Raw genomic sequence first — 55,302 nt, forward strand, 5'->3', positions numbered from 1 at the left:
GCGCGCGCTTCGCTCCGCGAAGACGACGCGCCGCCGCTACGCGGCGGATTCCGCGCAAGCGCGGAATTAGCCCGGAACTCCGTTCCGGGACTCGACCGCTATCGCGGTCGAGGGGAATCCGGCTCCGCCGGATTCCCGCCCGGTGCCGGGCCGCTCCGCGCCCCCGCCTCCGGGTCGAACGGCGTGCGCTCCGCGCCCGCCTGAGGCGGCAGCAACTGAGGGACGGTCAGGGGTCATTCAACGGCCGCCGGACTGACAGGGTGCCAACCTGCTCGCCGAGCCTGGGACTCCGAATCCCTCCCCCAACTCGGGGGCCCAACAACCGGGAGACTACCGCTCTGGCACCCGGCACCAAACCAGAACAGCCAACCTGACGGACCTTCTCCAACCGCCGTGCGTCATGCCACACCATCGGGATAGAGTATGGGTTCAGCACGCGCCCCCTCCCCCGACGCTTCTCCTCATCACGCACAGAGAAAGTGCCGGGCTGTCAGTTCCATTGTCAAGAACGGGAAACCTCCAGCCGTCGCCTCTGTAGCCGAGCAGAAAACGGGTCACTGAATGCCTCACATCGAATTGCGACCGCATCAGGCCGAAGCCGTTGACGCCGTGGTGAATCACCTTCAGGACCCGCCCGGAGGGCGCATTCCCCCGGAGGGACTGCGGACACAAGTAATCGCCGCTACCGGATCGGGCAAGACGCTCATCGCCGTGGAATCGGCGCGGCGGCTCTCCGCGCGGCGGGTGCTGGTCCTGGTGCCGACGCGGGACCTGCTGACCCAGATGGCCGGCGCATGGCGCCGAGGCGGCCGGCGGGGCGCCATGGTCGGGGTATGCGACCTGCGGGCCGAGGAGTCCGACGGCATCCCGTGCACCACCGACCCGGACGAACTCGTCGCGTGGGTGCGGGACCTGGGCGTCGTGACGGTGTTCGCGACCTATGCGGCGGTGGGTCTGGGCAAGCTCCAGCAGGCGCACAAGGCGGGCTTGCCGGTGTGGGACCTCATGGTGGTGGACGAGGCCCACAGAACGAGTGGGGACGGACTCAAGCCATGGGCGGCGGTGCATCATCAGGGGCGGATTCCTGCGGTGCGGCGGCTCTACATGACCGCGACGCCGCGCGTCTGGGAAGCTGAGGGGGAGCAGCCTCGGTTGGTGGCGTCCATGGACAGGGACTCGCCGGTGTTCGGGCCGGTGGCCTACGAGTTGAAGCTGTCGGAGGCGGTCCGGCGGGGGGTCGTGGCGCCGTATCAGGTGGTGTGCCTGGATATCCGGGACCCTGACCTGTACGCCGCTGCGGGCGAGGAGGCCGCGGGGTCGGATCGGGTGCGCGGGGCGCGGCTCGCGGCGCTTCAGACCGGGCTGCTGACGGCTGCGGCGCGGGAGCGGCTGCGGCGCATTCTGACCTTTCACAGCCGGGTCTGTGAGGCGGAGGCGATGGCCCGGGGGGTGGGCGCGGTCGCGGCCAGGCTCGCCGAGGACGACCCGGAGCTGTTCGCGCCGGCGGAGCGGGTCTGGGCGGACTGGCTTCACGGGGATCACGCCCCCGGATATCGGCGTGAGGTGCTGGCCGAGTTCGCTTCCGACTTCATCGGTGGTGCCCGGTCGGATATTCCGGCAGCGGTGCGTGTTCTCAGCTCTGTGAAAGTGCTGGGGGAAGGCGTGGATACGGCGCAGTGTGATGCGGTCGCTTTCTGCGATGCGCGGGGGTCCATGGTCGACATCGTGCAAATGGTCGGGCGTGCCCTGCGGATGAATCCGGGAGAGGGGAAACTGGCGTCTTTGGTGGTGCCGGTATTCCTCGGTCCGGATGAGGATGCCGATGACCTTTTGACGTCGGATGCCTACGGGAGCCTCGCGAAGGTGCTCGGGGCGCTCCGTGCGCACGACGCGGACACGATCGAGGCTCTTGCCGATCCACGGCAGCGCAGCGGACGCCGGACCGGCGACGAGGACACTCAAGCTCCCCCGTCGGAGGTGGTGTTGGGCGGCGATGACGATGCGGGCCAGGACCAGGACGAGGGCGGCCACGACGAGGACGGGGACGGTGAGGGCGCCGGGGATGGCATGTGGGTGAGCCAGGCGGCCGCGGGCCTGCTGCGGTTCAGCAGTCCGCGCGACCCGGCGTTGGTGGCGCAGTTCGTGCGCCTGCGGGTGATCGATCCGGAGAAGGCGTACTGGCGGCGCGGGATCGCGGCGGCCACCCGGTGGCGGAGCCAGAACGGCGGCGGGCAACTGCGCGTGCCGTACGACTACGTGATGGGCGAGAACAAGACCGAGACCGAGAGTGGGGGCGAGGGGGAGAGCGGGGGCGGGTCGGCCGGCGCAGCCGCCGGGTTCCCGCTGGGGCGGTGGCTGGCCGATCAACGGCGCTACTACAACGCCGGGACCCTGGAAGCTTCCCGCGTCAAGCAACTGGAGAAGCTGGGCATGGTGTGGTCCCACCACGACATTGCATGGGAGGAAGGACTCACGGTCGCCCGCTCATGGGCCGCCGCACACGGGCACTTCCTGCCCCCCGTCAACGCGGTCGGCGACGGTGGCTACCCCATCGGCGTATGGGCGAAAAACAGGCGTGCGGAGGCCCGCAGGGCCTGGGAGAACGCCGAACGGCGCGCCGCCGGGGAAACCGTGCCCGTGGGTGCTGGGGAGCTGCCGGAGAGCCGTCTGGAGGCTTTGGAGGCCATCGACCCGGGATGGTGCCCGCTCGGCTGGGACGTGGCATGGCAGCGCTGCTTCACCCTCGCCCGCATCCACATCCGGGCCGGAGGCGCGCTCCCCGAGACGGCCGGTGAACTCGTCATCCAAGGCGAAGACCTCGGGGCATGGACGGTGGCGCAGCACCAAGGGTGGGACAAACTGTCCCCCGCCCAGCAGTGGCTACTGGGCAGCACACTCGGACTGGAACCCGCCGGCCCCGCGGAACGCCCGGCCAAGCTCACGCCGGCCGGCAAGTGGGCGCTCAACCTGCGCGCGGCCCGGCAGTTCCACGCCCGCGAAGGACACCTACGCCCCGCCCGGAAGCACATCGAACGCCTGGACGCCGACGGCCAGCCGGTCGACATCAAGCTCGGGACGTGGCTGGACAACACCCGCCGCCGGACCGACAAACTCACCCCCGAACGCCGCACCGAACTGGACCAACTCGGCATGCGCTGGTAACCCGAGCACGAGCGGCAGTGGGATGAGCATCCGCAGCCAGCTTCCTCGGACGGGGCGCCGCAGCGGCCGGATCGCGGCTCGCATGCGCGATGCCTCGGTGCCAGTCCCGTTGAGATGCTGCCGGCACCACGTCAGTTTCCCGAACCTTCGATTGGGAATCTGCGATACCCCGACGAGACGTACCCGGAGGTGTAGCAGTGGCGGCTGGTGCCCATCCCTTCGTGGGTCGTCCACTGCGTCTTCTCCGACCACACGTGCCGGTGGAACAGCCAGTACCACAGATGCCTTGGCCATCGGTGCCGTTCGCCTGACAGCTGGCCGTCGGCACCGATAGCCGTTGGATGTGAGGTACGCACAGGGCGGCGGGCTGAGTGACGCCGAGAGGACCACGCGGGAGCGGTTACGGCTCCAGGCCGTGGAGCGTTTCGACGGCGGGCAGAAGAACACGGAGATTGCCGCTGCCCTGCGGATCAGCTCGCGGTCGGTCGAGCGGTGGCGCCGGGCCTGGCGCGAGGGCGGCGAGGCGGGAGTCCTGTCGAAGGGGTCGCCGGGAAGACCTCGACTCAGTGAAGCCCAGATCGCCAGGCTGAAGCAGGAGTTGGAGCGTGGTCCACTGGCTCACGGCTGGGCGGACCAGCGGTGGACCCTGGCACGGATCAAGACGCTGATCGGCCGGCTCTTCCATGTCTCCTACACGGTCGATGGCACCTGGCGGCTGCTGAGGCGCCACGGCTGGAGCTGGCAGCGGCCCACCAGGCGCGCGATCGAGCGCGATGACGACGCGGTGGGGTGTGGAAGAAGGAGACCTGGCCGCGGGTAAGAGCACCGCGGCGGAGCGCGGGGCCTGGATCGTCTTCAAGGACGAGGCCGGTCGATGCCTCCGCCGCGCGCCAGGACCTGGGGCCGGATTGGCCAGACCCCGGTCGTGAGGGTGAGGGGCAGGGGCTCGGGGCGCGTGTCGATGGCGGGTATGGCCTGCTACAAGCCGGGCCGGCGGTCCCGGCTGATCTACGCGATCCGCGAGTACCGGGGGCGCAAGGACGAGCCGAACGACTTCGGCTGGCGCGACTTCCGCGACGTGATTGTCCGCGCTCGCATCCAGTTCGGCGGACCGATCGTGCTGGTCTGGGACATCGTCCGCCTGCACCTGACGGCCGGCATGCGCGAGTTCATCGACGCGAACGCCGAGTGGCTCACCGCGTTTCAGCTGCCCACCTATGCCCCGGACCTCAATCCGACCGAGGGCGTGTGGTCGCTGGTCAAGCGTGACATCGGCAACCTTGCTGCGGCCGACCTCGGCCAGATCACCCGCCCCGTGAAGCGCAAACTGAAGATGCTGCAGTACCGGCCGGAGACCATCGACGGCTGCCTCGTCGGCACCGACCTGGACCTGTGAGGTCGGGTCGCCGGACCCGTAATTGGTCGAAGCCCAAAGCTGCTGGTCAGCTACGGTGGCGTCATGACTGACAGCCTGCCCGAGGACGTAGCCGACGTGCTTGGCCTTGTCCTGAACCCGGACGAGCCCATTCACGTCGCCCTCCGACGGCAGGTGCCCCAACTGTGGGTGCAATCCAGCTGCAAGTGCGGGTGTGGCACTGCCTACTTCGACCTTGACGCCGACGCGGTGGAGCCCGCGCCAACGGGCCCCGGCACCGTCGTGGCCGCCGACGTACAACTGTTCACCGAATCCGGCGAGTGCCCCGGTGAGGTCCTGGTCTTCGCGCAAGGCGGCTACCTCTCATGGCTGGAGGTCTGCTCTTGGAGCGATGACGTTGAGGTGAATCTCGCCGCGGCGCGGCGCTGGCTACAGCCATCGTTCTGAACCCGATCCGGTAACAGTCGGCGGTCTCGGACCCTGACGCCGCCACCACGAGTCGACCGACATCACGAGTTCAAGTTCACTAGCCAGCCCGGCGACTCGAGGCCGCGTGCGCCTGACCTCCTGCGCAGCACACTGAAGTGATCGGTCAAACCCGCCCCACGCGCGGTGGCCCGTCGGCCGGGCCCGACAGGCGGCATGGGCGCGCGGCGGCGGGTCCGGGCGGACGGTGGCGACAGAACCGGCGGGCGCCCGGCCCGGTAGCCGATGGCCCCACAGCTCACGGCCGACGGTCGACGGTCGACGGCGGGCGACGTGGCGGCCGGGCCGCGGCGGCCAGCGTCCGACAATGCGGCCGGGGCCCGAGGTGATGACGCCAGACCGCCGCGGCCCGGCGCGAGGCGGCCGCGCGACGGTAAGGGCGGCGGCCGGGACGGCCCGGCGAAGGCCCAGAACCGAGGAATGAGGTAGAAGCGGACGGGGCGCTGGACGGCCGGACAAGGCCGGCGGCGGAGGCGACTGAGAGACCGCCCGGCGGTACTACCGGGAGGCCGGTGCGGGCACGACGCGGCCCGGGGATCCGGTCCGATGCGGGGAGGACCGGACGGCGGGCGGCGCAGGTGGTGGCGGCCGGACTGCCAAGAGCAGCCGCAAGGAAACGGCACGGTGACGCAGCGGCACGGCGACACGGCGCGAGCCCGGCGGCAGCTTGGGCGGCCGGGCAGGCGGCAGCGGGACGGCGGACGCAGGCCCGACTCAGCGGGACGGGGCGGGGCGGAGCAGACCGGCACAGCGCGGCGGCCGGGGCGCGGGCGGGACAGCACCAGCACGCCTGGACGAGAGCTGGCTCGCCAGGCGGCCGGACAGCGGCGCAGAGGCGGGCGCGGACGGGAGGCGGCGCGGCACGGGCGCAGCGGGTGGGGCGGGTGGGGCGCGGCCGCGGGACGGGCGATGGCAGGCGGCCCGGCCTCCAGGACGGCGGGCAGACGGCGCCAGAGGCCCGCAGCCGCGCGCTCGGGGACCGCCACGGGGCAGGGTCAGAACAGGTGGCCTCCGCCTCGTAACCCACGTCGCGCTGCGTGCTGAATGTGCGACGGTCTGGTGGGAATTGCGCTGGGGTACCGGGGCATGGGCAGAGACAGGAAATTCAGTGCGCTTCGGAAGTGAGGCGGTCCATGCATCCTGCTGCCCCTGATGAGGACCAGGGCCCCCTCATCGACCGCCGCATGGCGGTCTCCGCCGGGTTCCAGGGCAGCAGTGCCGAGATCGCCGAGGCCCGCCGCATGACCTGGCGGGCAGTGCCCCCGTGCTCATGGAGCTCGGCGGCAAGTCGCCGAACATCGTCTTCCCCGACGCCGACCTGGACCGCGCGTAGCCGATCCGCTGCCCGTCCTCGACGCCCCCCGTGACGGCTCAAGCCCAGTCGTCCTCGCGCGGCAGGAGCGACATGTTCATGCCTGCCAATGCCTGCTGCAGCGCGGTGTCGGTCCTCAGACGGTTCGCCCAGTCGTGCGGATCGTAATTGTCCTCGTGCATGCCGTGATCCACGAAGAACTGCTCCGGTCCGGCCGGGGTGTAGAACACCATCATCTTCGACGGCACATCGAGGATGTTCTTAAAGCCGTGACGCGTGCCACGGGGGATGTACACGAAGTCACCCGCACTCGCCTCGAACGTCTGGTCTCCGTTGATGAATCGGAACTGACCCGACAGGATGAGGAAGGCCTCGTCCTCCTGGTTGTGCGTATGCGGCACGTTACCGAACTGCGGCGCGACGGTGCCCTCCATGACGCCGAGATTGCCGTTGCTCTGAGCGCCCGTCACCTTCACGGAGAATCGCTCCTCGCCGGTCAGGCGGATGATCCCCTCATCGTTACGCACGACGAAGCCGTCGGCGGAAGTCCATACCGGGTCGTCCTTGTCCGGCACAGCGAAGTTGAATGTCATGACCCAAAGCTCCATTTCTTCACTACAACGAATGGACTCTCGGCCCGAATTCGTCCGCACGATGTTCCGTCGGGGTGACGCCTCGTGACCCCTACCTCGAACGATTCCGGCCCGGAGAGCGGCAGTACGAGCGCGGTGTCGCGTCCTCCTCTCGAGGAGGAGCCCCAGGCGCGTCGCCGGGACCTTCCTGCACGTACCGGTGGACCTTTCGTTGACTGTAGTTCATTGACTGACGTTCGATCAAGTGGGCGCAGAAGTGCTACGGTCCCGCTCGGCACTATCAATCGGTCAGTGAGTCACGGGAGTTCAAGCAATGGGTCAGCTGGAAGGAAAGACCGCCGTCGTCACCGGCGGGGGCACCGGAATCGGCCTGGCCACCACCGCGCGGCTGGCGTCCGAAGGAGCCCATGTGTTCATCACCGGCCGGCGCAAGGTCGTACTCGACAGGGCGGTCAAGTTGATCGGTTCCGCGGTCACCGCGGTGCCGGGCGACATCTCGGGGTCCGCCGACCTGGACCAGCTGTTCGACACGATCCGCGACCGAGGCCGAGGCCTGGACGTGCTGTTCGCCAACGCGGGCATCTCCACGGTCGCACCGCTGGCGCAGACCACCGGGGAACAGTTCGATCAGATATTCGGCGTCAATGTCTGGGGCACGCTGCTCACCGTGCAGAAGGCACTGCCGCTGCTCAACGACGGCGCCTCGGTGATCTTGAACGACTCCATCCGCGCTGACGACGGCCGGGAGAACCTCGGTCTGTACTCGGCATCGAAGGCCGCAGTCCGGTCCCTCGCGCGGACCTTGGCCAACGAACTGAAGGGCAGGGGCATCCGGGTCAACACGGTCGCGCCGGGCGCGATCGACACTCCCTCGGTCTTGACCGCCTTCGGCAAGGAGGAAGCGGCCGACGGCACGGCGGATCCCGCGACGGGAGTGCCGATCGGCCGGACAGGACGCCCGGAGGAGGTCGCCGCGGCCGTGGCCTTTCTCGCCTCCACGGACAGCAGTTTCATGGTCGGCACCACCCTGTACGTCGACGGCGGCGAAAGCCGGTTCTGACGCTGCCACGCAGCATTCCGCCCTGACGCACGACCGCCCGGCGGAACGCCGACACCGCTGGAATACGCTGGCGGCTGGACCAGTCGGTTTCAGGAAGGACCAGACGTGCCTCAGTCCGCCGCGGGTAAGCCACCGACCCGGCGGCAACTGGCCGCCCAGCAGACGCGCCAGAAGCTGCTTCACGCGGCACTCGCCTGCTTCTCGGAACGTTCGTACACGGAAGTGACCGTGGGGGACATCGCCCGTTCAGCCGGGGTCGCCCACGGACTCCTGTCGCACCACTTCGAGGGCAAGGAGAGCCTGTACGCAGAGGCCGTGCGGGAGCTCGACCACCAGCTCCGTGCCGCCACGAGAATCAGTCCCGACGGGCACGTCGTCGAGCGCCTGCGCCGGCATCTCTCCGCTCACCTCCGGTTCCTGGCCGAACACAGGGATGCCGCTCTGAATCTGATCTTGCGCCGCGCAGAGGCCACCGACCTGGCCTGGGAAGCCTTCGAGTCGACCCGGCTGGAGGGTGTCCGCACGATCTGTGACCTGCTCGGCCTGGACGCGGACGAACCAGCGCTCCAACTGTCCCTGCGCGGTTTCTCCGCCGCCTGCGACGAGATGGCCCGGGACTGGCTGAGGAACAGCCGGGCCCTCGAAATCGAGGCGCTGGTCGACGCCTGCGTCACCTTCCTCACAGCGGCGGTCCAAGCCGCCTACGGTCTTGCACCGTCACCGGCACTGAGCCAGGCGCTCCAGGCACTTCGCCAGGGTGCCCCGTCAGGCGCGGGCGAAGTGGTCCCGGAGCGCGAAGAGGCCTGAAAGCGTCTCTCGGGACTCGGCAGTCTCCAGCAGCGCCGTCCGGACCATCAGGGCTGCGCCGGATCACGCCCCTGGCCCCCACCGGCGCCGGCTGCGGCCGGCCCCTCGCACGCCGGAGACCCAGTGCCCGGCGGATCACTACTGGTCCTGCACCTGCCCGATCTGCAGTACGACAGCCTTGGTCTGGCTGTAGGAGCGAAGTGCCTCCACGCCCTTCTCGCGGCCGTAACCGGACTTCTTGAAGCCACCGAAGGGGAGTTCCACGCCCCCACCGGCGCCATAGGAGTTGAGGTAGACCTGCCCGGCCCGGATCTCCCTGGCCATGTGATGGGCGACGTCCAGGTTCTGCGTCCACACACCGGCCACCAGTCCGTACTCGGTCCCGTTGGTGAATTCGACCGCCTGCGTGACGTCGCGGAAAGGGGTCACGGCGACGACAGGACCGAAGACCTCTTCCTGACCGATGCGGCTGCCGGGGTCCACCTCGTCGAAGACGGTCGGGGAGAAGTAGAAGCCGCCCGGGTGGTCCGGGCTGACATGGCGGGTGCCGCCGTGTACGACCCTGGCGTACTGTGCGGCTTCCTCGACCATGCCGCTCACCCGTTCCAGCTGGGCAGCCGAGATCAGCGGACCGAGGTCGGGATCGGTGAACCCGGCTCCGATGCGGATGCCCCGAAGTCGTTCGACGAGGTTGGTCACCACCGCCTCATGCACGTCCTCGTGAACCAGGAGGCGTGCGCCCGCGGAGCAGGTCTGGCCCCCGTTCTGAAGCAGCGCCTTGGTGATGACCGGCAGCGCGCGATCCAGGTCGGCGTCGGGGAAGACTATGTTCGGGGACTTCCCGCCGAGCTCCATGAGCACGGGGACGACGTTGTCCGCGGCGGCCTTCGCCACCAGGGTCCCGACCTCGACCGAGCCGGTGAAGGAGATGTAGTCGGCCCCGGTGTGGCCGGCGAGCACGGCTCCGGCTTCGGCTCCGTAGCCCGGCACGACGTTGAGCGCACCCGGCGGCAGCCCTGCCTCGAGCGCGAGCTCGGCGAGACGCAGAACGCTCAACGGTGCTTCCTCGGCCGGCTTGACCACCGAGCAGTTGCCGACCGCGAGCGCGGGAGCGATCGAACGCGCCACCATCTGCAGGGGATAGTTCCACGGCAGGATATGACCCGTCACACCCAGTGGTTCGAACCGGGTGCTGGCGACGATCCCACCGTTGAGGTCGGGAAGGGACTCGCCGTGGAAGGTTTCGATGGCACTGGCGTAGAAGTCCAGATAACGGGCCGCCACGTCGGCGTCCGCGCGCGCCTGGGTCATGGGCTTTCCGGTGTCGTGGCTCTCGAGCGCGGCGAGTGATTCCCGCTCCCGGCGGACGAGTTCGGCCAGACGCCGTATGAGTGCGGAGCGGTGCTCCGCCGTGGTGTGACGCCATGTGGATTCAAAGGTGTCGCGTGCCGCTGACACGGCATGGTCCACTTCCTGCGCGCCGCACCGGGCGACCTGGGCGAACAGCTCGCCCGTCGAGGGATCGAGAACGTCGAACAGTCCCTGTCCGGGTACGCGCTCTCCGCCGATTACCGCGGTCAATGGCTTCATGGGGATTCCCTCTGTGACGAGACAACCGCCCTGCCCGCCGGGCCTTGCTGTCTCAGCGGACCAGCCGACGGTGTGAACCCGGCCGGCAGGGGGCGAATGGTGTTGCCATGGGCCGTACCGTGACGGCCGTGCGTCGATACGTGTTCCGGCGGCGCTGGAAAGGGCGGTTCGCCGAGGACAGCCACGTGCGTTCCGTTCCGGTGACCGGTTTCCCGGCCACCGGAAATTCATCAGAGCATGGCTTTCGCGCTACCAGCGACCTGACCGCCGTCCTGCGACGCCGGCGCCTCTCCGGTGCGCGGAATCAGTGCCAGCGCGATCAGGGACAGCAGCACGCAGCCGATGATGTAGAAGCTGATCGCTGTGGTGCTGCCCGTGCGCTGCAGCAGGTACGCGGCGATCAGAGGCGCGGGCCCGCCGGCGATCACGGAACCGAGCTGATAGCCCAGGCTGGCGCCGCTGTACCGGACCGGGCGCCGAAGCCTTCAGAGATGAGGGCGGCCTGAGGACCGTACTGCAGATCGTGCAGGAACATCGCGAGTATGGTGGCCGCGATGACGAGGCCGGCCTGGCCTGTGTTGACCATGCCGTAGTAGGGGAGCGCGAACAGCCCCATGCCGACGAGCCCGACCAGGTAGACCCTGCACCGTCCGAAGAGGTCGGAAAGGTACCCCGACAGCGGCACCGTGACCAGGCCGAGGGCGGAAGCGGCGATGGTGGCGTTCAGAAGGTCATCTCGTGCCATGCCCAGGTGCTCGGTGCCGTAGCTGAGCAGGAAAGTGGTGAACAGGTAGTAGGGCGCCTGCTGCCCCATGCGGACCAGCGCGGTGGTGAGAACCACGCGGGGATGTGTGCGGAGCGCCTCCCACACCGGCATGCGCGCGACCTCCTGCCGGCTCTTCACCTCCTCGAATTCCGGGCTCTCCTCGACCTTCAGCCGCACATACAGGCCTACGGCGATGAGCAGGGCGCTGGCCAGGAAGGGGACGCGCCATCCCCAGGTGAGGAATTCGTTTCCGGTAACGCCGGCGGCGCTCTTCACAGCTGCCAGCGACAGCAGGACGCCGAGCGGGACACCCATCTGCGGCCACGATGCCATCAGGCCCCGGCGGCCGGGCTTTGCTCCCTCCATGGACATGAGGACGGAGCCCGCCCATTCGCCGCCGACGGCGACGCCCTGCAGCATGCGCAGCAGGATCAGCAGGATCGGTGCGGCGACCCCGATGCTCCGGTAGCCGGGGAGCACACCGATCAGGACCGTGGCGGCGCCCATCAGGACCAGCGTGATCACCAGCGTCGACTTGCGGCCGGCCCGGTCTCCGTAGGTGCCCGAAGAGGATGCCGCCGACAGGACGGGCGATGAAGCCCACGAACATGGTTCCGAACGAGGCCAGCACTCCCAGGAAGTTCGAGGCATCAGGGAAGAACACACTGGGGAAGACGAGCGCGGCCGCGGTGCCGTAGATGAAAAAGTCGTACCACTCGATGGTGGTGCCGACGGTGCTGGCGACGGCTGCACGAGTCTGCCGGGCGCGGTCGGCGTCGAGCACTCCGCGCCTCCGGGGGGCGGGCGGTCTGGGATTCCGGCGCTGTGTCATTGAGTCAGCCTCCTTGCTGAAATGCGCTCATATATGCGAGGGCGTCGAGACTGCGTTCGATGGAGGAGTGAACGCGGTGGGGAGGGAGGGGTGAATCGCGGCGGTTGCTGACTCCCCGCTCTGCGCTCGGCAGCGCATCTCCGTAGGAGGCGGCCGAGTCGAGGCCTGCACTGGGGGGGCCGACCTGTCGAAACTTCGTAAACCCGAAGTCGACTTCGCAAGGAGAGTAAGTTGCTCCCTGTGGGTCGTCAAAGGTTGCGGAGCCGGGTCACGCTGTGGGTCTGCCATGGAGACCCGTACGGCATGGAGACGCTGCGCGGTCGCGGACCTCAGCCACGTGCGGGCTGGGCGTAAAGGCTCTTACCGCCGCAGACATAGAGCACCTGACCGGTCACCGAGCGGCTCGCCGGCGCGGCGAAGTAGTGAGCGGCCCAGGCGACGTCGGCCGGATCACCGATCGTTCCCATGGGCTGTGCGGTCAGCAGCCGCTCCATGACCTCCCGGGGCTCCGTGCGCAGCAGGGGTGTGTCGATGAGCCCCGGCGCCAGGCAGTTGACCGTGATGCCGTACTTCGCCAGTTCGATGGCGAGTGACCGGGTGGCGGAGACGACACCCCCCTTGGAAGTGGCGTAGGAGAGCTGGCCGAACCAGCCGAGCCAGGCGCGGGACGCCACGTTGATGATGCGCCCCGACCGCCGCGGGATCATGGAGCGGGCAGCCATCTGACTGCACAGGAAGACCCCGTTCTGGTTGATGTCCTGGGTGCGCTTCCACTCCTCGTCGGTGATCCCGCGGACGCCTCGGTCGATGCTGATCCCCGCGTTGTTCACGAGGATGTCGACCGGCCCCAGCTGCTCCTCGACCGTGGCGAACAGTTCCGTCACGGCCTCACGTGAGGCCACGTCGACCGGCAGTCCCACAGCTGTGGCGCCTGTGCCGGTGATCTACAGGGGCAGCGCTTCGAGAGCGAAGTTAACTACGTATTTTCGAAGCGGATCGTAGGTCGCCCCCCGAGGTCGTCAAGACTCCAGCCGCCCACTGGACGGCAGCGCTGACGAGGGAGGGAGAAAGAGCCTTGATCGCCGCGTACCGGCGAACCGCGTGCGTGCTCGTGGAGCCGTCACGTCGAACGAGGTCGCGAGGAGCTGAGCGTCGCCTCGTGGGGCCCGTACGGGCGGAGGGGCCAGGCCAGGAATTTGGCACGACCGGCCCTGCCTGCGCGGGAGCACGGTCGACTCGTGGTGGACGGCGAACCTGTCGCTCTGGTGGCCACGGCCGGGTAGCGGTCGAGGTGATGGGTCCGGCGCTCGACGGCGAAGCGCTAGCGGTATGCCGTGATCCCGCGTCTGCGCGGGCGGGGCCGGTCGCGACGGGAGACGTGCGTCTTGCCGGCCCCCACACGGTCAGGTTGCCCGCGGGGCCGTCCCTGTCCCGGCTGCCGTACCCGGAGAACTTCCGGAACCCGGTTCGAACTGGGGCGACTCACCCCGTCGCACGGCTGAGATCAGCAGCGGGGGTGACTTCTGCGGGAGCGTCCTCGGAATCGGTCCTCAACACCGCGGTACGCAAGGCGATTCGCCGGGCAGTAAGCCAGCCGGCGTAGGGCACGAGGAGGGGGCGAGGCAGCTCCCACCCCGCCGCTACCGAGGACCGTCGCGCCGATCCACGCCACGAAGCCGCTGCGGCGAATCGCCTCCGACCGCCGGTCGGCCGGCCGCATCCCGCTACCGCGACCGCCGCTTCATGTCGGTGCGGGGGATGAGCGCCAGGACCGGGGCGTCACCGGGGTCGGACTTCTTGCGTGAGACAGCCTGTGGGCCTGCCAATGACTCATCCACAAGGCAGGCCCACCATTTGCACCGGCCCAGACGATCCACATATCCATGTCACGCACTGGACGGCGTCAACTACCGCCTAGGCGGAGGCGGTTGCGGACTAGGCCCTGTCGTCAAACTCCCGTCTGCCGCGCGACGCCATGCACGCACTCTCGCCGCACCGGGCCCCGACCCAAGTACAACCAGTACGAGGGCCCGGGCCCGGCACGCCGAGAGCACGCACCTGACGCCGCGCGGCCCGCCCTCCGGGCGGACGACGGGAGTTTGACGACAGGACCTAGCCGCGCTGCGGGCGAGCGCTCAGGCGCCGGGCAGCCTGCGACGGTCGGAGAGTGTCGGCAGATGACCGGTCAACCCGCCGTCGACACGGATCACCTGGCCGGTGACGAACTTGGACTCGTCCGACGCGAGGAAGACGACGGCGTTGGCGACGTCAGCCTGATCTCCGACAGCGCCGAGCATCTGAGAGTCCAGGACCAGCTGCGTCGGCGCCACGTCCTCCAGCGGGTGTGAGCCGTCAGGTGCTTCCGATGCGGCAGGGGGCGGAATCAGCCCCGGGGCCAACGCGTTGCTACGGACTCCGAGATGACCGAACGAGGTGGCTACGGACTTCGTCAGGTACTCGATCGCCGCCTTGCTCGTGCCGTAGGCGATCAGCGTGAGGTCTCCGCCCGCGGCCTGGACCGACGAGGTGTTGATGATCGACCCACCGCCGGATTCGGCCATCACGGGAACGGCGTACTTGCTGCCGAGGAAGACACTGCCCGCGTTCACCTCGAAGGTTCGCATCAGGTAGTCGCGGCTGACACCAACCACGTCGGTGTCCTGTGCTATCCACTCAGCGCCCACCAGCCCGGCGTTGTTCCACAGCGCGTCGAGCCGTCCGTAGGTCTCCTTGGTGAGCGCCACGACGCCCGCGATGTCGCTCTCGAGGCCGACGTCACCGACGTACGGCAGGACATCGAAGCCCTCGCCCTTGAGTTCCTTCGCCCGCTCGTGAACGGTCGGAGATAGGTCCATCATCACGACGCGCGCACCTTCGGCCGCCATCGCCCGCACTCCCGCGAGCCCGAGGGCGCCGGCCGCACCAGTGACGATCGCAACTTTTCCTTCCATGCGACTCATCGAAGATCCTTCTCTCGTTGAAGTAGTTGAAATTTCATCACTGCCGCTTCAGGGTAGCATTGGGTAGTGAAATTTCAACTACTTGAGGGGAGGTCGCGGTGGCGGAGACCTGGTGGCTGAACGACGAGGAGCAGCGGACATGGCGCAGTTTCCTGCTGGCCAGCCGACTCGTACTGGACCGGGTCGAGCGGCAGTTGAAGCAGGACGCGGACATCTCCTTCGCCTACTTCGAGATCCTCACCCGGCTCTCCGAGGCGCCTGAGCGCAGGATGCGGATGGCCGATCTCGCGGCCGCGTGTGTCTTCGACCGCAGCCGGCTGAGCCACGCGATCGACCGCCTGGTGCGCGATGGCTGGGTCCGCCGGGTGCCGTGCCCCTCCGATGCCCGGGGCCAGATGGCGGAACTCACCGACGAGGGCATGGAGAAGGTCCGGCAAGCCGCTCGCGATCACGCCGAGCAGGTCCGGTCGCTCCTGTTCGACCGACTCACCCAGGATCAGCAAACCGCCCTGCAGGAGATCAGCGAAGTACTCGCCACCGGCATCGTCGACATGCCGAAGCTCATCTCGATGGGCTGGCCCTCACGGTGACGACCTGTCGGCTACGCCCCGACCGGTGCCGAGCCGTTCTCAGCTGTTCTCCGCCTGGAACATCCAGTGCTGCTTCTCCAGGTCGGCGGTGATGCTGATGATGAGGTCCTGCGTGACCGGATCGGCCTCGGCGGTGTTGGTGACCCGCTCACGCATCCTGGTGATGATCAGTGCCAATGACTTCACGACGGCGGCCACCGCTTCGCCGTCCTTCACCCAGCCGGCCGGGTAGGCGGGAACACTGCTGGTCGTGGCTATGGTTGTCGCCCGGCCGTCGGGGGTGATACCGAGTGCCGCCGCCCGCTCCGCGACCGCGTCGGAGAACGTCCGTGCAGCGCTGACCACCTCGTCAAGCTGAAGATGGATGGAACGGAAGCGGGGACCATACAGGCTCCAATGAGCCTGCTTGGCCGTCAGCGACAGATCGATCAGGTCCACCAAAGCGCCCTGCAGGGCATCCGCGACGACCCTGCGGCCAGCTTCCGGCAGCGGGCTGTTGATCACAGACACTGTGTTACTCCTCTATCCGCCTGGACCAGGCGGGGGTGGGATGGGAGAGCGGACACGGTCGGAGCGCTCCCGCCGCCGTGGCCGAGGCGCCGGCCACGGCATGGGCCGGGGTCGTCAGGCGGTGCGCCGAAACCGGCGGCCACGCCGGTGAGCGCGGATCAGGACGACCAGCCGACGCCGCCGACCGTCACCGGCTGCCGGACGGGCCGCGCGGCGCGCACGACGTCGTCGTGGATGGGAGTGCGCGTCCCCGTCAGCGGCAGGCCTGTACCCCCGAGGCGCTCCGCGATGAACTCTGCCGCGATCGAGACCGCGGTCTCCTCCGGCGTGCGCGCGCCCAGGTTCAGACCGATCGGTGCGCGCAGCCGGGCGAGTTCGTGTTCGGTGACACCGGCTTCGCGCAGCAGCGTCAGACGCTCCTCGTTCGTCCGCCGGGACCCCATGGCCCCCACATAGGCGACCGGCAGCTTCAGCGCGCACTGAAGCAACGGTACGTCGAACTTGGCGTCATGTGTGAGCACGCACAGCACGGTGCGCCGATCGACCTCGGTGGTCTCCAGATAGCGATTTGGCCAGTCGGCGATCACGCCGTCCGCTTCCGGGAAGCGAGCCCGAGTGGCGAACACCGGTCGTGCGTCGCACACAGTGACGTGATAGCCGAGGAACTTGCCCAGCCGTACCAGGGCCGCCGCGAAGTCGATCGCACCGAAGACGATCAGCCGCGGCGGCGGGGAGCTGGACTCCACCAGCACGGTGACCGGCTGGTCGCAGGTGCCCCCGTCCCGGCGCCCCACCAGTGTGCCGGTGCGCCCGACGTCGAGCATGGCTCGCGTCTCCGCCGCCGCCCTGCGGCTGAGCAGGATGTCGTCGCCCAGGATTCCCTCGAACGATCCGTCGGACCTGACGAGCAGGGCCTGGCTCGTCAGGTCGGCAGGTCCGCCGACGACGCGGGCCAAAGCGACCGTCTCGCCCTCGTGGGGCGGACACGGCAGCGGTGAACAGGGCCCGTGTCCGTTCATCTGAACGCACCGGGGTGACGAGGACGTCGATCACGCCTCCGCAGGTCAGACCGACGGCGAAGGCGGTCTCGTCGCTGTAGCCGAAGCGTTCCAGCACAGGCCGGCCGTCTACCAGCGCCTGCTGGCACAGCTCGTACACCGCGCTCTCGACACAGCCACCGGAGACCGAACCCACGGCTGTCCCCTCACCGTTCACGGCCATGGCCGCGCCGGGTCCCCGGGGTGCGCTCCCGCTGACGGAGACGACTGTCGCCACAGCGAAGTCGTGCCCTTGCTCGACCCACCGGTGGAGGTCTCCAGCGATATCCAGCATGTATCTCTCCTTCTTGCCGGCGTCATCGCCGTCGAGCCGGACACGGCGTGAGGTAGGTATGACGTCGGCCGGGCGTACGCGTGCCGGCCGACGCGGTCGGGCCGGATCGGGCCTGTACGAAGTGCACCTCTTCCTGCCCGGGAGGCGGCGCGGCATTGCTGGTGCCGCTCCCCTCCCCCATGAGGCGGTCCCCCCGTCACGGGGAGGACGACGTCACTCAGAGCATGAGCTGGTCGAGCGTGATGGGCAGGGACCGGATGCGTCGTCCCGTGGCGTGGTGGACGGCGTTGCCGATGGCCGCGGCGAGTCCCACCAATCCGACCTCCCCGACTCCCTTGGTGCCGACGGCGGTCGCGCGGTCGGGACCGCCGACGAAGAGCACCTCCATATCGGGTACGTCGGCGTTGACCGGCATGAGGTAGTCGCCGAAGGTGGCGTTGGCGATGCGCCCGGTGCCTCGGTCGGTGGCGGTCTCCTCGAACATCGCCTGGCTGATGCCGCCGACCGTGCCGCCGATGATCTGGCTGGCGGCGGTCTTCTCGTTGAGGATCCGCCCACCGTCGATGGCGGACACCACCCGGGCCACGCGCAGGAGGCCCAGATCGGGGTCGACGCGGACCTCGACGAACTTCGGGCCGAACGCGCCCGCGGTGGCCATCCCCAGTTCGTCGGACCGGGGCGGTGTGCTCCTGCCGTCGGCGCTCAGCTCCTCCAGGCCGTGCCGGGCCAGAATTTCCACGTACGACTCACCCAGTGCCACGTCCCCGACGCGGTGGATGCGCCCATCGGTGACCGTCACGTCGTCGAGCACGGCTCCCCTCAACGGGGAGTCGGGATCTTCGGCCACCACGTGCAGGAATTCCTGCACCAGCCTTCGGCAGGCGGTGTGGACGGCGTTGGCGAGGGCGCCGGTCAGACCGGAACCACCCGCCTGAGGCGCATACGGCATGTCCGAGTCGCCCAGGTCGAAACGGACCTTACCGATGCCGAGACCGAGCATCTCGGCCGCCAGCTGGGTCATGACCGTGTAAGTGCCGGTTCCGATGTCGGTGGCGGCACTGCGGACGTAGGCCGAGCCGTCCCAGCGCACGGAGGCGCGTGCCTGGCACGGCACCTGGTAGAAGGGGTAGGAGACACCGGCCAGGCCGTAACCGACGAGCCAGCGGCCGTCCTTCATCGACCCCGGTTCCGGAGTACGCCGCGACCAGCCGAACCGTTCGGCTCCCTCGATGTAGCACTCCCGCAGCGCCTTGCTCGACCAAGGCAGGCCCAGCAGCGGGTGCTCCTCCGCGTAGTTGCGCAGCCGGAATTCGAGGGGATCCATGCCGACGGCGTGTGCCACGTCGTCGATGGCGGATTCCAGGGCGAAGTTGCCCTGGCCCTCGGCGGGCGCCCGCATCGACCCCGGGCAGGGGATGTTGAGCCAGGCCTGCCTGTCACGCGTGAGCACATTCGGGCACGCGTAGGCGGTCGCGGAACCGAACGACACCGGTTCGTAGTCGTCGTCCTCCATCGCGACCGACGAGATGCCATGGTGCTCGATGGCGACCAGATCGCCGTCACGCGTGGCGCCTATCCTGATCCGCTGGACGCTGTTGGGCCGGTGCCCCACCGAGGTGAACATCTCGGGGCGGGTGAGCACGAGCTTGACCGGGCGCTTGACCTCTCGGGCCGCCAGCACGGTGAGGATCACATGCGACCACACCCTGAGACCGGCTCCGAACCCACCGCCGACGAACGGCGCGAGGACCCTGATGCCGCTTTCCGGCACCTTGAAGATCGTGGCCAGCGAGGTACGCACGTTGTGCGGCCACTGCGTGGAGTCGTGCACGGTGAGGGAGTCACCGTGCCATGAGGCAAGGGTGGCCATGAGGCCCAAGGGGTTGTTGGTGTTGTCGGGGGTCCGCATCTGACCGCGCCCAAGCAAGAGTGCGCACGAGTGTGCGCTTGGCCAGTTCCACCTTGAACGCGGTCCCCGGCAAGGGCCGGGCGCCTGCGAGAGCGGCCTCGGCCGCGGAGCGGAAGGTCTCCGTGTCCGCCCGTGCGCCGCAGCACGTCTTCGGCGTCCCAGGCCCGCCACGGGAGCGTTCCGACGCCGCCGAGCGCGACGCGCGCCTCCTCGATGAGGCCGTCCTCGATGACGAGCGCCACGCCGGCCGAGGTCAGGGCGAACTCGTAGGAGACGCGGTCACGGACCTTGATGTAGTGCGAGCGGGCCGTCGCGGGAAGCAGGGGGATCTCGACCGCGGTGATCAGCTCACCGTGTCGCAGGACGTTCTCGACGTCCGGTGTGTCGCCCGGCGGCAGGTAGAACTGCGTCAGGGGAATCACTCGCCGGCCGTCCGTGCCATGGGTGTGGACGACCGCGTCGAGGGCCGCCAACGGCACCACGAGGTCCGAGGCGTGCAGGGCGATGCAGTGGTCGCTGGTACCGAGGATGGCGTGCATGCGCTGAATGCCGGTGATGGCGGCGCATCCCGATCCGGGGTTCCGCTTGTTGCAGGCCGTAACGGTGGGGGCGCGGAAGTAGCGGCAGCGGGCCCGCTGGAGCAGGTTTCCGCCGATGGTGGCCATGTTGCGCAACTGGGTCGAGGCACCGAGCAGCAGCGCTTCCCGCACGAACGGCAGGCGTTCGCGGACCACGGGGTCCGCGGCGAGTTCCTCCATCGTGGTCAACGCGCCGACCCGGATCGTGGTGTCGGTGTGCGTGATCCCCTTGAGGGGCAGCCGGGTGATGTCGAGGAGACGCTCGGGTTGGAGAACCCCGTCCTTCATGAGGTCCAACTGCGTGGTGCCGCCGGCGAGGAACGAGGTGCTCGGATCGGCGGTGACCACGGCCACGGCGTGGTCGGTGTCGTCGGCCAGTAGGTATTCGAACGGGTGCATGATCAGCCCTCGCCTTTGACTTCGCGGATCGCCGCCCGGATGTTCGGGTACGCGCCGCAGCGGCAGAGGTTTCCGCTCATGAACTCGCAGATGTCCTCGTCGGTGTCCGCGCGCCCTTCTTCGATCAGGCAGACGGCGGACATGATCTGGCCGGGTGTGCAGTAGCCGCACTGGAACGCGTCGTGCCGGGCGAAGGCCGCCTGCATGGGGTGCGGTTGGCCGTCGGTGGACAGCCCTTCGATGGTGGTGATCTCCCGCTCCTGGCACTGGGCGGCCAGGGACAGGCACGACACCACTTGCTTGCCGTCGACCATGACCGTGCAGGCACCGCACGCGCCCTGGTCGCACCCCTTTTTCGCGCCGGTGAGGCGCAGGTGGTCCCGCAGCGCGTCGCAGGGTGACACGTGTGTCGACCTGGAGGGAGTAGGTGGTGCCATTGACGGTGAGCGTGATGTCGACCAGCGGCAACCCGGGGGGTGACTGGCCGGACAGGCGTGTCCCAGTCTCTACGTGCTCCATGGCGCCTCGATTCTGAGTCCGGGAGACATCGTCTGGATACGAAGAAGGGGGACGATCGACGCTGGCCGGCCGAATCCCGGGCCACCTTGTTCTCCCCGGTGCGCACGCGCTCGCGGGTCTGCCGGGGAACGGGGATCACCGCTCCCCGCGAAATTCACCATCTCGGTGAGGAAGTCGTCTCACGGGTCGTGACGTGACCACAGTACTCATCCAGCAGGCGGGGGTCATTCGGGCCGTTCACGGGGGCGTGTGGAAAAGCAAAAGCATCCGGTCGCACCTGAGGTTCTGTCTCGATGACCATAGCGGAGCGTCAGACACTCTGTCCAACAACATGTCCGATCACCTGCCCGAAGAGGGCCGGCAGGCCGCGAGATCCAGTTGACGTATCACCCTGGCACTGCGGGTGCCGTGCAGGTGACGCATCACCCTTCATGAGGGGGGTGGCGCCGCACATGTGAGGTGACCACTGCACTGGAGCAAGCACCCTGAGGGCGACGACCTGAGACGCGCATGTGTGCAGCTTCGGACAGCGCACCGTTGCCTTTTTCACATGGGTGACGCATCATGGGTGATGCATCACCCCCGGGGGCTGTCACAGCCCTCTCACCACTCACCCTTCTCAAGACGGAGTACAACTGTGCCCACCCCCGTCAAGCTCGCGGTCGTCTACTACTCCTCCACCGGCTTCTCCGCTGAGATCGCCAAGGAAATCGCCGAGGCCGCGCAGAAGGCAGGTGCCGAGGTCCGCATGCTCAAGGCCGCCGAGCTCGCTCCCGAGGCCGCCATCGCCTCCAACGCCGCCTGGGCCGCCCACGCCGCCGCCAGCGCCGGCATCCCGGTGGCCACCCCCGCCGATGTCGAGTGGGCGGACGCCGTGATCTTCGGCTCCCCGACCCGTTTCGGCAACATCTCCTCGCAGCTCAAGCAGTTCATCGACACGCTCGGCGGCCTGTGGGCGCAGGGCAAGCTGTCGAACAAGGTCTACAGCGGCTTCGTCACCAGTGCCACCGCCCACGGCGGCCAGGAGTCGACCCTCCTCGCTCTGTACAACTCGATCCACCACTTCGGCGGTCTGATCGCCTCCCCGGGCTACACCGACCCGGTCAAGTTCGTCGACGGCAACCCCTACGGCACCTCCCACATCGACGCACAGGGCAACAACCCCGTCGGCGAGCAGACCCGCAACGCCGCACGCCACCAGGCGGAGCGGGTGGTCCAGATCGCGGCTGCCCTGAAGGCCGGCCTCGCCGCCTGACCGGCTCACCGGGCTGTCCCGGACGTATGACGTCCGGGACAGCCCGGTGCCATGTCCTGAGAAGGGTGCGTCGCCGCGGGCGGCAGGGCTCCGTAGTTGCCACCTCTATACCCGAAGGTAAGATCGACTCATGACGGATCCTGAGGAGCTGAACGAGCGCGAGCGACGTGCCTGGTACAGCTTCCTCGCAATGCAGGAGGATCTGCACCGTCACATGAATCGGCAGCTTCTTCGGGATTCCGGTCTTTCCCTTTCAGACTTCGCAGTTCTCAGCGCTCTGACGCACGACTCGGACGGATCGCTACGGATCTTCGAACTACGAGAGCGTCTGCGATGGGAGAAGACCCGCCTGACTCATCACATTTCACGGATGATCTCGCGCGGCCTGATCGAGCGGCGTCCCTGCGCCGAGGACTCCCGTGGCGCTGTTGTCGCTCTCACGCCGGAAGGACGCGACGCGATCGACAAAGCGGCCCCACTGCACGTGATCGACGTTCGCCGTACGTTCCTCGACGCGGTCAGTCCGCGCCAACTCGACGCACTGGCGGCCTTGTCCGAGGCAGTGCTGGAAAGCATCAGGGAACAAGAGGCCGCCGCCGACTGATCAGCGGGCTTCCAGCATGACTCCGAGATCAAGTGGCGGGCTGCCCGACCGTGTCAGAAACCTTGCCGCATGGTCAGCAGCACACCACCCCTGCGTCAGTCGTGGTGGCGCCGCTCCACCGCCGGGCGTCGATAGATGCCGTACCAGTAGCCAAGGGCAAGTTCCCTGGCTACGTCGATGTCGTCAGCGCCGTCGCTGGACGCGACTTGCTTCGCAATGACCTGACCGCCTCCCCTGACCATGATCGTCGCAGCGAGCTCCGGATCGACATCCGCGGGCGTGCCACCAGCCTCCTGCTCTTCCTTGAGAAGGGTGATCAGGTTGTCGACGAAGTGACTCTGATAGGCACTCCACGCCTCGCGCACCAAAGGATCATAGGCAGCCACCTCATGGATCGCCGTGAGTAGGAACGCGTGCTTGCGGTAGTGCTGGAGGATCCCCTCATAGGTGCGGGCCAGGCCATCCACACCTCCCCCGGCTCCCGTCGGCCGCCAGGCAGCCGCGATGGCTTGGCTCTCAGTTTTGAGACTTGAACTCAGACGGAGCAGGACATCGACTTTGTCGCGGAAGTACAGATAGAAGGTGGAGCGCGAGATTCCTGCAGCTTGGGCGATTTGCTCCACGCTCAGTTCGGTGTACGTCGCACCATCCTTGAGCAACCCTCGATGACGGAAAGAATGCGCGCCTCAAGGATTACCCTTCGGTCCTTCGCGTTGGATGGTCGCCTGGTAGTGGATGCCATGACGCCATCCTAGGGAACGTTCCATATGCCCAGCTGGCCCGGCTGCATGGGCAGTGGCCATCGACAGATGACCGGCAACCACGCGGGGCAAGCGGCGACGTTCCACCCCAATCGGACGGCCACGGTGTTTCTCCTTGGCTCAGCGGTTCCCGCCGGCGCCGTCCAGGATGGTGTCGACCACCGTCGCCTCCCACTTGTCTCCCAGCGGCAGGGCCCGGGTGTAGGCGCGCGCCGACCAGCAGGACGGCCAGGAGCGGCGAATCCGTGTCCTCGGGCAGGAAACCGTCCTCGATGGCGCGGGTGACGATGCCGGCTATTCGCCCGCGTCGCGGACCGACGGCCCAGCGCCGCCACGCCTCGTCGGTGGCGGATTCGCCGCAGCGAGGGCCCCGGCGTTCGAGTCACAGCAGCAAGGCCTGCCTGCCCGATGGAGGCGTGCCCGAGCGGTTCAGTCAGGAGCGGACGCGTCCGGTGAAGGAGCGGGGGGCCCGTAGGCGAGGGCCTGCTATTCCCGGGGGGACATTCCGTAGGCGGCTCGGAACGCCCGGCTGAAGTGGGCCGCACTGAGGAAGCCCCACCGGTGCGCGATCGCGGCCACGGCCGGCCTGGTACGGCGTGGGCGAACGAGTTCACGGCGGCACTCCTCCAGACGCCGGTGCCGGATCCATCCGCCCACCGTCATGTCCTGCGCCTGGAAGAGACGTTGCAGATGGCGCACGGAGATGTGGTGGGCGGCGGCGATCGCCTCGGCCGACAGGGCCGGATCCGCAAGACGGGAGTCGATGAAGGTCCGGATGCGCAGGAGCAGTGTCTGCCGGGCGGCGTCCGTGCCGGCAGATTCCCGGCCGAGCCGTTCGGCGAGGACGGTGGTAAGCAGGCCGGCCACATTGCGGGCGAGCATCTCGCCGACCTCGGAGCCGTACGTGCCGACCTGGGTTCTCAGCCCGGACAGGAAGGTCACGACCATCGTGGCCAGGTCCTGATCGGCCCCGATCGTCACCCCGGTGACGAGCCGCAGGTCGCGCTCGGGCAGCCCGAGCGCCCTCCGGGGCAGTTGGAAGACCACCGTCTCGAACCGGTCGGGGAAGTGGAGCGTGTAGGGGCGGGTCGTGTCGTACAGAGCGAACTCGCCCGGGCTCAGGAGGGCACTGCGCTCGTCCTGGACGACGATCCCCGTGCCCCGGGTCTGCAGTCCAACCAGCATGTACTCGTCCGGTGAGCGATCAGGCTCCTGCTGCGCCGGACCAGCTCCCGGTCAGCGTCGACCGTGGAAATCTGCAGGTACCCGAGCCGCTCCGTGACGACGGCACCTGAGAAGGGCACATCCTCCGGCACGGTCACGTCCAGCGGCACGAAGGTGCGCCACACGGCGTCGTGCCAGTAGGCCAGCCGGTCGCGGGGCGGTACGGAATCCGTGGAGAGGACGACGGCCACAACGCCTCCTCTGTCGCAGCACCGCACAACACTGTAGCCGGGCAGCCGCCCGCGGAGTGTCACATGTGTGTATCCGGCCTCCGGGGTACCGGCCCGGCCACGGCGCACCGGCCGCCGCGTCGCGGCGGGTCAATTCCCCGGGCGCTCGCAGTCAATTACGGCCGTGTACCGAGCCCTAGCCTCAGCCTCTCCACCCGGAATCCCGCTGACTGCCGGAGGAGCCATTACCCAGAACCGGACCGCCCAGACACACCCCGCGCTTCCCCGCGTACAGCTCACGTCTGCCCGCGGGCATGGAATCGATCGTGTTCGCCCAGTACGCCTGTCAGTCGATGTCGGCCGAGCAGGCCGCACACGGCCCCGCCGCACTCGCGGCCTGGTTCGCCGGTCCGGACGGGCCTGACGTACTGGATCGCGGGTCGTTCGTCGACACCGCCGGAGCGCACAACGTCGTATGGCTCGCCTACTGGTTCGACCCGCAGGGCCACGACCGATGGCAGCGGTCCGGACTCGTGCGCACCGCCTGGGCGCAACTGCCCGCCGAGGGCCCGGTCGGCCACTGACGGGAGGTCTGCGTCGTCCCGGCCGAGCGCAGCGAGACCCTGCACACCCATCGCCGCGAGGACTACGCGACCAGCGGACTGTCCCAGCACGAGGCGGTCGAACTGCCCGAGACGCCGGTGCACGCTACTGGGGCGCCGGCCGGGACCGTATCGCGGCCTCGGCCACCGAGGCACTGGAGTCGGCCCTGCCGGTCTTCGAGCCGCAGGCCGCGGGGGAGGCGGAGACCCTGAGCCGGCGCGTCACCGTCGAGGTGCCCGGGAACGTCGCCCTGATTCGCACCGCGCAGGACTGGTCCGCCGGCACCCTCTATCGCGAGAAGTACCTGGCCGACGTCAAGCCGGTCAAGGACCGCGGGGTCGATTTTCTCGCCACCCATCCGGAATCCGGGTGCATCGCCGCCCGCAACATCGCCGAGGAGTCGACCGACGGCGCACCGCTCGCCCGGGCCAGCACCGTGGCCTGGTTCGCCTCGCTCGACCACCTCATGACCTGGTGCCGGTCGCACCGCACGCACCTCGAGATCTACGCCCGCTTCTTCCAGATGATCGGCGGCGGCGAAGGATCCCTCGACGTCGCGTTCTGGCACGAGGTGTCGGTCCTGCCCAGCGGCTCCGTCACCACCGAGTACGTCAACTGCCACCCTCGCACAGGCTTTCTGCCACTCACCACGCACCCCCGCAGCGCCGTCACCGCCTGAGCGGACGACAGCGGAACAGAGGAGACAACCATGGTCGACTACACGGGCTCCTTCAAGGCCGCCGTCATCCAGGCGGAGCCGGTATGGCTGGACGCCGACGCGACGATCGACAAGAGCATCGCCCTGATCGAGGAAGCCGCCCGGGCCGGAGCGGAACTCATCACCTTCCCCGAGACCTTCGTCCCGGGCTATCCCTGGTGGCTGTGGCTGGACTCACCCGCCGGGGGCTTCGCCCACTTCGGCCGCTACCACGCCAACTCCCTCACCCTGGACGGCCCCCGCTTCCACCGCCTCCTGGATGCGGCCCGCGACAACTCGATCGCGGTGGCCCTCGGCTTCAGCGAGCGCAGCGGCGGCAGCCTCTACATGAGTCAGGCCATCATCTCCGCGGACGGCGAACTCGTGGACGCCCGCCGCAAGTTGAAGCCGACCCACGTGGAACGCACCGCCTTCGGCGAGGGCGACGGCTCCGACCTCGCCGTCCACGACACCGCACTCGGCCGGGTCGGCGCGCTGTGCTGCTGGGAACACCTGCAACCGCTGACCAAGTACGCCATGTTCAGCCAGCACGAGCAGGTCCACGTGGCCGCCTGGCCGAGCTTCTCCGTCTACAAGGGCGCCGCCTACGCGCTCGGCCCCGAGGTCAACACGGCCGCCTCCCAGATCTACGCCGTCGAGGGCCAGGTCTTCGTCCTCGCCCCGTGCTCGATCATCGGCGACGCGGCCCTCGACCTCTTCTGCGGCGACGACCCCGTCAAGCGGCAACTACTCCAGCGCGGCGGCGGTTTCGCCCGGATCTACGGCCCTGACGGCCGCCCGATGGCCGAGCCGCTGCCGGAGGACACCGAGGGCATCCTGTATGCCGACATCGACCTCGCCGACATCGCCGTTGCCAAGGCCGCCGCCGATCCAGTCGGCCACTACTCCCGCTCCGACGTCACCCGCCTGCTGCTGAACAGGACTCCGCAACGCCCCGTCGAGTACTCCGCCGCGCCGCGCGTGGGGAGCCTCGAGGAGCCGTCCTCAGGGGAACCGGAGACGGCCGAAGTCTGACAGGGGTCGTCCTCAGCGCCCTCCACCTCGACCGTCCGCCCATGCGAAAGCTGACATCACCACCCACCGCCCGGCTCATCTGGAGGCCCTCAATGAAGGTGTGGTTCATCACGGGAGCATCCCGTGGCTTCGGACTGGAGATCGCACGCCAGGCCCTTGAACGGGGAGACTCCGTCGCGGCCACCGCTCGCGACCCCCAGACCGTGCACAAGGCACTCCCGGACGCCGGCGACCGACTGCTGGCACTCCCCCTTGAGGTCACGGACGAACAGCAGGCGCAACAGGCCGCCGATGCCGCCATCGCCCGGTTCGGCCGGATCGACATCCTGGTCAACAACGCCGGCCGGGGCCTCCTTGGAGCAGTCGAAGAGGCCTCCGACAGTGAGGCCCGGGCCGTGTTCGACACCAACGTCTTCGGCCTCATGTCTGTCACACGAGCCGTCCTTCCCGTCATGCGCCGACGCCGCTCTGGCCGCGTCCTCAACATCAGCTCCGTAGGCGGCTTCACCGCAAACGCGGGCTGGGGTGTCTACGGAGCCACGAAGTTCGCCGTGGAGGGCCTGAGCGAGGCCATGCGGGCCGAACTCGTGCCGCTCGGCATCGCGGTCACCGTCGTGGAACCCGGCGTCTTCCGCACCGACTTCCTCGACAACAGCTCACTGCACCACACGAAACGGACCATCGACGACTACGCCACGACAGCGGGCGGCACCAGGGCATGGGCCCAACAGAACAACCACGCCCAACTCGGTGACCCCGTCAAGGCAGCCACCGCGATGATCGAAGTGGCCGACAGCCCCGAGCCGCCCACACGCATCCAACTCGGAGCTGACTGCGTCGCACGGGTCGAGGCCAAGCTGGAACTCGTGGCCGGCGAACTGGCGCGATGGCGCCAACTCTCACTGTCCACCGCGCACACCTGATCCTGCGAAGCCACAGGCTCGAGCGCATCCAACTCGGCCGGCTCCAGGTGTAGACCCGCAGGGTTGCTCGCGCGGGTCTACACCTAGGGCGTGCATAGGGCGTGCATACCCCGCAAGCCCTTCGCCGTGAAGCAGCGACGGCCCGGAAGCCTGGTCTGTCTTCAGGCCTGCGGTGCAGACAGCCGGAGCGGTCGCGCATGACCGCCCCGCCGAGTCGGCGGTAGCGGCTGGCGCACCGCAGGCGACGGTCCCGGTCAGGGGTGCATTACGGTGTGACTGTTTCTGCTGGTCGCGCGTGCGTGACACCGGATGTCATCCGGCCAAGAGGAGTCGTCCATGAATCCGGCCCGCATTGATCGGGCACTGGCCGTCCTGGGTTACCTGGCCGAGCACCAGGAGGGCAGTCCTCTCAAGCGCCTGAGCGACGACCTGGGGCTACCCATGAGCAGCGCGCATGATCTGCTGCAGACGTTGGTCGAGCTGGACGTCGTCGAGGTACTGGGGCAGCGCACATACGCGCTGGGGCCTCGGGCGGTGCTCCTGGCCCTGTCGATCGTCGACAGTGTCGACCTGCGGCACGTGAGCCGGCCTTACCTCGCAGACTTGTGCGAAGAGATCAACGAGAACACGTACCTTGCCGTGCGCAGCGGTACCGAGGTGGTGTACGCCGACCGTCACGAGGCGGGGCAGACACTGTCGGTCGTGGTCAAGCTGGGCGGACAACGTCCCTTGCACGGGACGAGTGTCGGCAAGCTCATGGCTGCTTACAACCCCGAACTGGAGCAGCGGGTTCTGGACGCTGCCCAGCTGACCCGGTTCACGCCACGTACTCTCGTCGACAAAGCACGCCTGCGTGAGGAGTTCCGCGACATCAGGGCTCGTTCCTACAGCGTCAGCGACGGCGAGAGCGTCGAGGGGATCCTGGGACTCGCCACTCCGATCGTCGACGCCGCCGGCACCGTCAGTGCCGCGGTTCACGTGTCCGCTCCCCTGGGCCGCCTGTCCGGAGATCGTCTGCCCACCGTGGTGGCGGCCATGTCCCGGGCGGCGGCGCTCGTCTCGCGTCAGCTCGGCGCCGCAGAGGACACGGTACCCGTGCGTACGGTCGAGGAGATCCGCCAGCTCGAAGAGGATCGCAGGGCAGCCGAGTAGCGACGGCAGCCCGGGCAGGCGGCGACGGTCCGCATAAGACGCCGCCCGCCCTGGCTGCCCGTGATGGCTCGTTGTCGCGGAGCCGTCAGCCTTTCGGCGTGCCTGGTACTGGCTTTCCCAGGGACCGATGCCCAGGAAAAGGCCTCCCTGTATGCCAGAGGTCTCCGCCATGACGATGGATGTCACAAGGCGCCTTCAGACATGAGAGGCGCCGGTCACCGACCGTGTGACGAACCACGAATATGACGGAGACGACATGCGTGACTGCACCAAGCTGTACATCGACGGCGTCTGGCGCGAGCCCCTCGATGGCGGAGTCACCGATCTGACGAACCCTGCCACCGGCGAGGTTTCGGGCCAAGTGGCGCTCGGCGGCGGGGCCGACGTCGAGCTCGCGGTCGCTGCGGCCACCCGGGCGTTCCCCTCGTTCTCCCGGACCACCCGCGAGGAGCGTATCGACCTGCTGGAGCGGATCGCCGACGAGTACGAACGGCGGAGCGAGGACATGGCCCGGGCCGTCACCGCCGAGCTGGGCTGCCCGCTGCCGTTGTCCCGTGCGATGCATGTCGCCGCCGGATTGATCCAGTTCCGGGCCGCCGCGCAGGTGCTCAAGACGTTCGCGTTCACCGAGGACCGTGGCAGCACCCACATCCGCAAGGAGGCCATCGGTGTTGCGGGGCTGATCACTCCGTGGAACTTCCCCGCCCTCCAGCCGGCCGGCAAGACCGCCTCGGCGCTGGCGGCCGGCTGCACCGTCGTCCTCAAGCCGGCCCAGCTGGCCTCGTACTCGGCTGTCGTCCTGGCCGAGATCCTGGATGCCGCGGGGGTGCCCGCCGGTGTCTTCAATCTTGTCACCGGCCGCGGCTCGGTGATCGGAAACGCTCTTGCCTCGCACCCCGACGTCGCCGTCGTGTCCTTCACCGGCTCGGGTGAAGCCGCGCTCCAGGTGAACGCCGCGGCGGCCGAGAGCGCCAAGCGCGTGGCCACCGAACTCGGCGGCAAGTCGCCGCAGGTGATCATGCCGGACGCGGACCTGGACGTCGCCGTGGACACGGTGCTCACCTGGCTGATGGGCAACACCGGCCAGATCTGCAGTGCGCCGAGCCGGACCCTGGTGCCGCGCGAGCGGCTGGAGGAGTTCCTGTCGGTGCTGCTCCCGCGGGTGGAGGCGCTGAGGATCGGCGACCCGCGCGCGGAGGACACCGACATGGGCCCGCTGATCTCCGGCGAACAGTGGCAGACCGTTCAGGGCTACATCCAGACCGGTATGGACGAGGGGGCCCGGCTGGTCACCGGAGGCCTGGGCAAGCCCGAGGGCCTGGAGAGCGGACACTTCGTCAAGCCGACGGTGTTCACCGGGGTTACCAACGACATGGTCATCGCGCAGGAGGAGATCTTCGGCCCGGTGATGTCGATCATCACCTACGACACGGTGGACGAGGCTGTCGAGATCGCCAACGACACACGGTACGGCCTCGCCGGTTACGTCACCGGCAGGGATCTCGCGAAGGCCGCGGAGGTCGCGTCCCGCATCGAGGCGGGCTACGTGATCATCAACGACGCGGAGTTCGACTGGACGGCCCCCTGGGGTGGTTACAAGGAGTCGGGCAACGGCCGCGAATGGGGCCCCGAGGGGATGCAGGAGTACCTGGAGACCAAGGTCGTCCTCGGCCGCTGACGGCCGACGCCGGAGCTTCCCTCGGAGATGGCAGGATCATGAACGCCGACAGGTCGACCACCCTCAAGACCCGGGGACGCCAGCACCCCACCGCCCGCCATGGCAGGCGGCACCGTCCCTGGCACTTCCGAACCGTGGTCGCGGTCGTCTTCGTGGTCATGGCCGCCAGCAGCGCGCCGTCTCCGCTGTACGGGCTCTACCAGCAGCAGTGGCACTTCGGCACGACGACCTCGACGGTGGTCTACGCCTGCTATGCCGTCGGCGCGATCCTGGCCCTCCTTCTCGCCGGCGGCATGGCCGACCACCTGGGGACAACGGACAATGGTGGTGGCTCTGGCCACCCTCGTCGTCAGCATCCTTGTGTTCCTGCTGGCCACAGGGGCCTGGGCACTGTGCCTGGCCCGTCTGGTCCAGGGCATCGCGGTCGGTCTGCTCACCAGCAGCGCGGGCTCGGCGCTGGGGGACCTTCACCGGGACCGCAGCCACCAGGTCGCGGCGGCGGCCAACAGCGCGGCGACCTCGACGGGCATAGCACTGGGCGCGGTGCTCTCTGGCCTCGCCGTTCAGTTCGCTCCCGCGCCGCTGGTCACCCCGTTCGTCGTGCTGGCCGTCCTGTCCGTCGGTGGGCTCGTCCTGGTGCGGGCCATTCCCGCCTGGCAGATCGTGCCAGCACGGCTGAGGCCCTGGCGCCCCCGGGTGCTGCGGATGGGTGCGGAGTCACGGAGGGTTCTGCTCCTGGTGGGCCCTCTGGTGACAGCCGGCTGGGCGGTCGTGGGCATGTATCTGGCACTGGGGGTCGACCTGGTCGCGAGCCTGCTGCACACCAGCAACAGGGCGCTGTCGTCGCTGGTTATCCTTGTGGTACAGGGTTGCGGCGGCATCGCTCCGATGCTGCTGCGAAGGCTTGACGACCGGGCGGCCTCGGTGACGGGGTGCGCGCTGCTGACAGCAGGGCTCGGGGTGCTTCGACACCGCTCACGCTGTCCTGTTCTTCTGCGGTGCCGCGGTCACCGGCGCGGGCTTCGGCCTTTCCTTCATGGGCTCCTCGAGCACCGTGACGGCGGCGGTGATCACCGGGGGCCACTCCCAGCTCCTGCCGGGGTTTTTCGCCTTGGCCTATCTGGCGGTGAGTGTGCCGGTGGTCGCCCTGGGCGCCGCTGTCCCCCGCTTCGGTCTCGCTGCCGCCTTCTCGTGGTTCAGCCTGCTGGCGGGACTGCTCGCCGTGATCGCGGGTCTCATCGCTGTCCGCCGGGGCGGATGCTCGTCCCGGGCGGGGAAGGGGCACTGCCGACCGTCAAGCGCGGCAAGTGCCGCTTGACCGCAGTGCCTACTGAATTCGCTACATCCAACTGATTTTTCGACATCACACGAATGAGAGGTAGTGGCATGGCCACTTGGTTCATCACTGGTGCGTCTCGCGGCTTCGGCCTGGAGATCGCTCGTCAGGCACTGGAACGGGGCGACAAGGTCGTAGCGACCGCGCGCAAGCCCGAACAGGTACGGGACGCGCTCGCCCAGTATGGGGACAACCTGCTCGCTGTCGCTCTGGACGTCACAGACGAGGCGCAGGCCCACAAGGCCGTGGAGGCAGCCGTGGAGAGGTTCGCGACGATCGACATCCTGGTGAACAACGCCGGGCGGGGCGTGCTTGGCTCGGTGGAGGAGACGTCCGACGCCGCGTTCCGCTCGGTCTACGACACCAACGTCTTCGGTCTGGCGAATGTCACCCGCGCCGTACTGCCGGTCATGCGTTGGCAGAGGTCGGGCCGCATTCTCAACCTGAGCTCGATTGGAGGCTTCGAGAGCGCAGCGGGCTTCGGCGTCTACTGCTCCACCAAGTTCGCCGTCGAGGGCCTCTCCGAGGCCATGCGCGCCGAACTGGCCCCGCTGGGGATCGAGGTCACGATCGTGGAGCCGGGATACTTCCGCACCGACTTCCTCGACGCCACCAGCCTGCACACGGAGGGCCAGGTCATCTCCGACTATGCCGGAACCGCCGGTGCTGTGCGTGAGGCCGTCCCCGGGCTCAACCGCGCCCAGCCCGGTGACCCTGTCAAGGGGGCCGCGGCCATCCTGACTCTCGCCGACGCCGCCAACCCGCCGCTGCGAGCCCAGCTCGGCAGCGACTGCGCGGCGGCCATGGATCGTAAGATCGCTCAGCTTCGCGAGGAGACGGACACCTGGCGGGAGCTGGCCCTGTCCACCGACCACGACGACGCGCTGGCCGGCGTCTGACCGGCCTCGCCCAAGGCCGAACAAGAAGGAGACTGCCGTGACAGATCTCGGTGAGTTTCTGCGCGCGTGCCGCGCCCGCGTCAGCGCGGAGCAGGTGGGACTGCCCACGAGCGGGCATCGCCGGGTACCGGGACTGCGGCGTGAGGAACTGGCGTCGCTGGCGGGCGTCAGCGTGGACTACGTCGTGAGGCTGGAGCAGGGACGTGTGAAGTCGGCATCGCCCGCCATCCTCACGGCCCTGGCCAGGGCCCTCGGGCTGCGTCCCGACGAGGAGGAGTACCTGCTGCGGTGTGCGGCGGAAGCCGGGATCTCCGGCGGGACGAAGTCCGCCGCCACCAGAAAGCAGCAGGTCCCGCAAGCGACCCGGGTCCTCCTGGACAGCATGGTGAACGTGCCCGCGCTCGTGCTCGGCCGCCGCATGGACATCCTGGCCTGGAACAGTCTGAGCGCCGCCCTCTTCACCGACTACTCCCAACTGCCAGCCAAGCAGCGCAACCACATATGGCTCACCTTCCTCGCCCCCGAGGTGCGTGGGCTGTATGAGAACTGGGAGAAAGTCGCCCAGGAGTGTGTCGCCTACCTCCGCATGGATGCCGGCCGCTACCCGAACGATCCCGAACTCGCCCGCCTCGTCGGGGAACTCTCCATGAAGGACCCCGATTTTCGCCGGTGGTGGTCGGACCATAGGGTTCGGGCCCAGCGCCCTGGCCGCAAGGAGTTCGTCCACGCCGTCGCCGGGGAGCTGAGCCTGGACTTCCAGGTGCTGGATCTGCGGAGTGCCACGGACCAGAGCCTGCTGGTCTACACCGCGGAGCCGAACTCTGCGAGCGAGCAGGCCCTGACCTTCCTGGCGGGCTGGGCCGCCACCGAGACGCCCACACCTGCTGCAGAGGCGACAGGATCGTCCCGGCGTCCCGGAACGGCTCCTCCAGCGGGAGATTCCAAGGAACAGCCCGGCGCACAGGGCACACCCCCGGCCAACTGACTCTCACCTGGCCGTTAAAGCGTTCGCCCGTCACGCCGCCACTTTCCCGGGACTACGACGGCGGCGCGACACCGGAATGTGGAGGGGAGGGTCCAGGAGGATACTGAGTGCGTAGCAAGTACGAGGCGAGCAAGAGCTGATGACCATGGGTGCACCTCGCGTCACCAATCGAACTGGGCCCCACTTCGGCCTATCGGCGGAGCACCCGGCTCACATCGTCATCGACCAGCTGGGCACAGTCGTCGGATGGAGCCCGGCAGCCGAAGAGCTGCTGGGCCACCCGGCGCATGCCGTGCTGGGGCGCCCGGTACTCGACCTATTCACCGGTGCCGGACCCACCGGGCCCTCGCCGACTGCCATCGACAACGTGGCGATCTCACTGCGATGCCAGGACGGTACGCTCCTGCCGTGCCAGCTGACCATCCGTCCCGAGCATCGGACTGAGGTGGAGGCGGCGTGGACGGTGACGCTCATCCCCGAGGAACAGGGAGGCGCGGCGGCCGCACTCGACCAAGCCCTCCTCGAAACCTCTTCACCGTCTCTCCCGTGGGTCTGTTCCTCCTCGATCCTCGCCTGCGGCTCATCCGGTTCAACCCTGCGGGCGAAGGCATGCAGGGCTCCTCGGTCGACGAAGCCGTCGGCAAACGCCCGACAGAGGCGTGGCCGGGTTTCCCCGCGGAGACGGTGGAGCGCGTCATGGAGCAGGTGCTCACCACGGGGGAACCGGTGATCGGCGTAGAGAAGTACATGCGCCCCCCGGGAGATCCCGACCACGATCATGTCTACTCGGCCAACGTGTTCCGCCTGCAGGACGACGAGGGCCGAATCCTCGGTATCGCCGACGCCACGATCGATGTCACCGACCGCCATCTGGCGCAGGAGCGGCTGAAGGTGCTCGCCGAGGTCGACCGGCTCGTACGACTGCCGTGGACACGACGGAACGCAGAACGGTAGGGAGCGGGCCCCGCAGGACCTTGACCTCCGCGTCCAGCGGCGTGGCTCCGGAAGCGCGCGGTGATCGGCAGTACGCGCTAGCCGGGCAGGATGCTAACCGGCGTAGTTACACCGGCCGAAGCCACGAGCCGCCGGTTCCCTCGAACGGGCGAGGTCTCCGGCGGCCGCGCATGCTGGGTTCGCGAGCAGCCCGTGCCGTCAGCGCCCGGCTGGTTCGGGGTATCGGGCGCGGCACCGGCCCGGGTCGACGCCGATCTCGTAGCTCTCCACGATCTGCCGGCCCCGCTCCACCACGGCCGGCCAGTGCACCCGCTCACCCGCCATGCGGTACCCATGTACCCCTCGCGTCCGGCCGGCCTTGCTGGGCCGGGCGGGTCAGGTGCCGTCCTGGGCGACGGCCGCGCGGAACTCCTGCGTCATCAGCGGCACCGAGCCGCGCTGCACGGGTGCCGGGCCCGGTTCGCCCCACACCTTGTGCAGCGCCGCGCGCAACGTGTCGTTCATCGCCACATCGACCACAGCCCGGAACTCGCCAGGCACCTCACGCGTGTCCTGGACGGCGACCATGGTGCCGTGGCGGGTGCCGGTCCACCCGAGGGTGGTGACCTTCCAGCCGAGCTGTTTGGCCGCCTTGCGCATCGCGGCCCGGATCAGCTCCACCCGCCCAGTCCCACAGCCTCCTCATCACCGAGGTTCACCTGGTAATAGCCGCCGTACCCGCCGGCGCCCTCCGGGCAGGCCCGGCGCAGCAGGGGAATGAGGGCCTCGGCCATGGCGGTGCAGCGCGGGTCCTTCGCGTACGACGGCACCAGGTGCTCCTTCAGCGCGCAGTAGGCAGGTGAGGCAGCAGCGTAGTGAGATCACGACGGACGCGTGCGGCCAGGACGGCCGGGTCGTTCGCGGTCCACTGGTGGGCCACGCCGACCGCGTCGGCTGCCTTGGCGCGCGAGGATCTCTTGCCGGGGAAGGCGCCGCCGGTCACCCGGGCCGTGAAGGTTGCAGGCCCCGGCGGGCGCGGCAGGAACAGCAGTGGCTGGTGCGGGTGAAGTCGAAGTGACCGAGCTGGGCGGCGGGCTCTTCCTCGAACAGCTGCGGCTCGGTCCACAGTCCGACACTGACGACCAGCCAGGCATGGGGGCGGTCCGGGTCGTTGCACAGCCACAGGTCGAACGTCCCGACCAGCAGCTGCTCCTCCCACTTCCAGACCTCGGCCCGCGGATCGAGGCCGGCGGCGCCGTCTGCGCGCAGCGGCATCAGCGCCTGCTCGAACGGCATGATCACGTCGGCGTACGCCTCGCGCAGGGCCGCGCTGGCGGCGTGGTCGACCGTCAGCTCCCTATCCGGTGTGACCTCCCAGGTGAGGCCCTGCGGCAGCTGGCCGTCCAGGTACTCACGGATCGGACCGAGGACCAACGGCAGACCGTCTGTGCCACATCGGGCGTGCTCGGCTGCGGGCAGGCGGACCCACCACGCGTAGCAGGGCGTTCCGCTGTCGTAGGAGTCGTAGTCGACGCAGTGCTCGTAAACACAGCCGAGCGAGGCGGCGAGCTGCGTCATCGTCTCCTGGGTGCGCTCATCCAGGTCCGCGTCCTCGCCTGCGAGCCTCTGCGGGTCTTGGACCTCCAGCCGCCAGACCACCCAGTCGAAGTCCTCCCCTACCTCCGCACGCTTCACGCCCTGCGCCACTGCCCCGCCCCTCCGCCGGCGTGTTGCTGGTTGAAGGCCAGTACACCAGCGCAGAGAGCGGGCCGGGCCGGGTTCACGCGGACCGGCCCCGGATGAGCGAAAGAGATCCGGCCGGTCCCTTCCCGGGCCGGGATGCGTGATGCCACATGGCCCAGACCGTAGCCCGCGACCTGCTGACAGCATGGGCGCAGCTCCGCGACCTGCGCGACCCCCTGATCACCTGGGCAGTCAACGGCGCCGGCCTGAATCAGACCGAGGTCAACGACACGACGCACGTCTCGCGCAGCACCATCTTCCGTCTGCTGCCCTGAGGCTCGCCAGCCGCCCCCAGGCCGCCGACTCAGCGTCCGGGATACGTTCCGACGCCGCCGGTACCCTGAGTTCTTACAGGGCGCTGGGAGGCTGCTTCGGCTCGAAGACGCTCTGCGGGGCGTTCAGCTGTGGGGTGGACGTCTGGCGCAGTACCTGTGCCAGATCGCGGTGTATCCGGTCGGCTTCGCCGCGGACCTGGACAGGGATGTCGCCGCGTTCGGCGACGAGGCGGTCGTAGACGGGAGTTTGCGAAAACACGGTGGGACGGTTTCCCTTCAGCGGCCGGTGCGCCGGACTGGCGCAGCATAACGGCCCGGAAACCCCCAGCTTGAGGCGGGGCGTTCAGGCCAGGACGACGGGGGCGGTGTTCTCGGTGGTCCAGTCGCCGTCGAAAAGCGCGGCGACCAAGCGGGCGTGGTCGCCAGGGAGCTGGCCGATGCGGTGTTTGGTGCGGGCTTTGGCGAGCCCGGCGCCGAGGTTGACGATGTCGCCGTCAACGCGGATGGTCTCGCGGGCGGTGGGGGCGCTGCCTTCGCGGTGGAGGAAGAGTTCGAGGAGCTGGACGGTCGAAGGTGCGACGGGGGCGGCGGGCGGGGCCGAGGGGATTGGTGTCGGGGGTGAGGCCGAGGGCGGTCATCAGCTGTTGCTGGCCGGGCGCGAGGGCCTGCCAGGTCGTGAGCTGGCGTCCCACACACACGCCGAGGGCTGCTGTCAGTGCCACCAGCGATGATGCCGGTATGACGATCACCATGCGCAGCTACAGCTTCACCTGGACCGATGCTGACGGCACCCCGCGCGCCTCCGCCGTCGCCTACGACGAGGTCTGCGCCGGCCGGCGGCGGGACGAACTGGAGAAGGCCGGAGCCACCGACATCGAGAGAGTCGACGTGTAGCCCGGCGAGCTGCCGGTCCCGCGCCCAGGGACCGTTGCATGATCGCGATTCGTCCGGAACATCGTGCTGGTCCGGCCTCGGGATGGACGTCCCGGTTCGGGAAGGGGACAAGCGCAGTGCAGGCACGGTCTCGGTGATCATGCGAGTGTCGAAGTCCCATGAGTCATCCGCACTGCCATTGACGGTATGACTGCTGACGGCAACCGTCCAAACTCAGGAAACAAGTGGGAGCCGGGGGCAGCAGCTCATGAGCACGGCGACTCACGGCCTGGTCCGCGGAGCGTCGACAGCTGTCGGCTCGGCGATGCCGACCACCTCACCGGGGACACCGCCCACGACGCCGTCGTGCACAGCCTCAAGAAGCATCACGCCATCGCCGGGACACCGCTCAAGGGGCGCTGCGCGTACTGCGCGCCAAGGGGCTGGTCGACATCATGCACAGCACAGGGCGCCGCACGGGACCACCATCAACGGTCCCGGCAAGGGGGCCGTAAGGTGGCCATGCCGATGCGCCAGGCGCCACGCCTGGCCCCGCGGGGCCCGGGGAGTTGAGGCCGGGCCCCACACTACTTCGCCTACCTTCCTCCCGAGCGACTGTTCGACGACCTGGACCGGTGGGCGCCCCGGCTGACCCGCCGCACGCTCCCGGCGACGGGTACCGCACCGACCGGATCCGGTGCGCCGACTGCGGATGATCCGCACCCAGACGCTGCAAACGCTTGCCCCGCACCACTGGCACCGAACGCCGGCTTGGGCCGCAGCGAGCACGACGCCGCCGCGCAGGTGATCGAGGGAGGGTCCGCTGCTGATGCGGAGTCACCCGGGTCCGGACGCGGCGCACCGGAGGATGCCGGACCGCCGCGCGGGTCACTCCTCAGCACATCGCGCGTACCAACCGAGCACGTGTCGCGTACCAACCGCTGCTGACCGGACACGTTTCCTCTACCCGCGGTAGAGGAGCAGCAGTAGAGTGGGGGGTATGGCAGCGGACGAGACGAGCATCAAGGTGAGCGCGGCGGCGCGGGACCGGCTGGCCCAGCTGGCGGCCGAGCACGGTACGACCATTCGGGCCCTGGTAGAGGACCTCGCGCAGGGCACCCCGACGAAGGCCGAGTACGCCGAGCGGGCCGAGCTGGCCCGCGCCGAGCTCGCCTCCGCGCTCGGCAGCGCGCCGAGCGAGGAGGCCGAGGCGAAGGCCCGCACCCTGCTGGAGCGCCTGGGCGCCACGCAGCACAATCCGCAGGCAGCCGCGTAGTGGGGGCGATCGCGGTCGTTTTGGACCACACGACCGCCGGAGCGCTGTACGACCCGAAGGACCCGTTCAACGAGGCGGTCGCCGCGTTCTACGTCCAGGCCTCCGGCGGCCTCGGCGACCTGTACGCGCCGGTCCTGTCGCTCACGGCCGGCGACAGCGAGCGTCCGGGCCTGCTCAGCTACATCAAGGGCTTGCGGTTCATCCGGATCGAGGCGTTCGACACCGACGCCGCGGTCACCGCCACCGAACTGCTCCGCTTCGGCCACTCCTGGGCCACCGTCCACGCCATCCACGCCGCCCGCCCCTCCCCCACCCATCCGAGCGGCCGGTATCTTCTCACGTTGACGCCGAAGACGTACGCGGGCACCGGCGTCCAGGCCGTCCACCCCGGCCAGTAACCCGTCCGCGCGCACCATCCGGCGGGGCGGCCCCGTACCAGGGCGCACGGAAGGGGCCGCCCTCAACCCCGCGGTCCTGACACACCCGAGGCAGGAGCGACTGTATCCGCCGGGCGGCGAAAACGCCGCCCGAGTGCCGGTCAACGAGGAGCGCACTGGTCCCTGGAGTCGATGACACCAGCAGGCTTACGAGCCCATGGGCCTGTCGGACCCAACGGGAGCTCGACCGCCCGGGCGCCTCGCCGAGCGGCCGGCGCGGCGGTGAGAGAGTGGTCGCATGTGCGGTCGATACGTTGCCACCCGGAGCCCGCAGGACCTGGCGCAGCTGTTCCATGCCGCCCAGTGGCCCACGACGGAGGCGCTCACGCCGAGCTGGAACATCACGCCGACCGACGAGGTGTGGGCCGTGCTGGAACGCGCCACGCGCGACGAGGGCGGTGCCGCGGCGCCGGTGAGGGAGCTGCGGGCGCTGCGCTGGGGCCTGGTGCCGTCCTGGGCGACGGCGAAGACCGGCGCACGGATGATCAACGCCCGGGTGGAGACCGTGCACGAGAAACCGGCCTTCCGCCGCGCATTCCTGAAGCGGCGCTGCCTGCTCCCGGCGGACGGCTTCTACGAGTGGCAGCCGGGTAAGGACCCGGCCACCGGCAAGGTGCGCAAGCAGCCGTACTTCATCCACCCCACGGACGGCCAGGTGATGGCGCTGGCCGGGCTGTACGAGTACTGGCGCGATCCGGCCGTCGCCGAAGACGATGACCCGGCCGCCTGGCTGACGACGTGCACCATCATCACCACCGAGGCCACCGACGCAGCCGGCCGCGTGCACCCGCGCATGCCCCTCGCCCTCACCGAGGACCACTACGAGGCCTGGCTCGACCCCACGCATCAGGACCCGGACGAGCTGCGGGCTCTGCTCGGCCAGCCCGCCGACGGGCAACTCGACGCTCGCCCTGTCTCCACGGCCGTCAACAACGTCCGCAACAACGGCCCCCAGCTCCTCGACCCGGTCCGCCTGTAGCCGCAGCCAGGGGTCGTGCCGCGAGCTGAGGGTGCCCGGCGCGGACGCGTGACGGTCGCCGGGGTACGCGGGTGTGTGTGCACCCTTCGCGGGCGGTGGGCCGGCTCAGGCCGCGGTGTCCAGTACGACGCGGAACCGGGCCTTGCCCGAGAGCATCCGCTCGTATCCCTCCATGGCCCGGTCGAAGGGCACGACCTCGACGCTGGGCCGGATGCCGTGGGCCAGGCTGAAGGCGAGGTTGTCCTCGTTCTCGATGGAGGAACCGGTCAGGCTGCCGACGATGGCGCGGGTGCCGAAGATCAGGTCGGGGGTCGAGACCGTCAGCGGGTCGGGTGCCGCGCCGACGACGACCAGCGTGCCGTTCGGGGCCAGGCCACGCACCAGCGGGTTCATGGACGCACCGCTGGTTGCGGTCGCGACGATGATCGAGGCGCCGCCGAGGTCGCGCAAGGCCTCGCCCGGGTCGACGGCGGTGCTGTCGATGTACTCGTCGGCGCCCAGCTTCCGGGCGAGCGCCTCCTTCTCCTCACCCCGCGCCACCGCCGCGACCCGGTGGCCGAGACTGCGCGCGTACTGCAGGGCCAGGTGGCCGAGCCCTCCGATGCCCTGCACGGCCACCAGGGAACCGGCCCGGGCGCGCCCCTGCTGCAGCGCGGTGAAGGTGGTCAGGCCGGCGCACAGCAGCGGCGCCGCGTCGACGGCGGAGAGACCGTCGGGAACGCGCACGAGTCCGCTGGCCCGGGCGTAGACCACCTCCGCGTAACCGCCGTCGGTGGTCGTTCCGGTCTGCGGCTGGTTCAGGCAGTTGACGAAGTCACCGCGACGGCAGGGCTCGCACTCCCCACAGTGCCCGTTCAGGAAGCCGACACCGACGCGGTCGCCGCGCTGCCAGGCGGTGACACCGGCGCCGACGGCGTCGATGACACCGACGACCTCGTGCCCCGGGACGACGGGCTGCGAGGGGTCCGCGCGCAGGCCCTCGATGGCCAGTACGTCGGTGTGGCAGATACCGCAGGCCTCAACCCGCAGTCGGACGTGTCCGGGCTGGGGGTCGACCAGTTCACGCTCGACCAGCCGGAGGTTGTGGACACCGGTCGCCTCGAAGGCGCGGTACGTGGACATGCTGCTCCTGAGTGTGTGGTGTCGGCCAAGGCGGCCAGAACAAGGCACCGCTCAAAAAAAATGACCGGTCTACTTAAAACTGAGTCTAGCCGAGGTTTGGCTAGGGGTCCTGCGTGCTGCGCACCTGGGGACCGGTCCGCCCCGCAGTTTGACTCCGGTGAGGCGACCGCCCATATTGAACGTGAGGTGATCGAGATGGGACGTGCGTCCAAGCGCGAGGAGATCGCGCAGGCCGCCCTGCGGCAGTTCCAGGCGAGGGGCTTCAACGCCACGGGCATCAACGACATCACCACCGCGGCCGGAGCGCCCAAGGGGTCGTTCTACAACCACTTCTCCAGCAAGGAGGAGAGCGCCCTGGAGGCGCTCAACCGGTACGCCGCCGGCTTGCGGCTCGACATGCTCACCACGCCGGGACAGCCTCCGCTAGAGCGGCTGCGGGCGCACTTCGAGTACCTCGGCAGGGACACTCTTGAAAACGGCTTCGTCCGCGGCTGCCTGGCCGGCAACTTCGGCGCGGAGATGGCGGACCACAACGAGGAGATCCGCTCGGCCGTCCAGCGCGGATTCGGCCGCTGGGCCGAGCACCTCCAGGGCGTGCTCACCGAGGCCCAAGAAGCCGGCGACATCGCCGGCGACCTCGACGTGGCGGACACCGCCCTCTTCATCCTGAGCGCATGGGAAGGCGCGCTCATCGCGGCTCGGGCCGACAAGTCCGCCGCCCCGGTCGAGGCGTTCTTCCGCCTGGTCTTCGGCGTCATCCTGCGCTAAGTGTATTGACCTGCAGCGTTGTTCACACGGCTGATCGGTGGTTGGCCTGCGAGTGCGGCGTGGCAGCGGTGGTGGTTGTAGGTGTGAGGAAGTCTGCCAGGGCGTCGGTGCGTTCGTGTTGCTGTGGGGACGTAGGTAGGCCCATTCGTCGAGCCTGTCATCGGACTCCCGTCGTTCGCCCGTACGGGACGAACTCAGGTGGTCGGGCTCGGTGCGGGCGACGGCGCGCCTGGCGTCACGCGGCGAACGGGAGGCTGACAACAGGGCCTGCACCTCCGGGTGCCACTTCGTTCAGCACGAAGCTCATGGGTTGCTCCGATGGTCAGTGCGACGCCGGCCACCTCCGCGCCGGACCGGGGGGGGAGGCAGTCACGGCGGCCGGTGCCCAGCATCGAAACGCACATTTCCTTGTCGTTTCAAATATTCCCCAAGGTGCGTGGACGCGGGAGTCTGGGCTTGTTGCCGGGCGAGACGTCGTGGGGGCGTCATCGTCGACGGCGGTGACGTACTCGTGCTCCAGCTCTGCCCGGCAAGCGGCGATCTGGTCGCTGCGCCGGCGCCCGGCGGTGACGGTGCGCGGCTCGGAGGCCAGCGCAGCGGCCGAACTTTTTTCTCAGGGGCCCGTCAGACGGAAAGCGGCTCCGGCCGACGAGTCAGTGTCATCGCTCTTCGGCAGCCATCTTGTCCGGCGACATCGACGAAAGATCGAAACCAGACCGCTGTCGCCTTTCACTCGGCGCTGGCCTTGATGTGGGCGACCACCGCGGTAGAACGCACCAGCCGGTTGCCCGGCCAGCCCGGGGTCGGCTGCTCTGCTACCTCGACACGCGCCAACAACCCTGAACGACGCGTATGACGGGGTCTGCTCAGAGCACCGACGGGTCGCGCTCTTCCCAGCGGTTGCCGGGCCGAGACGCTCGGAGATGGGTGAGGCTCCACAGGGCGGACCGGGGGCATGGCGGCGGCTGGACGATGGCGGTGCTGGTCCCGGTTGTGGCGTCCGCTGCATCCCGCCTGCGGTAGCGAGCGGTGATTGCCGCTGCAAGGGCAGGCGTGTCCGGCGGCGGTTCGCCGACGGGCGCGCGCCCGCAAGGGGTGTGCGCCGGAGCGGACAGTGCACCCGTTTCGCAATCCGGCAGGCCCCCGCCCCGGTCGGGTGAACGGTATGAGCGAACGGTGCCGGTGCTGGAAGAGCTACATGTGTCGGAGGAGGAGCCTCTGCGCTGCCCTACCCCGGAGCCACTTGCGAGAGCACGCTGGAGATCCCGTACGGCGGCGACCTCAAAGCCATCGTGACCGTGGCCGTAGACGCGTCCATTCAGCTGCTCATCGCCGTTCATGACGATCAGCCTTACGCCCGCACCGACAATGCGGGCTTGCCCAGCACCTCCCTGGGCTTGCCTGCGCAGTCGGTCGCTGCGGTTTGTCAGGTGCGGAGGCGGGACAACCAGCCGCAGCCTTCTGCGCGGCCTGCTCGACTCCCTCCTCCCGATTCACACATTTCTGGCAAATCGGTGTGAATGCTCTCTAAGGAGTCACTCGGATGAAGCACCCCATGAGAGCCATGGGGCTGGCTCGCTGAGGAGAGTTGCTGATGAGTGAGTCCGTACATGACGGGGGCGGCAATCTGCAGCAGGCCGGGCAGACAGCCAGGGCCGAGACGTCGGCGACGGCCGATCAGGCCAGACAGGCCGCGGGCCAGGTGGCATCTACGGCCGTCCAGCAGGCGAAGGAGGTCGCGGACGAGGCGCGGCAGCAGGCCGGCTCAGTCGTCCAGGATCTGCGCAGCCGTGTCCTGGACGAAGCCGAAGGACAGACCCGGCGGGCCGCGGGAGTTTTGCGGCAGTGGGCCCACGACCTGACCGAGCTCGCGGAGAAGGCTCCGGGCGACTCGCCTGCCCGCAGCGTCGTGACCCAGGTGGCGGACCACGGTCATCGGGCGGCCGACTACGTGGACAAGCAGGGAGTCGAAGGCATCGTCGGCGACGTTCAAAGCTTCGCCCGTCGGCGTCCTGGGCTGTTTCTGGGCGGGGCGTTGCTGGCTGGGCTGGCTGTGGGGCGACTGGGAAAGGTGGCGGGCAAGGCCGCGCAGTCCGGCGACGGCGGGCAACAGCAGTCTGCGGGGTCGGTGCAGCCGCACTACTCGGTTGAGCCCGTCATGCCGACGCCACCGCCAGGCGAAGGTCAGTGGACACCCCCGCAGCCGGTGTCGCCACCGGCCGCACCGTACACACCGCCGCCCATGCCGCCCACAGGTCCGGCTGCCGGTGACATGCCTGCGCCTCCGCATCCGGGGGTGTGAGATGTCCTCGGTCCAACCGAACCAGGGCGGCCCCTACGGTGGGAACGATTCCGTGGGTGAGCTGCTGTCTCAGGTGACCTCGGACGTCCAGACCCTCTTCCGTCAAGAGGTCGAGCTGGCCAAGACCGAGGTCAGGCAGGAAGCGACCAAGGCCGGCAAGGCGGCAGGCATGTACGGCGGCGCCGGGTTCGCCGGCTACATGACCCTGCTGTTTCTGTCCCTGGGCGCCGTCCTCGGCCTGGCCAACGTGATAGACGGCGGCTGGGCAGCACTGATCGTCGCCGCCGTATGGGCCGTGGTGGCAGCCGTGCTCTATGCGCGTGGCCGCGCCCGGATGCGCACCGTCTCCCCCACACCGGAAAAGACCGTCGAAACGATGAAGGAGAACGCCCAATGGGCACGTCACCCGACCAGATGAGAGCGGACATCGACGCCACCCGCGACCGCCTGTCCGCCGATGTCAACCGGCTCGCCGACCGGGCCAGCCCCCGCCAGATGGTCCGCCGCCGCAGAGACCGGGTGCGCGGAAAGGTCACCGGTCTGCGGGAGCGGGTCATGGGCTCCGCCTCAGACACTGCACAAAGCCTCGCCGGCAACGCGCGGTCAGCGGCCGGTTCCCTGCAGGAAAGCGCCGGACAGGCCACCGGCACCGCCCGCGACGCGGCCCAGCAGGCCGGTGAAGCGGTCAGGCAGGCGCCCGAACAGGCCATCCGACAGACACAAGGGCATCCGCTGGCGGCCGGTCTGATCGCCTTCGGCACCGGGGTGCTGGCCTCATCCCTGTTGCCGACCTCGAAGAGCGAACAGCAGGCCGCCTCCGGCCTGATGGAACAGGGGCAAGAAGCCCTCGAACCCGTAAAACAGGCCGCACTCCAGTCCGCGCAGAACTTGAAGGAAGGCGCCCAAGAGGCAGCACGGAGCGCGGCCGAGGAAGTGAAGGACACCGCGGGCCAGGCCGCCCGCGCCACCCAGAACGAAGCCCGCGATCAGGCCGGCACGGTCGCCGACCAGGCCCGCGACTCCGCTCAGCACATCACCGACCAGAGCCAGCCACAGTGAGTGCTTATGCCACCGGCCCAGGCGGCTACAGCTACTGCGTGGCCAAGCGAGCCCAGGATCCACAGCACGGCGCCGACGACCGCCACCATTGCCCTGACCGGCGTGCTGCACCCATACCTATTCCAGGGAGGACATCATTGATGTTCGGCGTCACCCCGACCGGCCACTGACCTCCACGGCGCGTGCGGTCACGGATGGCGGATCCAGCCAGGCCTGTCACCTGGTGGCCGGCTTCCATACCTCCGCAAACCCGACTGGCATGGGCCGACGCTCTCCCAACGTGTGCTGGAGGTGGTACAGCCGGTGGTGAGCGACCTCGTGAGCAGCACCTTCGCCGGGTCAGTGATGCCCTGATGTCGCGGCACGGGCTCGGCGGCCCCGGACGACATGCAACCGGCTGAGCGCGCCCCGGTCCCGGCTCAACCGCGCCACCCATCCCGTCCGCCCCTTCCTCTCTCACTCCAGCCAGGGACATGGGCGAAAGCGGCCGCACTGGGAGCAGGTCGACAACTCCGACTAAACGACCAGGACGAGGTCGCAACCTGGGTCAGATGACGCTGACGGCGGTGGCCTGAGGTCCCTTCGGTCCCTGGGTGACCTCGTACTCGACCCGCTGCCCCTCCTCCAGGCTGCGGTAGCCAGCGGCCTGAATCTCGGAGTAGTGGACGAAGAGATCGGGACCACTGTCCTGCTCGAGGAAGCCGAAGCCTTTGTCAGCGTTGAACCATTTGACTGTGCCCTGCGCCACGCTTGCTCCCGCTGTGTCGTACCGGTGCCGGCGGCGCCATTCTCGCCTCACGCCTTCTTCTGGCCGGTGGCCGACACGCCTGCCCGGTGGGACGGCTCCTCCTTGCCGGTCGCCAGCCCGACGGACTGGATCACAGAGACCGGCAGGACTCCGGGCCAGCCCAGCAACCGCGTCCCGGCGGTTGCGGAGCCGGTCCGTACGTGCAGGCCGGGGATCGCAGTCTCACACCACTGCTGACGGTCGTGTGTCATGCCTCATCATGCCTGGCCCTGACTGAGGGCTGTGGGGACACTCCGAGCCCGGCTACGTGATCGGCAGCCAGCACGGTGCCGGGCCGGTCAAGTCCGTCCCCCTTGCAGGGGCCGGCGTCCGGCGATGGCGCCGCCCGGGTCGTCGGCCAGGGCGATGCGGGCGGTGATGCGTTTGCCGACCGGTTCGCGCTGTGCCTCGAAGCCCTGAGCGTGCCATGACGATCTCCAGGCCGTGCTGACCGACCCGGCCGGCGTCCGCGGCCCGGGCGATCGGCAGCGCGGGGTCGGAGTCCCACACGACGACTTCGACCGTGTCACCGGTGATGCGCAGGTCGAGCAGCACCGGGCCGGGGGCGTACTTGTGGGCGTTGGTGACCAGTTCGCTGACCACCAGCTGGGTGAAGTCCATGGCGCGCTGGGAGACGGGCAGGCCGTGCTCGGCCTGGACCCGGGTGAGGAAGTCGGCGGCCAGATGGCGGGCGTGGGCGATGTCCTGGCCGTCTCCGACGAGCGCGGGGAACACGCTGGACAGACCGCTCAGCTGTCGGTCGTGACCACCGCCACCGGCGGCATCCGCGTGCTGCCCTTGGCCGGAGAGATCGACTATCACACCGGCGACACCCTCCGCCAAGTCCTCGACACCTCCCACACGCCCCGCCCCCGCGTCGTGGTCGACATGCGCCAGGTCACCGTCATGGACTCCAGCGGCATCAACATCTTCATGGGCGCCCACCACGCCCTCAGCGAGGCCGGCGGCTGGCTGCGCCTGGCCGCCATCGGCGAATCCGTGCTGCACCATCACCATCCTCGGCGTCGACGCCGTCATCGACTGCCGCGAAACCCTCCGCCAAGCCCTCACCAACTGATCGACACCCCGCCCTCGACATCGAGCAGACGCTGGACCAGGTATGGCCGGGACGGTGCGATGGTCTCTGGGGGCTGGACCGACGGCGGCCCGGCCAAAGGCACTGCGCTGGCTAGCCTGGTGGGTAGCTGCGTGGTCCGAGACAGTCATGGTGCGAGATGGAAGAAGGGGGAAGGCTGTGCTGCATCTGATCGACCGCAGCGAGGACCTGGTGGTCGCCGCATCGTCGCCGTGCCGGATGAGCACCTGCCGTGGCGGCTGAGCATCCTGGGCCTGGACACCGTCCTGCTCATCACCATCGCGCCCCGCATCCCGCGCAGGCTGCGTAGATGGGACCGGATCACGCCGCCCGTTCGGCTCCGTGTGCGTGTGCCGGCGAGGGGGGACTCCGCTGTGTGCGTTGTGCATGTCCTCCGGGCAGGGGTGTCGCGGCCGGTCCCCGAGTCAGGTCGCGGCACCCACACCCGGGGCGCCCGCGCCGATACGCCTGTTGAGCATCCGCACAGTGGGGCGACTGTCCGTCGCTCAGCTCGCCGCCATGCGCAACGGAAGGTGGGCCACCTCCGCCCGAGGCGACCCACCCTGGACACATCCGGCTCATGGACCGGCGTCATCTACCGCCGCACGAGGTCAGTCGCGGTGTCCGTCGCGGTGGTCACCGCCGTGACGCCGGTCGTCACCGCGGTGGTCGCCGCCGCGGTGCCGGTCGTCGCCGCGGTGGTCGCGGTCGTAGCCCCAGGAGACCTCGTCGACGAACCGGTCACGGTCGTTGCGCCAACCGGGCTGCCCAGCAATCGACTTCGTCCAAGTCCTCCATACTCGGACAACGACATTGACCAGCATGGAGGCGGGGTTACCCGACGGCGTAAGTGGTTGACTCTGCAATTATAGTTGAGGCGGCAGAGCCCCGGTTGCGGGGCAAGAGCGGCCGTCCAGCGCAGCGCGCGCTCCGACGGTTGGAACCTCACCGACTAATAGGAAACACGGGGTAATCCCATGCGCGTTCTGATGTTCGGCAATTCACTGACCGGTCACCTGCTGCCGCTGGTGCCCCTCGCGCGGGCGTTCCGGCAGCAGGGCCACACCGTCGCCTTCGTCAGTGCCGCCGAGATGGCCGGCCTGATCGAGCGGGAGGGTTTCGACCTCTTTCGCGCGGGCCCCGGTATGGACGAGGTGATGGCCGAAGTGATCCGGCGCGTCGGGTCCGACCTCATGAAGGCGAACCCCGCCGTGTTCGCCGCCGAGTTGTTCGCCGCTGAGCGAGTCGACCTCGGCACCGAAGAGGCCTTGGCCGCGGCCACCGCCTGGAGTCCCGACCTGGTGGTGTCCGAGCATTGTGACTTCGTGGGACCGCTCGTCGCGGCCGTTCTGAAGGTGCCGTCCGTCGTCGTGGCCATCGACCCCGCGCTGGAACCGGACATGCTGGACGCGATGGCCGAGGCGGCGCGCTCCCGGTACCTCAAGCGTGGCCTGGAAGCCCCGGGCCACGCGTTTTCCGGCGACCTGCTGGTCGACCTGTGTCCGCCTAGCCTCCAGCGGGGAGGCGCGCTGCCGCCGCTCGAGACCGTCGCCCTGCGGCCGGAACCTCACCGACGGGCCGACGGCACGGAGCGCGCCACCCGTGTGTCAGGCACTGGGCGCCCCCGGGTCCTGGTGAGCTTCAGCACCGCTTCGAAGGAGTCGACTCTCGGACCGGTGCTGCGGTCGCTGAGCGAACTGGACGTCGATCTGGTGGCCACCACGGGCGGCGCCCCGACCGACGGTCTCGACGTGCCGCCCGGCCGTGTCGAACTAGTCTCGTTCGTCCCCGCGGCCGAGCTGTTCGACGGCGTGGCGGTTGTGGTGCACCACGGCGGCTCCGGCACCACCTTCGGGACCGGGTGCCGCGGGCTGCCGGCCGTCGTCGTTCCGGGTACGGCCGGCCAGCAGCGCCAGGCGTTGCGCGTGCAGAAGACAGGAGCCGGACTGGCGCTGCCGATAGGCGAGCAGGCACCAGAAGCGGTCACCGCCGCGGTCGCCCGGCTGCTGTCCGAGCCCGCGTTCACACAGGCGGCACAGGGCCTCCGTGACGAGATTGCTGCTATGCCCTCCGCCTCGCAGGTGGCCGCGGACCTGACCAGCTGGGTCGCCGCCTGGTAGCGGTAGGCAAGCGCAGTCCACTCTGCTAGTACTCCAGTTGCAGTTCGCTATCCCTGCTGGCCAGAGGCATCTTCTCGAGTCTATTCGGCTGTCGTGGCGTCGGGTGCCGGAAGTTCGTAACCTGCGCCGTGGCGGTCCGTTGTGATTGTCATGCAGAATGTGTGGCCATGATCAGCACAGCGTCGGGATCACCGAGGCTGTCGACCACGTACTGGCGCAATCGTCGAGGACCACATCGGCGTCCCACTCGATCCGGTTCAGCATCCGCTGGATACGGTCCGGGCCCGCATCCGCATCCAGCCCACCCGACCCACAACCACACCAACGACCGACCTAGGAGCTCTCTTTCGGATCACTTGGTGGCGGTTCGATTTCAGGGTCTGCTGAGTCCGAAGGAGCTGCTGCCTGCGACGATGTGCTGGTGAGCTATGACCTTGCGGTGTGGGACGGCGACCGTCCACTCGACGACGGCCAAGCGGGCTCGACCTACGACGAGCTCTTCGAGCGCTACCTAGAGTCGGACGATGTTGTCGTACCTCCGGTGCCGCGCATCGTGGCCTACGTGGAAGCCCTCGTCGCGCGATACCCGGACGACGAGGGCAGTGGCGTATGGGCGTCACCGCCGGTCATCGAGGAGGCATCGGGGCCGATGGCGTACCTGCTCATGTCCTATGGCAGGGCTGAGGAGGTGTCCGAGTACGCCTCTGCGCTGGCTCGCGAGCATGGACTCGTCTGCTTCGATCCGCAGGCGGAACGCCTCCGGCCGTGAGCTAGCTGTCTCTCAGCGGGCAGACCAGAGGAAGATGCCGGCGATGTGGAGTCCGGCCAGGAAGATGGTCGCAGTTTTTTCGTAGCGGGTCGCAATGCCGCGCCACTGCTTGAGGCGGTTGATGCACCGCTCGACGGTGTTGCGCTGCTTGTAGGCATCACGGTCAAAGGCCGGTGGCCTGCCGCCTTGGCTGCCGCGTCGTAGCCGGTGGTTCCGCTGGTCCGCCGGGATGGGGATCACCGCCCGGATACCGCGTTTGCGCAGGTGGGCGCGGATCGCGCGAGATGAGTAGGCCTTGTCGGCCAGGACCACGTCCGGCCTGGTGCGCGGACGACCGCGCCGTCGAGGAACACGCAGGCGGGCCATGACGTCAGTGAAGGCAGGCGCGTCGCCGGCCTGTCCGGCGGTGAGGACGAACGCGAGCGGCCGACAGCGGGCATCGGCATCAAGGTGGATCTTCGTGGTCAGTCCGCCGCGGGAGCGGCCGATGGCGTGGTCGTCCGGCTCGTCGGCCGGGGCCCCTTTTCGCGGGCCCCGGCCGCGTGCTGGTGAACCCGCACGATCGTGGAGTCCACCGACACGGCCCAGTTCAGATCCTCGTCCGCGTCGGCCTGGGCAACCAGGGCAGTGAACACCCGCTCCCAGGTGCGAGGAGCTTGGCTACGGCATGAGTGTGTGACCACGCAGAACATCGGGGCAGGCTGCTCAAGCTGCGATTACGAGGGGGCGTCCGCCCCAGCGGATGCCCTTTTCGCTGCGGATGCGGGCACGTTCCTTGCGCTGGGCGGCGAGTACGTCGGGGTGGCGGGCGTTGGCGTTGCGCCAGCGCAGGTAGCGGTGCAAGGCTCGGGTCTGTGCGGGATGACTGCGGTGGTTGGAGTTGGCCAGGGTGAACTGCCGCAGCGGACCGAAGTGCGCCTCGATCGGGTTGGCCCAGGAGGCATAGGTCGGGGTGAAGCACAGCTCGACCTTGTTCTTCTTCGCCCAGCGGCGGATGTCCGCTCCGGTATGGGCGGAGAGGTTGTCCAGGATGATGTAGATCGGGGCGCCGTCGGGCCGGGCGGCACGGATCGACTTCAGCGCGGCCAGGGTGTTGGCGGTGCCCTTGCGGCGCCGGTTGACGCCCCACAGACGGTCGTCGCCCACGGAGTAGCAGCCGTGGAAGTAGGTGACACCGTGGGTGCGGCGGTAGGTCGCCGGCAGGCGGTCGGGCTTGCCCTGCTTCGCCCAGCAGGAGCCCGCGGTCGGGCGGATCCCGAGGGGGCCGAACTCGTCGAATGCGAAGACCCGGTCCGGGAAGCGATCCAGCACGTGCTCGATGCGGTCGAGCTTGGCGTCCCGTTCGGGATCCGGGGACTCCTTCCAGGTCTTGGTGCGCTGGAAGGTGATGCCGCGGCACAGGAGCAGGCACCGTAAGGCTTCCCGACCTATGTGGATGATGCGTCCGTGCACGCGGCGCAGATAGGCAGCGAGTTTGCGGATCGACCAGCGGGTGAAGGGCTGGCCGAGCTTGGTGGGGCGGGTGGTGGCCGTCTGGATGACGAAGTCCTCGTCGTCAGGCTTGAGCAGGCGGGGACGGCCTCCCGCCCATTGAGGGTCCAGGCAAGCCAGACCGATCTCGTTGAACCGATGGATCACCTCCCGCACCGTGTCCTCGTCGGCCTGGACCAGCTGTGCGATCACCGGGACCCGGTTCCCGCCGGCGGACGCGAGCAGCATCATCGCCCGGCGATAGCGCACCGAACTGGTACTGCCCCGGCGCACGATCTGCTGCAGCTTCTGCCCTTCCTGATCGGTCAGTCTGCGCACCCGCACAGGCTCGGCCACCACACCTCCAGCGGTCGGAACGGACGTCACCGCCCATCCAACCGCCAACCCGGCGAACCTATGCGGTCAAAGCACTAGCCGCCAGTCACGGCAAATACCGTTGCAGTACTAGCTCACTATGAGTACGCCGCAGCGAAGCAGTGGCGCTTATGCACAGGTACGTATCATGGCGGGGCAACCTTGGTGGCGACCATGACACCCGCGCAAAAAGACTCCGGCGACTCGTGCAACAACCTGGCCCTGCGCAGGGCCGCCCGCTATCTGGGCGCGACCTACGACAGCCCCTGGCACCCGTCGGTCTTCGCGCGACGCAGTTCAGCATCCTGCAGAAGCTCAGCACCCAGGGCGAGATGACGATCACCAGTCTGGCCGAGGTAAGCGCCATGGACCGCACGACGATGGCCTCCAACCTCAAGCCACTGGCTCGCGAGGGTCTGGTAAGCGTCGAGACGTCGGCGGTCGATCGTCGAGCGCGGGTCGCCGCCATAACATCGGACGGCCGTGACCGGATGGAGGCAGCGCTGCCTCTCTGGCGTGCGGTGCAGGCTCAGTTCGAGGAGGGTTTCGGGGCCGATGAGGCAACCCGACTGCGCACATCACTCGGCGCCGTCCTGCGCACTGGCTTCGAGCCCTGGGCGGAGTAGGGCACGCTCCACGCCTTCGTGGCCCTCGGATCGATGCCGGATATCCCGTACGGCCTGCTGGCAAGCGCGGCGGACCAGCCGCCTGAACCGAGCCGCTGCGTGCGCTCGCACCACAGCACCGGTAACCCCGCGTGGCGGGTCGGCGCGCCGTCGCGCCGGTACGTCCCGTCGAGCCGTGTGGAAGCACGGCGAGCGCTGGCGACTTTTCCGGCGTCCTTCGGGGGCCACATCCGAGACCTGACTTCTACAGCGGTTGCCTTGTAGCTCCCGCGCGTGCTTGGGATCGCTGCGCTCGGACGGGCGGGATGACGGGAATGCCGGGCTTCAGCAGTGCCGGTTATCGCCGACGGACAGCCGGTGTGGCGGTGGTGCGCATTGCCCGCGATCAGCGCCGGGAGATCCCAGACCAGAATTCGATCAAGCTGGTCGCCGTCTCGGCGGGGTGCTGCAGGTTGGGCGAATGTCCGGCTTCCGTGAGGACTGTCCGGTGGGCCTTCAACCGGGTGGCCATGTCCTCCAGCTGCCACGTCGTCCAGGTGTCGTCCGCATCGCCGTACGCGACGTGCTTGGGCAGCCTTGTAAGGGCTGCCAGTTGCGCTGTCCGGTCTGGTTCGGTCAAGAGCTGCCGTCCCAGCACACGCAGGTGTGAGACATGTGTGCGCAGCCAGCGGGCACGCAGCTGCTCGGCCTCCTTAGGCGACGCGGGAGCGGGCCGACTCTCCTGCATCATCTCCCACACCTGTGCCATCGTCAGCGTCTCGAGTGCCCGGAGCAGCAGTTTCAGTTGCAGTTGCCTTTCCTCACCCACCTGGGCGGGTCCCGAGGAGAGCAGAGTGAGGGACGCGAAAGGCCGGGGATCCGCCAGCACCGCTGCTCTGGCCAGGTGACCGCCCATCGAATGACCCAGCAGGTGTACTGGTCCACCGACGGTCTCCGCCTGGGCCAGCACGTCCATGGCCAGCGCGTCCTGGCTGTAAGCCACCTCGTCGTCCGGGCCGTCCGTCTCGTTCTGGCCGCGGGCGTCGACCGCGACGGCTCGGTACCCGGCGGCGAGTAGGTGCGGGAAAAGGGGGACGAACTCCTCCTTGCCGCCTGTGTATCCGGGCAGCATCACAACGGTGGCGCGGGGTGACCCATTCGCCGGCGCGGCTTCCAGGGCGGCGAAGTCGCCGCGCCGGGTGGTCAGTCTTACGGGACGAACATGGCGCGACAGGGAGAAAGGCGAGTCCGACATGGGCGGGATCCTAACCGTGTCCCGGAAGGCGGTGACCCTCGGGGCCCCGCCTTCGGATGGGGCCGGCCGCGAGGAAGGAGCGGGTGCACGGGTGCGCCGCCGGCCGGGTTCCCGGAGTGGTCGTGGCGGCGCGCCGGACAACCGGCCGGGCGCCCTTGGTGCGCGTGGCCTCTGTCACCTCCTGCGCTGCGGAACGAAGACGACTGGTCACCTGTTGAAGGTGGGTGGCATTCACCAGCAGCGCGCTGGGCGCGGTGAGCGGGCTGCGGACCAGTAGGCGCGCCCACCTCCGGCGCTGCACCGAAGCGAATGAGCGCGATATGAGCCACCAACTCCCTGTCCGTTCCGAAGCAACCCTCCCTCCGGATCCCACCGTGAGCTGCCGGTGCAAAGTGCGGTCCTCCTGAACGGGACGGTCACTGTGCCGGTTACGCTGGCCTTCACTATGCCGCCGACGATCCCTACGCCGTGCGGATGGTGGTCAACTCAGGTGCTTCACCACTGGTGGAGTGGGTCTTTGCGCGTGACCTCCTGGCCGAAGGCCTGGTGAGGCCGGCCGGTCTCGCGGACGTGCAGACGTGGCCTGTGCCCCGCAGGCCACATCGCCTGGAGGCCGGGAAGGGTGCCCTGCACATCCGGATCAGCTCACCCGGAGGAACCACGATCTTGTCGGCACCGGCCACGGCTCTGCGCAAGTTCCTCAACCCCACTTTCGAGCACGTGGCGGCTGGCGCCGAGAGCCCCATACTGCGTCTCGACGAATTCTTGGCCCGGCTGATGATCGCGGATCGATTGGAGGGCGGGGCCATGTGACGCACTGACCCGCCCTGCGTGCCCGCCACCGCAGCCGCGAGCCGAGCGGGCCGGTCGGGACGAGGGGCACACCTTCGGCTGCGATGCCCCCGGCGTTGCAGCCCGTCCATGCAGAGGCAACAGACGCGGACCTTGGCGGTGCC

At 68.9% G+C, this 55,302-nt stretch carries 54 protein-coding genes and 11 pseudogenes (1 of these 65 only partly in view); 36 read left to right on the plus strand and 29 right to left on the minus strand.

Annotated elements, in window-relative coordinates; genetic code table 11:
* Positions 1–561 precede the first annotated feature (561 nt).
* The 5 genes and pseudogenes from AB0L21_RS26405 (at position 562) to AB0L21_RS26425 (ending at position 6,356) form a co-directional block, all read left to right on the plus strand.
* A complete protein-coding gene (locus AB0L21_RS26405; RefSeq protein WP_365786797.1) occupies positions 562–3,162 on the plus strand; it encodes a Helicase associated domain protein in 2,601 nt (866 codons plus the stop codon).
* Between the two features lie 343 nt (positions 3,163–3,505).
* Positions 3,506–4,032, plus strand: a pseudogene (locus tag AB0L21_RS26410) (winged helix-turn-helix domain-containing protein); the annotation flags it as partial.
* 4 nt (positions 4,033–4,036) lie between these two features.
* Positions 4,037–4,558, plus strand: a complete 522-nt coding sequence (locus AB0L21_RS26415) for a transposase (RefSeq protein WP_365786799.1) — start codon at positions 4,037–4,039, stop codon at positions 4,556–4,558.
* 63 nt (positions 4,559–4,621) lie between these two features.
* Positions 4,622–4,984 (plus strand): hypothetical protein, encoded by a 363-nt coding sequence (locus tag AB0L21_RS26420; RefSeq protein ID WP_365786800.1) that lies wholly within the window; start codon positions 4,622–4,624, stop codon positions 4,982–4,984.
* A gap of 1,303 nt (positions 4,985–6,287) precedes the next feature.
* The gene (locus AB0L21_RS26425) at positions 6,288–6,356 is read left to right on the plus strand and encodes an aldehyde dehydrogenase family protein (RefSeq protein ID WP_365786928.1); all 69 of its coding nucleotides are present in this window, start codon (positions 6,288–6,290) and stop codon (positions 6,354–6,356) included.
* 38 nt (positions 6,357–6,394) lie between these two features.
* On the opposite strand, the gene AB0L21_RS26430 is transcribed toward AB0L21_RS26425, so the two are convergent.
* Positions 6,395–6,928 carry a cupin domain-containing protein gene (locus AB0L21_RS26430; RefSeq protein ID WP_365786802.1) on the minus strand — a complete coding sequence of 178 codons (534 nt, stop codon included), beginning with the start codon at positions 6,926–6,928 and terminating at the stop codon, positions 6,395–6,397.
* Between the two features lie 313 nt (positions 6,929–7,241).
* On the opposite strand from AB0L21_RS26430, the gene AB0L21_RS26435 reads away from it, so the two are divergent.
* A complete protein-coding gene (locus AB0L21_RS26435; protein ID WP_365786804.1) occupies positions 7,242–7,988 on the plus strand; it encodes an SDR family oxidoreductase in 747 nt (248 codons plus the stop codon).
* 105 nt (positions 7,989–8,093) lie between these two features.
* Positions 8,094–8,795 (plus strand): TetR family transcriptional regulator, encoded by a 702-nt coding sequence (locus AB0L21_RS26440; RefSeq protein ID WP_365786806.1) that lies wholly within the window; start codon positions 8,094–8,096, stop codon positions 8,793–8,795.
* Positions 8,796–8,933: 138 nt separating this feature from the next.
* On the opposite strand, the gene AB0L21_RS26445 is transcribed toward AB0L21_RS26440, so the two are convergent.
* The 5 genes from AB0L21_RS26445 to AB0L21_RS26465 all read right to left on the minus strand — a co-directional run bounded on the left by AB0L21_RS26445 (position 8,934) and on the right by AB0L21_RS26465 (position 14,943).
* The gene (locus tag AB0L21_RS26445; protein ID WP_365786808.1) at positions 8,934–10,385 is read right to left on the minus strand and encodes an aldehyde dehydrogenase family protein; all 1,452 of its coding nucleotides are present in this window, start codon (positions 10,383–10,385) and stop codon (positions 8,934–8,936) included.
* A 230-nt stretch (positions 10,386–10,615) separates the two neighbouring features.
* The gene (locus AB0L21_RS26450; RefSeq protein WP_365786810.1) at positions 10,616–10,813 is read right to left on the minus strand and encodes a hypothetical protein; all 198 of its coding nucleotides are present in this window, start codon (positions 10,811–10,813) and stop codon (positions 10,616–10,618) included.
* Entirely contained in the window at positions 10,810–11,802 is a 993-nt protein-coding gene (locus tag AB0L21_RS26455) for an MFS transporter (RefSeq protein ID WP_365786812.1), read from the minus strand. Before AB0L21_RS26455 ends, AB0L21_RS26450 begins: the two co-directional genes overlap by 4 nt.
* Positions 11,803–12,312: 510 nt before the next feature.
* Positions 12,313–12,903, minus strand: coding sequence for an SDR family NAD(P)-dependent oxidoreductase (locus AB0L21_RS26460; RefSeq protein ID WP_365786814.1), 591 nt, complete (start codon positions 12,901–12,903; stop codon positions 12,313–12,315).
* Between the two features lie 1,215 nt (positions 12,904–14,118).
* The gene (locus tag AB0L21_RS26465; protein WP_365786816.1) at positions 14,119–14,943 is read right to left on the minus strand and encodes an SDR family oxidoreductase; all 825 of its coding nucleotides are present in this window, start codon (positions 14,941–14,943) and stop codon (positions 14,119–14,121) included.
* A gap of 98 nt (positions 14,944–15,041) precedes the next feature.
* Between AB0L21_RS26465 and AB0L21_RS26470 the strand changes: the two genes are divergently transcribed.
* Positions 15,042–15,533, plus strand: a complete 492-nt coding sequence (locus AB0L21_RS26470; protein WP_365786818.1) for a MarR family transcriptional regulator — start codon at positions 15,042–15,044, stop codon at positions 15,531–15,533.
* A 39-nt stretch (positions 15,534–15,572) separates the two neighbouring features.
* On the opposite strand, the gene AB0L21_RS26475 is transcribed toward AB0L21_RS26470, so the two are convergent.
* The 5 genes and pseudogenes from AB0L21_RS26475 to AB0L21_RS26495 form a co-directional block, all read right to left on the minus strand.
* A complete protein-coding gene (locus AB0L21_RS26475) occupies positions 15,573–16,043 on the minus strand; it encodes a DNA starvation/stationary phase protection protein (RefSeq protein WP_365786820.1) in 471 nt (156 codons plus the stop codon).
* 158 nt (positions 16,044–16,201) lie between these two features.
* Positions 16,202–17,375 (minus strand): annotated as a pseudogene (locus AB0L21_RS26480) (XdhC/CoxI family protein).
* Between the two features lie 217 nt (positions 17,376–17,592).
* Positions 17,593–19,284, minus strand: a complete 1,692-nt coding sequence (locus AB0L21_RS26485; protein WP_365786821.1) for a xanthine dehydrogenase family protein molybdopterin-binding subunit — start codon at positions 19,282–19,284, stop codon at positions 17,593–17,595.
* Positions 19,217–20,261 (minus strand): annotated as a pseudogene (locus AB0L21_RS26490) (xanthine dehydrogenase family protein subunit M). The gene AB0L21_RS26485 and the pseudogene AB0L21_RS26490 overlap by 68 nt, the downstream one beginning before the upstream one ends.
* A gap of 2 nt (positions 20,262–20,263) precedes the next feature.
* Positions 20,264–20,665: a (2Fe-2S)-binding protein gene (locus AB0L21_RS26495; RefSeq protein WP_365786823.1), complete on the minus strand. Its 402-nt coding sequence runs from the start codon at positions 20,663–20,665 to the stop codon at positions 20,264–20,266.
* 752 nt (positions 20,666–21,417) lie between these two features.
* On the opposite strand from AB0L21_RS26495, the gene wrbA reads away from it, so the two are divergent.
* Complete coding sequence (gene wrbA / locus AB0L21_RS26500) at positions 21,418–22,035, plus strand: NAD(P)H:quinone oxidoreductase (protein WP_365786825.1); 618 nt, start codon at positions 21,418–21,420, stop codon at positions 22,033–22,035.
* A 130-nt stretch (positions 22,036–22,165) separates the two neighbouring features.
* Positions 22,166–22,639, plus strand: coding sequence for a MarR family winged helix-turn-helix transcriptional regulator (locus tag AB0L21_RS26505; protein WP_365786827.1), 474 nt, complete (start codon positions 22,166–22,168; stop codon positions 22,637–22,639).
* A gap of 95 nt (positions 22,640–22,734) precedes the next feature.
* Here AB0L21_RS26505 and AB0L21_RS26510 read toward each other — a convergent pair whose 3' ends face one another.
* Both AB0L21_RS26510 and AB0L21_RS26515 read right to left on the minus strand, forming a co-directional pair.
* On the minus strand, positions 22,735–23,298 hold the full coding sequence (locus AB0L21_RS26510; protein ID WP_365786829.1) for a TetR/AcrR family transcriptional regulator: 564 nt from the start codon (positions 23,296–23,298) through the stop codon (positions 22,735–22,737).
* Positions 23,299–23,886: 588 nt separating this feature from the next.
* Positions 23,887–24,585, minus strand: coding sequence for a helix-turn-helix domain-containing protein (locus AB0L21_RS26515; protein WP_365786831.1), 699 nt, complete (start codon positions 24,583–24,585; stop codon positions 23,887–23,889).
* 523 nt (positions 24,586–25,108) lie between these two features.
* Between AB0L21_RS26515 and AB0L21_RS26520 the strand changes: the two genes are divergently transcribed.
* The 11 genes and pseudogenes from AB0L21_RS26520 (at position 25,109) to AB0L21_RS26570 (ending at position 35,056) form a co-directional block, all read left to right on the plus strand.
* Positions 25,109–25,378: a phenylacetaldoxime dehydratase family protein gene (locus AB0L21_RS26520; RefSeq protein WP_365786833.1), complete on the plus strand. Its 270-nt coding sequence runs from the start codon at positions 25,109–25,111 to the stop codon at positions 25,376–25,378.
* On the plus strand, positions 25,309–26,076 hold the full coding sequence (locus AB0L21_RS26525; protein ID WP_365786835.1) for a phenylacetaldoxime dehydratase family protein: 768 nt from the start codon (positions 25,309–25,311) through the stop codon (positions 26,074–26,076). The genes AB0L21_RS26520 and AB0L21_RS26525 overlap by 70 nt, the downstream gene beginning before the upstream one ends.
* Positions 26,077–26,106: 30 nt before the next feature.
* Positions 26,107–27,129 carry a carbon-nitrogen hydrolase family protein gene (locus AB0L21_RS26530; RefSeq protein ID WP_365786837.1) on the plus strand — a complete coding sequence of 341 codons (1,023 nt, stop codon included), beginning with the start codon at positions 26,107–26,109 and terminating at the stop codon, positions 27,127–27,129.
* 92 nt (positions 27,130–27,221) lie between these two features.
* Positions 27,222–28,052 carry an oxidoreductase gene (locus tag AB0L21_RS26535; protein WP_365786839.1) on the plus strand — a complete coding sequence of 277 codons (831 nt, stop codon included), beginning with the start codon at positions 27,222–27,224 and terminating at the stop codon, positions 28,050–28,052.
* 336 nt (positions 28,053–28,388) lie between these two features.
* Positions 28,389–29,204, plus strand: a complete 816-nt coding sequence (locus AB0L21_RS26540) for an IclR family transcriptional regulator (protein ID WP_365786841.1) — start codon at positions 28,389–28,391, stop codon at positions 29,202–29,204.
* A 256-nt stretch (positions 29,205–29,460) separates the two neighbouring features.
* On the plus strand, positions 29,461–30,882 hold the full coding sequence (locus AB0L21_RS26545) for an aldehyde dehydrogenase family protein (RefSeq protein ID WP_365786843.1): 1,422 nt from the start codon (positions 29,461–29,463) through the stop codon (positions 30,880–30,882).
* Between the two features lie 252 nt (positions 30,883–31,134).
* Positions 31,135–32,235: an MFS transporter gene (locus AB0L21_RS26550; protein ID WP_365786845.1), complete on the plus strand. Its 1,101-nt coding sequence runs from the start codon at positions 31,135–31,137 to the stop codon at positions 32,233–32,235.
* A 33-nt stretch (positions 32,236–32,268) separates the two neighbouring features.
* Positions 32,269–33,117, plus strand: coding sequence for an oxidoreductase (locus AB0L21_RS26555; protein ID WP_365786847.1), 849 nt, complete (start codon positions 32,269–32,271; stop codon positions 33,115–33,117).
* Positions 33,118–33,154: 37 nt separating this feature from the next.
* Positions 33,155–34,102: a helix-turn-helix domain-containing protein gene (locus AB0L21_RS26560; protein ID WP_365786849.1), complete on the plus strand. Its 948-nt coding sequence runs from the start codon at positions 33,155–33,157 to the stop codon at positions 34,100–34,102.
* Positions 34,103–34,247: 145 nt separating this feature from the next.
* A pseudogene (locus tag AB0L21_RS26565) lies at positions 34,248–34,418 on the plus strand (PAS domain-containing protein); the annotation flags it as partial.
* 140 nt (positions 34,419–34,558) lie between these two features.
* A complete protein-coding gene (locus AB0L21_RS26570; RefSeq protein ID WP_365786851.1) occupies positions 34,559–35,056 on the plus strand; it encodes a PAS domain-containing protein in 498 nt (165 codons plus the stop codon).
* Positions 35,057–35,254: 198 nt separating this feature from the next.
* Here AB0L21_RS26570 and AB0L21_RS26575 read toward each other — a convergent pair whose 3' ends face one another.
* From AB0L21_RS26575 to AB0L21_RS26590, 4 genes are all read right to left on the minus strand, one after another.
* Positions 35,255–35,380, minus strand: a complete 126-nt coding sequence (locus AB0L21_RS26575) for a hypothetical protein (RefSeq protein ID WP_365786853.1) — start codon at positions 35,378–35,380, stop codon at positions 35,255–35,257.
* A 51-nt stretch (positions 35,381–35,431) separates the two neighbouring features.
* Positions 35,432–35,716, minus strand: coding sequence for a hypothetical protein (locus AB0L21_RS26580; protein ID WP_365786855.1), 285 nt, complete (start codon positions 35,714–35,716; stop codon positions 35,432–35,434).
* Positions 35,707–35,865, minus strand: coding sequence for a hypothetical protein (locus tag AB0L21_RS26585; RefSeq protein WP_365786857.1), 159 nt, complete (start codon positions 35,863–35,865; stop codon positions 35,707–35,709). The genes AB0L21_RS26580 and AB0L21_RS26585 overlap by 10 nt, the downstream gene beginning before the upstream one ends.
* A gap of 169 nt (positions 35,866–36,034) precedes the next feature.
* Complete coding sequence (locus AB0L21_RS26590; protein ID WP_365786859.1) at positions 36,035–36,730, minus strand: hypothetical protein; 696 nt, start codon at positions 36,728–36,730, stop codon at positions 36,035–36,037.
* A gap of 158 nt (positions 36,731–36,888) precedes the next feature.
* Here AB0L21_RS26590 and AB0L21_RS26595 point away from each other — a divergent pair, with 158 nt between their 5' ends.
* A complete protein-coding gene (locus AB0L21_RS26595) occupies positions 36,889–37,053 on the plus strand; it encodes a hypothetical protein (protein ID WP_365786861.1) in 165 nt (54 codons plus the stop codon).
* 73 nt (positions 37,054–37,126) lie between these two features.
* Here the strand turns inward: AB0L21_RS26595 and AB0L21_RS26600 are convergent, their stop codons facing one another.
* Positions 37,127–37,312, minus strand: a complete 186-nt coding sequence (locus AB0L21_RS26600; RefSeq protein WP_365704977.1) for a hypothetical protein — start codon at positions 37,310–37,312, stop codon at positions 37,127–37,129.
* 479 nt (positions 37,313–37,791) lie between these two features.
* Between AB0L21_RS26600 and AB0L21_RS26605 the strand changes: the two genes are divergently transcribed.
* The 4 genes from AB0L21_RS26605 to AB0L21_RS26620 all read left to right on the plus strand — a co-directional run bounded on the left by AB0L21_RS26605 (position 37,792) and on the right by AB0L21_RS26620 (position 40,618).
* Positions 37,792–37,947 carry a hypothetical protein gene (locus tag AB0L21_RS26605; protein ID WP_365786863.1) on the plus strand — a complete coding sequence of 52 codons (156 nt, stop codon included), beginning with the start codon at positions 37,792–37,794 and terminating at the stop codon, positions 37,945–37,947.
* Positions 37,948–38,926: 979 nt separating this feature from the next.
* The gene (locus AB0L21_RS26610) at positions 38,927–39,202 is read left to right on the plus strand and encodes a hypothetical protein (RefSeq protein WP_365786866.1); all 276 of its coding nucleotides are present in this window, start codon (positions 38,927–38,929) and stop codon (positions 39,200–39,202) included.
* Positions 39,202–39,600, plus strand: a complete 399-nt coding sequence (locus AB0L21_RS26615; RefSeq protein WP_365786868.1) for a hypothetical protein — start codon at positions 39,202–39,204, stop codon at positions 39,598–39,600. Before AB0L21_RS26610 ends, AB0L21_RS26615 begins: the two co-directional genes overlap by 1 nt.
* A gap of 277 nt (positions 39,601–39,877) precedes the next feature.
* Positions 39,878–40,618, plus strand: a complete 741-nt coding sequence (locus tag AB0L21_RS26620) for an SOS response-associated peptidase (protein ID WP_365786870.1) — start codon at positions 39,878–39,880, stop codon at positions 40,616–40,618.
* Between the two features lie 105 nt (positions 40,619–40,723).
* Here the strand turns inward: AB0L21_RS26620 and AB0L21_RS26625 are convergent, their stop codons facing one another.
* Positions 40,724–41,740 carry an alcohol dehydrogenase gene (locus tag AB0L21_RS26625; protein ID WP_365786872.1) on the minus strand — a complete coding sequence of 339 codons (1,017 nt, stop codon included), beginning with the start codon at positions 41,738–41,740 and terminating at the stop codon, positions 40,724–40,726.
* 195 nt (positions 41,741–41,935) lie between these two features.
* Between AB0L21_RS26625 and AB0L21_RS26630 the strand changes: the two genes are divergently transcribed.
* A complete protein-coding gene (locus tag AB0L21_RS26630) occupies positions 41,936–42,508 on the plus strand; it encodes a TetR family transcriptional regulator C-terminal domain-containing protein (protein WP_365704990.1) in 573 nt (190 codons plus the stop codon).
* On the opposite strand, the pseudogene AB0L21_RS26635 reads toward AB0L21_RS26630, so the two are convergent.
* Positions 42,505–42,661: pseudogene (locus AB0L21_RS26635) on the minus strand (IS481 family transposase); the annotation flags it as partial. The gene AB0L21_RS26630 and the pseudogene AB0L21_RS26635 overlap by 4 nt on opposite strands.
* Positions 42,662–43,256: 595 nt before the next feature.
* Here AB0L21_RS26635 and AB0L21_RS26640 point away from each other — a divergent pair.
* The 4 genes from AB0L21_RS26640 to AB0L21_RS26655 all read left to right on the plus strand — a co-directional run bounded on the left by AB0L21_RS26640 (position 43,257) and on the right by AB0L21_RS26655 (position 45,869).
* A complete protein-coding gene (locus AB0L21_RS26640; RefSeq protein WP_365705134.1) occupies positions 43,257–43,364 on the plus strand; it encodes a hypothetical protein in 108 nt (35 codons plus the stop codon).
* Positions 43,365–44,102: 738 nt separating this feature from the next.
* The gene (locus AB0L21_RS26645; protein WP_365786874.1) at positions 44,103–44,810 is read left to right on the plus strand and encodes a hypothetical protein; all 708 of its coding nucleotides are present in this window, start codon (positions 44,103–44,105) and stop codon (positions 44,808–44,810) included.
* Between the two features lie 52 nt (positions 44,811–44,862).
* Positions 44,863–45,228, plus strand: coding sequence for a phage holin family protein (locus AB0L21_RS26650; RefSeq protein ID WP_365786876.1), 366 nt, complete (start codon positions 44,863–44,865; stop codon positions 45,226–45,228).
* Positions 45,204–45,869 (plus strand): DUF3618 domain-containing protein, encoded by a 666-nt coding sequence (locus AB0L21_RS26655; protein ID WP_365786878.1) that lies wholly within the window; start codon positions 45,204–45,206, stop codon positions 45,867–45,869. The genes AB0L21_RS26650 and AB0L21_RS26655 overlap by 25 nt, the downstream gene beginning before the upstream one ends.
* A 547-nt stretch (positions 45,870–46,416) precedes the next feature.
* Here the strand turns inward: AB0L21_RS26655 and AB0L21_RS26660 are convergent.
* The 3 genes and pseudogenes from AB0L21_RS26660 to AB0L21_RS26670 all read right to left on the minus strand — a co-directional run bounded on the left by AB0L21_RS26660 (position 46,417) and on the right by AB0L21_RS26670 (position 47,391).
* A complete protein-coding gene (locus AB0L21_RS26660; protein ID WP_365786880.1) occupies positions 46,417–46,617 on the minus strand; it encodes a cold-shock protein in 201 nt (66 codons plus the stop codon).
* 47 nt (positions 46,618–46,664) lie between these two features.
* Positions 46,665–46,868: a hypothetical protein gene (locus AB0L21_RS26665; RefSeq protein ID WP_365705001.1), complete on the minus strand. Its 204-nt coding sequence runs from the start codon at positions 46,866–46,868 to the stop codon at positions 46,665–46,667.
* A gap of 87 nt (positions 46,869–46,955) precedes the next feature.
* Positions 46,956–47,391, minus strand: a pseudogene (locus AB0L21_RS26670) (ATP-binding protein).
* On the opposite strand from AB0L21_RS26670, the pseudogene AB0L21_RS26675 reads away from it, so the two are divergent.
* Positions 47,341–47,607, plus strand: a pseudogene (locus AB0L21_RS26675) (STAS domain-containing protein); the annotation flags it as partial. The pseudogenes AB0L21_RS26670 and AB0L21_RS26675 sit on opposite strands and share 51 nt — an antisense overlap.
* Before the next feature lie 756 nt (positions 47,608–48,363).
* On the opposite strand, the gene AB0L21_RS26680 reads toward AB0L21_RS26675, so the two are convergent.
* Complete coding sequence (locus AB0L21_RS26680) at positions 48,364–48,576, minus strand: hypothetical protein (RefSeq protein WP_365786930.1); 213 nt, start codon at positions 48,574–48,576, stop codon at positions 48,364–48,366.
* Between the two features lie 153 nt (positions 48,577–48,729).
* On the opposite strand from AB0L21_RS26680, the gene AB0L21_RS26685 reads away from it, so the two are divergent.
* The gene (locus tag AB0L21_RS26685) at positions 48,730–49,872 is read left to right on the plus strand and encodes a glycosyltransferase (protein WP_365705007.1); all 1,143 of its coding nucleotides are present in this window, start codon (positions 48,730–48,732) and stop codon (positions 49,870–49,872) included.
* Positions 49,873–50,038: 166 nt separating this feature from the next.
* Here AB0L21_RS26685 and AB0L21_RS26690 read toward each other — a convergent pair.
* A pseudogene (locus AB0L21_RS26690) lies at positions 50,039–50,160 on the minus strand (IS701 family transposase); the annotation flags it as partial.
* A 133-nt stretch (positions 50,161–50,293) separates the two neighbouring features.
* On the opposite strand from AB0L21_RS26690, the gene AB0L21_RS26695 reads away from it, so the two are divergent.
* Complete coding sequence (locus tag AB0L21_RS26695) at positions 50,294–50,641, plus strand: hypothetical protein (RefSeq protein ID WP_365786882.1); 348 nt, start codon at positions 50,294–50,296, stop codon at positions 50,639–50,641.
* Positions 50,642–50,653: 12 nt separating this feature from the next.
* Here the strand turns inward: AB0L21_RS26695 and AB0L21_RS26700 are convergent.
* A pseudogene (locus tag AB0L21_RS26700) lies at positions 50,654–51,130 on the minus strand (IS5 family transposase); the annotation flags it as partial.
* A gap of 216 nt (positions 51,131–51,346) precedes the next feature.
* Entirely contained in the window at positions 51,347–52,468 is a 1,122-nt protein-coding gene (locus tag AB0L21_RS26705; RefSeq protein WP_365786884.1) for an IS630 family transposase, read from the minus strand.
* Between the two features lie 350 nt (positions 52,469–52,818).
* On the opposite strand from AB0L21_RS26705, the gene AB0L21_RS26710 reads away from it, so the two are divergent.
* On the plus strand, positions 52,819–53,112 hold the full coding sequence (locus AB0L21_RS26710) for a MarR family winged helix-turn-helix transcriptional regulator (RefSeq protein WP_365786886.1): 294 nt from the start codon (positions 52,819–52,821) through the stop codon (positions 53,110–53,112).
* 385 nt (positions 53,113–53,497) lie between these two features.
* Here the strand turns inward: AB0L21_RS26710 and AB0L21_RS26715 are convergent, their stop codons facing one another.
* A complete protein-coding gene (locus AB0L21_RS26715) occupies positions 53,498–54,346 on the minus strand; it encodes an alpha/beta hydrolase (protein WP_365705009.1) in 849 nt (282 codons plus the stop codon).
* Positions 54,347–54,790: 444 nt separating this feature from the next.
* On the opposite strand from AB0L21_RS26715, the pseudogene AB0L21_RS26720 reads away from it, so the two are divergent.
* Positions 54,791–55,159 (plus strand): annotated as a pseudogene (locus AB0L21_RS26720) (SsgA family sporulation/cell division regulator); the annotation flags it as partial.
* Between the two features lie 142 nt (positions 55,160–55,301).
* Here the strand turns inward: AB0L21_RS26720 and AB0L21_RS26725 are convergent.
* Position 55,302 (minus strand): annotated as a pseudogene (locus tag AB0L21_RS26725) (DUF4440 domain-containing protein) (its annotated part continues 155 nt past the right edge of the window); the annotation flags it as partial.

The organism is Streptomyces sp. NPDC052721 (assembly GCF_040678315.1).
Classification (GTDB): domain Bacteria; phylum Actinomycetota; class Actinomycetes; order Streptomycetales; family Streptomycetaceae; genus Streptomyces.

What these genes read in the sequence shown, in the direction of transcription:
- AB0L21_RS26405 (WP_365786797.1), top strand. Translation starts at nt 562, where the DNA reads ATGCCTCACATCGAATTGCGACCGCATCAGGCCGAAGCCGTTGACGCC.
- AB0L21_RS26415 (WP_365786799.1), top strand. Translation starts at nt 4,037, where the DNA reads ATGCCTCCGCCGCGCGCCAGGACCTGGGGCCGGATTGGCCAGACCCCG.
- AB0L21_RS26420 (WP_365786800.1), top strand. Translation starts at nt 4,622, where the DNA reads ATGACTGACAGCCTGCCCGAGGACGTAGCCGACGTGCTTGGCCTTGTC.
- AB0L21_RS26430 (WP_365786802.1), bottom strand. Translation starts at nt 6,928, where the DNA reads ATGACATTCAACTTCGCTGTGCCGGACAAGGACGACCCGGTATGGACT.
- AB0L21_RS26435 (WP_365786804.1), top strand. Translation starts at nt 7,242, where the DNA reads ATGGGTCAGCTGGAAGGAAAGACCGCCGTCGTCACCGGCGGGGGCACC.
- AB0L21_RS26445 (WP_365786808.1), bottom strand. Translation starts at nt 10,385, where the DNA reads ATGAAGCCATTGACCGCGGTAATCGGCGGAGAGCGCGTACCCGGACAG.
- AB0L21_RS26455 (WP_365786812.1), bottom strand. Translation starts at nt 11,802, where the DNA reads ATGCCTCGAACTTCCTGGGAGTGCTGGCCTCGTTCGGAACCATGTTCG.
- AB0L21_RS26465 (WP_365786816.1), bottom strand. Translation starts at nt 14,943, where the DNA reads ATGAGTCGCATGGAAGGAAAAGTTGCGATCGTCACTGGTGCGGCCGGC.
- AB0L21_RS26485 (WP_365786821.1), bottom strand. Translation starts at nt 19,284, where the DNA reads ATGCGGACCCCCGACAACACCAACAACCCCTTGGGCCTCATGGCCACC.
- AB0L21_RS26505 (WP_365786827.1), top strand. Translation starts at nt 22,166, where the DNA reads ATGACGGATCCTGAGGAGCTGAACGAGCGCGAGCGACGTGCCTGGTAC.
- AB0L21_RS26515 (WP_365786831.1), bottom strand. Translation starts at nt 24,585, where the DNA reads ATGCTGGTTGGACTGCAGACCCGGGGCACGGGGATCGTCGTCCAGGAC.
- AB0L21_RS26520 (WP_365786833.1), top strand. Translation starts at nt 25,109, where the DNA reads ATGGAATCGATCGTGTTCGCCCAGTACGCCTGTCAGTCGATGTCGGCC.
- AB0L21_RS26525 (WP_365786835.1), top strand. Translation starts at nt 25,309, where the DNA reads ATGGCAGCGGTCCGGACTCGTGCGCACCGCCTGGGCGCAACTGCCCGC.
- AB0L21_RS26530 (WP_365786837.1), top strand. Translation starts at nt 26,107, where the DNA reads ATGGTCGACTACACGGGCTCCTTCAAGGCCGCCGTCATCCAGGCGGAG.
- AB0L21_RS26535 (WP_365786839.1), top strand. Translation starts at nt 27,222, where the DNA reads ATGAAGGTGTGGTTCATCACGGGAGCATCCCGTGGCTTCGGACTGGAG.
- AB0L21_RS26540 (WP_365786841.1), top strand. Translation starts at nt 28,389, where the DNA reads ATGAATCCGGCCCGCATTGATCGGGCACTGGCCGTCCTGGGTTACCTG.
- AB0L21_RS26545 (WP_365786843.1), top strand. Translation starts at nt 29,461, where the DNA reads ATGCGTGACTGCACCAAGCTGTACATCGACGGCGTCTGGCGCGAGCCC.
- AB0L21_RS26550 (WP_365786845.1), top strand. Translation starts at nt 31,135, where the DNA reads ATGCCGTCGGCGCGATCCTGGCCCTCCTTCTCGCCGGCGGCATGGCCG.
- AB0L21_RS26555 (WP_365786847.1), top strand. Translation starts at nt 32,269, where the DNA reads ATGGCCACTTGGTTCATCACTGGTGCGTCTCGCGGCTTCGGCCTGGAG.
- AB0L21_RS26575 (WP_365786853.1), bottom strand. Translation starts at nt 35,380, where the DNA reads ATGGCGGGTGAGCGGGTGCACTGGCCGGCCGTGGTGGAGCGGGGCCGG.
- AB0L21_RS26595 (WP_365786861.1), top strand. Translation starts at nt 36,889, where the DNA reads ATGGCCCAGACCGTAGCCCGCGACCTGCTGACAGCATGGGCGCAGCTC.
- AB0L21_RS26605 (WP_365786863.1), top strand. Translation starts at nt 37,792, where the DNA reads ATGACGATCACCATGCGCAGCTACAGCTTCACCTGGACCGATGCTGAC.
- AB0L21_RS26610 (WP_365786866.1), top strand. Translation starts at nt 38,927, where the DNA reads ATGGCAGCGGACGAGACGAGCATCAAGGTGAGCGCGGCGGCGCGGGAC.
- AB0L21_RS26620 (WP_365786870.1), top strand. Translation starts at nt 39,878, where the DNA reads ATGTGCGGTCGATACGTTGCCACCCGGAGCCCGCAGGACCTGGCGCAG.
- AB0L21_RS26625 (WP_365786872.1), bottom strand. Translation starts at nt 41,740, where the DNA reads ATGTCCACGTACCGCGCCTTCGAGGCGACCGGTGTCCACAACCTCCGG.
- AB0L21_RS26630 (WP_365704990.1), top strand. Translation starts at nt 41,936, where the DNA reads ATGGGACGTGCGTCCAAGCGCGAGGAGATCGCGCAGGCCGCCCTGCGG.
- AB0L21_RS26640 (WP_365705134.1), top strand. Translation starts at nt 43,257, where the DNA reads ATGTGGGCGACCACCGCGGTAGAACGCACCAGCCGGTTGCCCGGCCAG.
- AB0L21_RS26645 (WP_365786874.1), top strand. Translation starts at nt 44,103, where the DNA reads ATGAGTGAGTCCGTACATGACGGGGGCGGCAATCTGCAGCAGGCCGGG.
- AB0L21_RS26655 (WP_365786878.1), top strand. Translation starts at nt 45,204, where the DNA reads ATGGGCACGTCACCCGACCAGATGAGAGCGGACATCGACGCCACCCGC.
- AB0L21_RS26665 (WP_365705001.1), bottom strand. Translation starts at nt 46,868, where the DNA reads ATGACACACGACCGTCAGCAGTGGTGTGAGACTGCGATCCCCGGCCTG.
- AB0L21_RS26680 (WP_365786930.1), bottom strand. Translation starts at nt 48,576, where the DNA reads ATGCTGGTCAATGTCGTTGTCCGAGTATGGAGGACTTGGACGAAGTCG.
- AB0L21_RS26685 (WP_365705007.1), top strand. Translation starts at nt 48,730, where the DNA reads ATGCGCGTTCTGATGTTCGGCAATTCACTGACCGGTCACCTGCTGCCG.
- AB0L21_RS26710 (WP_365786886.1), top strand. Translation starts at nt 52,819, where the DNA reads ATGACGATCACCAGTCTGGCCGAGGTAAGCGCCATGGACCGCACGACG.
- AB0L21_RS26715 (WP_365705009.1), bottom strand. Translation starts at nt 54,346, where the DNA reads ATGTCGGACTCGCCTTTCTCCCTGTCGCGCCATGTTCGTCCCGTAAGA.